Annotated in this window: 52 protein-coding genes, 1 pseudogene and 1 riboswitch (2 of these 54 only partly in view); of the genes and pseudogenes, 32 read left to right on the forward strand and 21 right to left on the reverse strand. The window is 66.8% G+C overall.

Annotation, left to right across the window (positions count from 1 at the left end; genetic code table 11):
• The 19 genes and pseudogenes from hypF to V5F84_RS13435 form a co-directional block, all read left to right on the forward strand.
• Positions 1-1,895, forward strand: partial view of a carbamoyltransferase HypF gene (hypF, locus tag V5F84_RS13345; RefSeq protein ID WP_394043406.1) — the 3' portion only. Its footprint begins 421 nt before the window's first position; the window shows 1,895 of its 2,316 coding nt (coding positions 422-2,316); its start codon lies off the left edge, out of view; its stop codon occupies positions 1,893-1,895.
• A 189-nt stretch (positions 1,896-2,084) separates the two neighbouring features.
• Entirely contained in the window at positions 2,085-3,167 is a 1,083-nt protein-coding gene (locus V5F84_RS13350; protein ID WP_394043405.1) for a hydrogenase small subunit, read from the forward strand.
• Positions 3,164-4,978: a nickel-dependent hydrogenase large subunit gene (locus V5F84_RS13355; RefSeq protein WP_394043404.1), complete on the forward strand. Its 1,815-nt coding sequence runs from the start codon at positions 3,164-3,166 to the stop codon at positions 4,976-4,978. Before V5F84_RS13350 ends, V5F84_RS13355 begins: the two co-directional genes overlap by 4 nt.
• Before the next feature lie 12 nt (positions 4,979-4,990).
• Complete coding sequence (cybH, locus tag V5F84_RS13360; protein WP_394043403.1) at positions 4,991-5,743, forward strand: Ni/Fe-hydrogenase, b-type cytochrome subunit; 753 nt, start codon at positions 4,991-4,993, stop codon at positions 5,741-5,743.
• A gap of 260 nt (positions 5,744-6,003) precedes the next feature.
• Positions 6,004-6,627 carry a HyaD/HybD family hydrogenase maturation endopeptidase gene (locus V5F84_RS13365; protein ID WP_394043402.1) on the forward strand — a complete coding sequence of 208 codons (624 nt, stop codon included), beginning with the start codon at positions 6,004-6,006 and terminating at the stop codon, positions 6,625-6,627.
• A 20-nt stretch (positions 6,628-6,647) separates the two neighbouring features.
• Positions 6,648-6,959 carry a HypC/HybG/HupF family hydrogenase formation chaperone gene (locus V5F84_RS13370; RefSeq protein WP_509277111.1) on the forward strand — a complete coding sequence of 104 codons (312 nt, stop codon included), beginning with the start codon at positions 6,648-6,650 and terminating at the stop codon, positions 6,957-6,959.
• On the forward strand, positions 6,959-7,378 hold the full coding sequence (locus V5F84_RS13375; protein ID WP_394043400.1) for a thioredoxin domain-containing protein: 420 nt from the start codon (positions 6,959-6,961) through the stop codon (positions 7,376-7,378). The genes V5F84_RS13370 and V5F84_RS13375 overlap by 1 nt, the downstream gene beginning before the upstream one ends.
• 10 nt (positions 7,379-7,388) lie before the next feature.
• Positions 7,389-8,234, forward strand: a complete 846-nt coding sequence (locus tag V5F84_RS13380; protein WP_394043399.1) for a hydrogenase expression/formation protein — start codon at positions 7,389-7,391, stop codon at positions 8,232-8,234.
• Positions 8,235-8,243: 9 nt separating this feature from the next.
• Entirely contained in the window at positions 8,244-9,113 is an 870-nt protein-coding gene (gene hybE, locus V5F84_RS13385; RefSeq protein ID WP_394043398.1) for a [NiFe]-hydrogenase assembly chaperone HybE, read from the forward strand.
• Complete coding sequence (locus V5F84_RS13390) at positions 9,110-10,060, forward strand: nickel-dependent hydrogenase large subunit (protein ID WP_394043397.1); 951 nt, start codon at positions 9,110-9,112, stop codon at positions 10,058-10,060. Before hybE ends, V5F84_RS13390 begins: the two co-directional genes overlap by 4 nt.
• A 1-nt stretch (position 10,061) precedes the next feature.
• Positions 10,062-10,403 carry a hydrogenase maturation nickel metallochaperone HypA gene (hypA, locus tag V5F84_RS13395; RefSeq protein ID WP_394043396.1) on the forward strand — a complete coding sequence of 114 codons (342 nt, stop codon included), beginning with the start codon at positions 10,062-10,064 and terminating at the stop codon, positions 10,401-10,403.
• On the forward strand, positions 10,403-11,344 hold the full coding sequence (gene hypB / locus V5F84_RS13400) for a hydrogenase nickel incorporation protein HypB (RefSeq protein WP_394043395.1): 942 nt from the start codon (positions 10,403-10,405) through the stop codon (positions 11,342-11,344). Before hypA ends, hypB begins: the two co-directional genes overlap by 1 nt.
• A gap of 4 nt (positions 11,345-11,348) precedes the next feature.
• Entirely contained in the window at positions 11,349-12,824 is a 1,476-nt protein-coding gene (locus tag V5F84_RS13405; protein ID WP_394043394.1) for a sigma-54-dependent transcriptional regulator, read from the forward strand.
• A gap of 12 nt (positions 12,825-12,836) precedes the next feature.
• Positions 12,837-13,163, forward strand: a complete 327-nt coding sequence (locus V5F84_RS13410; RefSeq protein ID WP_394043393.1) for a HypC/HybG/HupF family hydrogenase formation chaperone — start codon at positions 12,837-12,839, stop codon at positions 13,161-13,163.
• Positions 13,147-14,268 (forward strand): hydrogenase formation protein HypD, encoded by a 1,122-nt coding sequence (hypD, locus tag V5F84_RS13415; protein WP_394043392.1) that lies wholly within the window; start codon positions 13,147-13,149, stop codon positions 14,266-14,268. The genes V5F84_RS13410 and hypD overlap by 17 nt, the downstream gene beginning before the upstream one ends.
• Positions 14,265-15,332, forward strand: coding sequence for a hydrogenase expression/formation protein HypE (hypE, locus tag V5F84_RS13420; protein ID WP_394043391.1), 1,068 nt, complete (start codon positions 14,265-14,267; stop codon positions 15,330-15,332). Before hypD ends, hypE begins: the two co-directional genes overlap by 4 nt.
• Positions 15,333-15,373: 41 nt before the next feature.
• The gene (locus V5F84_RS13425; protein ID WP_394043390.1) at positions 15,374-15,976 is read left to right on the forward strand and encodes a HupE/UreJ family protein; all 603 of its coding nucleotides are present in this window, start codon (positions 15,374-15,376) and stop codon (positions 15,974-15,976) included.
• Positions 15,977-16,353: 377 nt separating this feature from the next.
• Positions 16,354-17,352 carry an FkbM family methyltransferase gene (locus tag V5F84_RS13430; protein ID WP_394043389.1) on the forward strand — a complete coding sequence of 333 codons (999 nt, stop codon included), beginning with the start codon at positions 16,354-16,356 and terminating at the stop codon, positions 17,350-17,352.
• Between the two features lie 87 nt (positions 17,353-17,439).
• Positions 17,440-17,983, forward strand: a pseudogene (locus tag V5F84_RS13435) (recombinase family protein).
• Between the two features lie 231 nt (positions 17,984-18,214).
• On the opposite strand, the gene V5F84_RS13440 reads toward V5F84_RS13435, so the two are convergent.
• Together V5F84_RS13440 and kdsA are read right to left on the reverse strand one after the other, a co-directional pair.
• On the reverse strand, positions 18,215-19,561 hold the full coding sequence (locus V5F84_RS13440; RefSeq protein ID WP_394043388.1) for a UDP-glucose dehydrogenase family protein: 1,347 nt from the start codon (positions 19,559-19,561) through the stop codon (positions 18,215-18,217).
• 194 nt (positions 19,562-19,755) lie between these two features.
• The gene (kdsA, locus tag V5F84_RS13445) at positions 19,756-20,616 is read right to left on the reverse strand and encodes a 3-deoxy-8-phosphooctulonate synthase (protein ID WP_394043387.1); all 861 of its coding nucleotides are present in this window, start codon (positions 20,614-20,616) and stop codon (positions 19,756-19,758) included.
• A 218-nt stretch (positions 20,617-20,834) separates the two neighbouring features.
• Here kdsA and cysQ point away from each other — a divergent pair, with 218 nt between their 5' ends.
• The 4 genes from cysQ (at position 20,835) to cbiB (ending at position 25,824) form a co-directional block, all read left to right on the forward strand.
• Positions 20,835-21,671, forward strand: coding sequence for a 3'(2'),5'-bisphosphate nucleotidase CysQ (gene cysQ, locus V5F84_RS13450; RefSeq protein ID WP_394043386.1), 837 nt, complete (start codon positions 20,835-20,837; stop codon positions 21,669-21,671).
• 39 nt (positions 21,672-21,710) lie between these two features.
• Positions 21,711-22,628: a sulfate adenylyltransferase subunit CysD gene (gene cysD, locus V5F84_RS13455; protein WP_394043385.1), complete on the forward strand. Its 918-nt coding sequence runs from the start codon at positions 21,711-21,713 to the stop codon at positions 22,626-22,628.
• Positions 22,628-24,538, forward strand: coding sequence for a sulfate adenylyltransferase subunit CysN (cysN, locus tag V5F84_RS13460; RefSeq protein WP_394043384.1), 1,911 nt, complete (start codon positions 22,628-22,630; stop codon positions 24,536-24,538). The genes cysD and cysN overlap by 1 nt, the downstream gene beginning before the upstream one ends.
• 314 nt (positions 24,539-24,852) lie before the next feature.
• Positions 24,853-25,824 carry an adenosylcobinamide-phosphate synthase CbiB gene (gene cbiB, locus V5F84_RS13465; RefSeq protein ID WP_394043383.1) on the forward strand — a complete coding sequence of 324 codons (972 nt, stop codon included), beginning with the start codon at positions 24,853-24,855 and terminating at the stop codon, positions 25,822-25,824.
• Here the strand turns inward: cbiB and V5F84_RS13470 are convergent.
• The 9 genes from V5F84_RS13470 to V5F84_RS13510 all read right to left on the reverse strand — a co-directional run bounded on the left by V5F84_RS13470 (position 25,808) and on the right by V5F84_RS13510 (position 34,844).
• Positions 25,808-27,268 (reverse strand): cobyric acid synthase, encoded by a 1,461-nt coding sequence (locus tag V5F84_RS13470; protein WP_394043382.1) that lies wholly within the window; start codon positions 27,266-27,268, stop codon positions 25,808-25,810. The two genes, cbiB and V5F84_RS13470, sit on opposite strands and share 17 nt — an antisense overlap.
• Complete coding sequence (cobO, locus tag V5F84_RS13475; protein ID WP_394043381.1) at positions 27,268-27,897, reverse strand: cob(I)yrinic acid a,c-diamide adenosyltransferase; 630 nt, start codon at positions 27,895-27,897, stop codon at positions 27,268-27,270. Before cobO ends, V5F84_RS13470 begins: the two co-directional genes overlap by 1 nt.
• A complete protein-coding gene (gene cobU, locus V5F84_RS13480; RefSeq protein ID WP_394043380.1) occupies positions 27,894-28,436 on the reverse strand; it encodes a bifunctional adenosylcobinamide kinase/adenosylcobinamide-phosphate guanylyltransferase in 543 nt (180 codons plus the stop codon). The genes cobO and cobU overlap by 4 nt, the downstream gene beginning before the upstream one ends.
• A 120-nt stretch (positions 28,437-28,556) precedes the next feature.
• Positions 28,557-28,747, reverse strand: a riboswitch (cobalamin riboswitch).
• Positions 28,748-28,786: 39 nt separating this feature from the next.
• Positions 28,787-30,226 carry a D-glycero-beta-D-manno-heptose-7-phosphate kinase gene (gene rfaE1 / locus V5F84_RS13485; protein ID WP_394043379.1) on the reverse strand — a complete coding sequence of 480 codons (1,440 nt, stop codon included), beginning with the start codon at positions 30,224-30,226 and terminating at the stop codon, positions 28,787-28,789.
• 54 nt (positions 30,227-30,280) lie between these two features.
• Positions 30,281-31,291 (reverse strand): ADP-glyceromanno-heptose 6-epimerase, encoded by a 1,011-nt coding sequence (gene rfaD, locus V5F84_RS13490; RefSeq protein WP_394043378.1) that lies wholly within the window; start codon positions 31,289-31,291, stop codon positions 30,281-30,283.
• 12 nt (positions 31,292-31,303) lie between these two features.
• Positions 31,304-32,395, reverse strand: coding sequence for a lipopolysaccharide heptosyltransferase I (waaC, locus tag V5F84_RS13495; protein ID WP_394043377.1), 1,092 nt, complete (start codon positions 32,393-32,395; stop codon positions 31,304-31,306).
• Complete coding sequence (waaF, locus tag V5F84_RS13500) at positions 32,392-33,414, reverse strand: lipopolysaccharide heptosyltransferase II (protein WP_394043376.1); 1,023 nt, start codon at positions 33,412-33,414, stop codon at positions 32,392-32,394. The genes waaC and waaF overlap by 4 nt, the downstream gene beginning before the upstream one ends.
• 233 nt (positions 33,415-33,647) lie before the next feature.
• Complete coding sequence (locus tag V5F84_RS13505) at positions 33,648-34,106, reverse strand: phasin (protein ID WP_394043375.1); 459 nt, start codon at positions 34,104-34,106, stop codon at positions 33,648-33,650.
• A 174-nt stretch (positions 34,107-34,280) separates the two neighbouring features.
• The gene (locus V5F84_RS13510) at positions 34,281-34,844 is read right to left on the reverse strand and encodes a phasin family protein (RefSeq protein WP_394043374.1); all 564 of its coding nucleotides are present in this window, start codon (positions 34,842-34,844) and stop codon (positions 34,281-34,283) included.
• Between the two features lie 219 nt (positions 34,845-35,063).
• Between V5F84_RS13510 and V5F84_RS13515 the strand changes: the two genes are divergently transcribed.
• The 5 genes from V5F84_RS13515 (at position 35,064) to V5F84_RS13535 (ending at position 41,813) form a co-directional block, all read left to right on the forward strand.
• On the forward strand, positions 35,064-37,778 hold the full coding sequence (locus V5F84_RS13515) for a PAS domain-containing protein (RefSeq protein WP_394043373.1): 2,715 nt from the start codon (positions 35,064-35,066) through the stop codon (positions 37,776-37,778).
• A 206-nt stretch (positions 37,779-37,984) separates the two neighbouring features.
• A complete protein-coding gene (locus V5F84_RS13520) occupies positions 37,985-38,221 on the forward strand; it encodes a (2Fe-2S)-binding protein (protein ID WP_348848116.1) in 237 nt (78 codons plus the stop codon).
• 104 nt (positions 38,222-38,325) lie between these two features.
• A complete protein-coding gene (gene bfr / locus V5F84_RS13525) occupies positions 38,326-38,808 on the forward strand; it encodes a bacterioferritin (protein ID WP_348848115.1) in 483 nt (160 codons plus the stop codon).
• Positions 38,809-39,007: 199 nt separating this feature from the next.
• Positions 39,008-40,051, forward strand: a complete 1,044-nt coding sequence (locus V5F84_RS13530) for an extracellular solute-binding protein (protein WP_394043371.1) — start codon at positions 39,008-39,010, stop codon at positions 40,049-40,051.
• 121 nt (positions 40,052-40,172) lie between these two features.
• A complete protein-coding gene (locus V5F84_RS13535) occupies positions 40,173-41,813 on the forward strand; it encodes an ABC transporter permease subunit (RefSeq protein ID WP_509277112.1) in 1,641 nt (546 codons plus the stop codon).
• Between the two features lie 195 nt (positions 41,814-42,008).
• Here the strand turns inward: V5F84_RS13535 and V5F84_RS13540 are convergent, their stop codons facing one another.
• Complete coding sequence (locus V5F84_RS13540; protein ID WP_394043369.1) at positions 42,009-43,970, reverse strand: acetoacetate--CoA ligase; 1,962 nt, start codon at positions 43,968-43,970, stop codon at positions 42,009-42,011.
• Between the two features lie 221 nt (positions 43,971-44,191).
• On the opposite strand from V5F84_RS13540, the gene V5F84_RS13545 reads away from it, so the two are divergent.
• Positions 44,192-46,111, forward strand: a complete 1,920-nt coding sequence (locus tag V5F84_RS13545) for an AsmA family protein (RefSeq protein ID WP_394043368.1) — start codon at positions 44,192-44,194, stop codon at positions 46,109-46,111.
• A gap of 2 nt (positions 46,112-46,113) precedes the next feature.
• On the opposite strand, the gene V5F84_RS13550 is transcribed toward V5F84_RS13545, so the two are convergent.
• Genes V5F84_RS13550 through thrC form a run of 3 tightly spaced genes read right to left on the reverse strand, consistent with a single transcriptional unit; the run spans position 46,114 to position 49,490 of the window.
• Complete coding sequence (locus tag V5F84_RS13550) at positions 46,114-46,782, reverse strand: GNAT family N-acetyltransferase (protein ID WP_394043367.1); 669 nt, start codon at positions 46,780-46,782, stop codon at positions 46,114-46,116.
• Between the two features lie 33 nt (positions 46,783-46,815).
• On the reverse strand, positions 46,816-48,081 hold the full coding sequence (locus V5F84_RS13555; protein WP_394043366.1) for a M16 family metallopeptidase: 1,266 nt from the start codon (positions 48,079-48,081) through the stop codon (positions 46,816-46,818).
• Entirely contained in the window at positions 48,078-49,490 is a 1,413-nt protein-coding gene (thrC, locus tag V5F84_RS13560; RefSeq protein ID WP_394043365.1) for a threonine synthase, read from the reverse strand. Before thrC ends, V5F84_RS13555 begins: the two co-directional genes overlap by 4 nt.
• Before the next feature lie 248 nt (positions 49,491-49,738).
• Here thrC and purB point away from each other — a divergent pair, with 248 nt between their 5' ends.
• The gene (purB, locus tag V5F84_RS13565; protein WP_394043364.1) at positions 49,739-51,046 is read left to right on the forward strand and encodes an adenylosuccinate lyase; all 1,308 of its coding nucleotides are present in this window, start codon (positions 49,739-49,741) and stop codon (positions 51,044-51,046) included.
• A 79-nt stretch (positions 51,047-51,125) separates the two neighbouring features.
• Here the strand turns inward: purB and grxD are convergent, their stop codons facing one another.
• From grxD to purC, 6 genes are all read right to left on the reverse strand, one after another.
• The gene (gene grxD / locus V5F84_RS13570) at positions 51,126-51,464 is read right to left on the reverse strand and encodes a Grx4 family monothiol glutaredoxin (RefSeq protein WP_348848106.1); all 339 of its coding nucleotides are present in this window, start codon (positions 51,462-51,464) and stop codon (positions 51,126-51,128) included.
• A gap of 115 nt (positions 51,465-51,579) precedes the next feature.
• Positions 51,580-51,819 (reverse strand): BolA family protein, encoded by a 240-nt coding sequence (locus V5F84_RS13575; RefSeq protein WP_394043363.1) that lies wholly within the window; start codon positions 51,817-51,819, stop codon positions 51,580-51,582.
• 46 nt (positions 51,820-51,865) lie between these two features.
• The gene (purL, locus tag V5F84_RS13580) at positions 51,866-54,073 is read right to left on the reverse strand and encodes a phosphoribosylformylglycinamidine synthase subunit PurL (protein WP_394043544.1); all 2,208 of its coding nucleotides are present in this window, start codon (positions 54,071-54,073) and stop codon (positions 51,866-51,868) included.
• 37 nt (positions 54,074-54,110) lie between these two features.
• Positions 54,111-54,812, reverse strand: coding sequence for a phosphoribosylformylglycinamidine synthase subunit PurQ (gene purQ / locus V5F84_RS13585; RefSeq protein WP_394043362.1), 702 nt, complete (start codon positions 54,810-54,812; stop codon positions 54,111-54,113).
• Between the two features lie 268 nt (positions 54,813-55,080).
• Positions 55,081-55,323: a phosphoribosylformylglycinamidine synthase subunit PurS gene (gene purS, locus V5F84_RS13590; protein ID WP_394043361.1), complete on the reverse strand. Its 243-nt coding sequence runs from the start codon at positions 55,321-55,323 to the stop codon at positions 55,081-55,083.
• 71 nt (positions 55,324-55,394) lie between these two features.
• Positions 55,395-56,189 carry a phosphoribosylaminoimidazolesuccinocarboxamide synthase gene (purC, locus tag V5F84_RS13595; RefSeq protein ID WP_394043360.1) on the reverse strand — a complete coding sequence of 265 codons (795 nt, stop codon included), beginning with the start codon at positions 56,187-56,189 and terminating at the stop codon, positions 55,395-55,397.
• Between the two features lie 260 nt (positions 56,190-56,449).
• On the opposite strand from purC, the gene V5F84_RS13600 reads away from it, so the two are divergent.
• Both V5F84_RS13600 and V5F84_RS13605 read left to right on the forward strand, forming a co-directional pair.
• Complete coding sequence (locus V5F84_RS13600) at positions 56,450-56,773, forward strand: DUF1476 domain-containing protein (RefSeq protein ID WP_394043359.1); 324 nt, start codon at positions 56,450-56,452, stop codon at positions 56,771-56,773.
• Positions 56,774-56,936: 163 nt separating this feature from the next.
• Positions 56,937-56,973, forward strand: the beginning of a protein-coding gene (locus V5F84_RS13605; RefSeq protein ID WP_394043358.1) for an SH3 domain-containing protein. 422 nt of this gene lie beyond the right edge of the window; 37 of the gene's 459 nt are visible here — the first part of the coding sequence; it begins with the start codon at positions 56,937-56,939; its stop codon lies off the right edge, out of view.

The raw sequence follows: 56,973 nt of genomic DNA on the forward strand, positions 1-56,973 counted from the left end.
TCCGGGGGCTGCCCTACGACCGCGCCCGCACCACGATGCAGAGCTTTTCCCTGTGCGCGGCATGCCGAGCAGAATATGCAAACCCCGAAGATCGGCGCTTCCACGCCCAGCCCATCGCATGCGCCGCCTGTGGGCCGCGCCTGAGCTGGACGTCTTTGGGGCCTGTGCCCGATCCGGCACAGGCTGATGACGATGCCCTGACCCAGGCCGTGACTGCCTTAAAGGCTGGCGGCATCATCGCCGTGAAAGGCATCGGCGGCTTCCATATCGCATGCGACGCCACAGACGGCGGGGCGGTGAAGGAGCTGCGGCGGCGCAAGCACCGGCCGTCGAAACCCTTGGCCGTCATGGTGGCGGATCTCGACGCCGCAGCAGCGCTCTGCCATCTCGCGCCCGGCGAGGCGGCGGCGCTCTTGGACCCCGCGGCCCCCATCGTGCTGCTGGCACGGCGGGAGAACGGACCGCTGGCGGCAGGCATTGCCCCGCCGCCGGGCCGGATCGGCCTCATGCTCGCCTATACGCCCCTGCATCATCTGCTCCTGAAGCGCGTCGGGCGGCCGCTGGTGATGACCAGCGCCAATCGCGCCAACGCGCCCCAGGTGTTTCGCGACGATGAGGCCGCGCAAGCGCTTGCCGGCATCGTCGACGGCATTCTCGGCCACGACCGGCCGATCGCCCGCCGCCTCGAGGATCCCGTCGTCCGTGTGGTGGGCGGGCGGGCGCGGGTGATGCGACGCGGACGCGGGCAGGCGCCGCGCCCGTTCGATCTGCCTGAGGATTTTGCCGGTGCACCGCCCGTGCTCGCCATGGGCGGCGATCTGAAAAGCGCGGCCTGCCTCACGCACGGCCGCAAGGCCCTGCTGACCCATCATCTCGGCGAACTGGACGCGCCGGCCATCGAGGACGAGTTCGCCGACGCGATCGCCGATTATGAAGGCGTCTTTTCCCATGCCGCGGCTGCGATCGCGCTGGATCTTCATCCCGACTACCGCGCCACCCGGTTCGGCACCCACGTTGCCGAGGCGCGTGGGCTGCCCGTGGTGGGCGTGCAGCATCACCATGCCCATATCGCCGCTGCCATGGCGGAAAACGGCTGGCGGCGCGATGCCGGGCCCGTGGTCGGCATCGCTTTGGATGGGCTCGGGCTCGGGACCGACGGCACCGCGTGGGGCGGGGAAATCCTGGTGTGCGATTATCTCGCGTTCCGCCGGCGCGGGCGGCTTCGGCCGATCCCGCTTGCAGGGGGCGACAGCGCAAGCCGCGAACCCTGGCGGGTGTTGCTGGCCCATCTCGATGCGGCCGTGGGTGCAGATGCCGTTCCGCCCGAGCTGTTCGCAGGCAAGCCCCTCGCCACCCTCCGGGCGATGATCGCGCGACAGGTGAATGCGCCGCTCGCAAGTTCGGCCGGCCGGCTGTTCGACGCCATGGCCGCGCTGCTGGGCTTGGCACCGGATCGCCTCAGCTTCGAGGGTGAAGCCGCCATGGCGCTGGAAGCTTGGGCGGAAGGGCAGGAGGCCCCGGCGCCTTATCCCTTCGCCATGTCGGACAGCGGCGACCTGCTAGACCTCGATCCCGCCCCACTCTGGCGCGCCGCGCTGGCGGATCGCGCCGCAGGGGTCGGCATCGAGACCTGCGCCGCCAATTTTCACGCCGGCGTCGCGATCGCCTTCGCGGATGCGGCGGCGCATGTCGCCCGCGCCGAGGGCCTGCGCCATGTGGCGCTGTCGGGCGGCGTGTTCCAGAACGGCCTGCTGCTCGAAGCTGTCATGGAGCGCCTCACCGCGGCCGGCTATGCGGTGATGGCGCCTGCCGAGGTGCCCGCCAATGACGGCGGGCTCGCCTTCGGCCAGGCGGCGGTGGCGGCGGCCCGTCTTCTGGCGGACCGAACGGCCTGACCGCAAAACCGGTCACGCGCTTTCCGCCCCGGCTGCAAAGTGAGGTGCCACTTTCCGCACCGGATGCCCATCCACCGATCCAACGCCTTGATATTGCTAAACATAAGAACTGGCACGCGGGTTGCTGATGGAGCCTCAGCGCATCGCCTCGACGCGATGGCGTGAGAGCACCACCAGGAGGGACGCCGCATGGTCGGCCTCGAAACCTTTTATGATGTCATGCGGCGGCAGGGCATCACCCGCCGCTCGTTCTTGAAATATTGCTCGCTCACCGCCGCCGCGCTCGGCCTCGGCCCGGAACTCGCGCCGCAGATCGCCCATGCCATGGAAACCAAGCCGCGCCTTCCGGTGCTGTGGCTGCACGGGCTGGAATGCACCTGCTGCTCGGAGAGCTTCATCCGCTCCGCCCATCCGCTGGTGAAGGATGTGGTGCTCTCCATGATCTCGCTCGACTATGACGACACGCTCATGGCGTCGGCGGGCCATCAGGCGGAAGCCATCCTCGACGAGGTGATGACCAAATATAAGGGCAATTACATCCTCGCGGTGGAAGGCAATCCGCCGCTCAACGAAGACGGCATGTATTGCATCATCGGCGGCAAGCCGTTCGTGGACCAGTTGAAGAAGGTGGCCAAGGACGCCAAGGCCATCATCTCCTGGGGCTCCTGCGCCTCCTACGGCTGCGTGCAGGCGGCGCGGCCGAACCCTACCCGCGCCACGCCGGTGCACGAGGTGATCTTCGACAAGCCCATCATCAAGGTGCCGGGCTGCCCGCCCATCGCCGAAGTGATGACCGGCGTCATCACCTACATGCTCACCTTCGACCGCATTCCCGAGCTGGACCGCCAGGGTCGGCCGAAGATGTTCTATTCCCAGCGCATCCACGACAAATGCTACCGGCGCCCGCATTTCGACGCCGGCCAGTATGTCGAGAAGTTCGACGATGAGGGCGCCCGCAAGGGCTATTGCCTCTACAAGATGGGCTGCAAGGGCCCGACCACCTACAACGCCTGCTCCACCGTGCGCTGGAACGACGGCGTTTCCTTCCCGATCCAGGCCGGGCACGGCTGCATCGGCTGCTCGGAGGACGGCTTCTGGGACAAGGGCTCCTGGTACGCGCGCCTCGCGGACATCAACGGCAGGGGCTTCGGCGTGGAAGCCAATGCGGATCAGATCGGGCTCGCGGCTGCGGGCGTCGTGGGCGGCGCCGTGGCGGTGCACGCAGCGGTCAGCGCCCTGAAGCGCGCCCAGCATAAGGGAGACGCCAAGTGACCATCCAGACCCCCAACGGCTTCAGCCTGGACACCGCCGGGCGCCGCATCGTCGTCGATCCGGTCACGCGCATCGAAGGCCATATGCGTTGCGAAGTGAATGTGGACGCCAACAATGTCATCCGCAACGCGGTCTCCACCGGCACCATGTGGCGCGGGCTTGAGGTGATCCTCAAGGGCCGCGATCCGCGCGACGCGTGGGCGTTCGTCGAGCGCATCTGCGGCGTGTGCACGGGCTGCCACGCGCTCACCTCGGTGCGCGCCGTGGAAGATGCCCTGCAGATCAAGATCCCGAACAACGCGTTCCTGATCCGTGAGATCATGGCGAAGGTGCTGCAATGGCATGACCACGTCGTGCATTTCTATCACCTGCACGCGCTCGACTGGGTGAACCCGGTCAATGCGCTGAAAGCGGACCCGAAGGCGACCTCGGCGCTCCAGCAGGCGATTTCCGACCATTCCAAATCCTCGCCCGGCTATTTCCGCGACGTGCAGAACCGGCTGAAGAAATTCGTCGAGAGCGGTCAGCTCGGCATCTTCAAGAATGGCTATTGGGACAATCCCGCCTACAAGCTGCCGCCCGAGGCGGACCTGCTGGCGGTGACCCATTATCTTGAGGCGCTCGATTTCCAGCGTGAGATCGTCAAGGTCCACACCATCTTCGGCGGCAAGAACCCGCATCCGAACTACATGGTGGGCGGCGTGCCCTGCGCCATCAACATGGAAGGCGACATGTCGGCCGGCGCGCCGCTGAACATGGAGCGGTTGAACTTCGTGAAGCTGAAGCTTCAGGAAGCCTATGAATTCTCCAAGAACGTCTATGTGCCGGACGTCATCGCCATCGCCAGCTATTACAAGGGCTGGCTCTATGGCGGCGGGCTCTCCGCGACCAACGTCATGGATTATGGCGATTACGAAGCCATCCAGGGCCAGAAATCCACGGATCGCCTGCCGGGCGGCGTGATCCTCAACGGCAATTGGAACGAGATCCACCCCATCGACCCGCGCGACCCCGAGCAGGTGCAGGAGTTCGTCACCCATTCCTGGTACACCTATGGCGCCGGCAAGAACGACGTCGGCCTGCATCCCTGGGATGGCGTGACCGAGCCGAACTATCAGCTCGGCCCCGCAGCCAAGGGCACGAAGACCAATATCGAGGCGGTCGACGAGGCGGCGAAATATTCCTGGATCAAGGCGCCGCGCTGGAAGGGCAATGCCTGTGAGGTCGGCCCGCTCGCCCGCTACACGCTCGCCTATGCCCATGGGGTCGATTACGTGAAGGGGCAGGTGGACGAGGCGCTCGGTCGCTTCAACACGCTGGCCGGCACCAACCTGACGCCGAAGCAGGCGCTTCCCACCACCATCGGCCGCACGCTGGCGCGCGCCCTTGAGGCGCATTATTGCGCCGAGATGATGCTGACCGACTTCGACAATCTGATCGCCAACATCAAGGCCGGCGACAGCACCACCGCCAATGTGGAGAAGTGGGACCCCGCCACCTGGCCGAAGGAAGCCAAGGGCGTCGGCACGGTCGCCGCGCCGCGCGGCGGCCTCGGCCATTGGATCAAGATCAAGGACGGGCGGATCGAGAATTACCAGTGCGTCGTCCCGACCACCTGGAACGGCGGCCCGCGCGATCCGAAGGGCAATATCGGCGCGTTCGAGGCCTCGCTTCTGAACACGCCCATGGAACGGCCGGACGAGCCCGTGGAGATCCTGCGGACGCTCCATTCGTTCGACCCGTGCCTTGCCTGCTCCACCCATGTGCTGGCGCCGGGCGGCGAGGAACTCGCCCGCGTCACCGTCCGCTGAGGGGAGGGGGCGATGACCGATACCTCCCTCGGCGCGGGCGCGCCTTCCCACGCTTCCCCGGCGGGGTCATCCCCGCCGGTCAGCGGATCGCGGAAACTCACCACCGTTTACGTGTACGAGGCGCCGGTGCGCCTGTGGCATTGGGTCAATGCCCTGTCCATCCTGGTGCTGTGCGTCACCGGCTATCTCATCGGCTCGCCGCTCCCGACGCTGTCGGGGGAAGCCAGCGCCCATTACATGATGGGGACGATCCGGTTCGTGCATTTCGCGGCGGGCTATATCTTCGCCATCGGCTTCATCGGACGCGCCTTGTGGGCGCTGGTGGGCAACCAATACGCGCGGGAGCTTTTCACCTTCCCGTTCTGGAAGGCGAGCTTCTGGCGCGGCCTGCTGATCGAGGTGAAATGGTATGCCTTCCTCAAGCCGCGCCCCCTGAAGTTCATGGGTCATAACCCGCTCGCCCAGGTGTTCATGTTCTGGGTGATGGTGGTGTGCGGCCTGTTCATGATCGGAACCGGGTTCGCCCTCTATTCCGAGGGCGAGGGGCTCGGCAGCTGGCAGGACCGGCTGTTCGGCTGGATCATTCCGGCCTTGGGCGGAAGCATGAATGTGCACACCTTCCACCACCTCGGCATGTGGGTGTTCATCGTGTTCGTAATCATCCACGTCTATTCGGTGATCCGGGAGGACATCATGTCCCGCCAGAGCATGGTCTCGGCCATCACCAATGGCTACCGCACATTCCGGGACGACGACCCGGACTAGCCGACCCTGTCATCGGGCGGATCGAAAGGCGCGGCATATGTCGCGCCTTTTTATTTGGAAGGTTTATTTCCATTTTCTCCCAATTATGGACACTTTCCTGACAAAGAGCGGGCACCGGGCAGGTAGGTGGCGAGGGCCGGGCCTTGTCCGCGCTCATTTTGCGATCCGGCAAAGGGCTGGCACGGGTCTTGTATTAGACCAAGTCGAAAAAACCGCGGCGGCAGACCGCATCGGGAGCGTCCCAGGGAGAAAGGCGTCGCATGGCCGACGATCGCATCCTCGTGCTTGGAATTGGCAACATCCTTTGGGCGGATGAGGGGTTCGGCGTGCGGGTGGTCGAGGCCATAGACCGCGACTTCGTCATGCCCGATGCCGTCACGCTGCTGGATGGCGGCACACAGGGCCTCTATCTGCTGCCGCATCTGGAAGACGCCGACATCGTGGTGATCGTCGATGCCGTCGATTACGGCCTGCCGCCCGGCACGCTGCACCTGCTGAGCGACGACGAGGTTCCCGCGGTGCTCGGCGCCCGCAAGGTGAGCCTGCACCAGACCGGCTTTCAGGAAGTCCTGGCCTTGCTTCAATTGCGCGGCTGCGCGCCCCGTGTCCTGCGTCTGGTGGGGGTGCAGCCCCACACGCTGGATGATTACGGCGGCGGCCTGACAGAGGTGGTGGCGGCGCAGGTGGCGCCCGCGGCCGCGCACGTGGTGTCGTTGCTGCGCGACGCATTCGGCGTCACGCTCACGCCGCGCACCCAGACCGACGATGCGGTGCTCGCCCCGGCGGTCGCCCGCTACGCCTATGAATCCGGTCGCCCCAGCGCAGAGGACGCCTGCCGCATCGGCGATGAACGCGTCCTCGCCCTCAGAAGCGAGGGGGCCTGAGCATGTGCGTCGGCGTGCCCATGCGCATCCTTGAACGCAATGGTGACTTCGCCCGGTGCGAAAGCGAAGCGGGCGTGGAGCGGATCGACCTCTGCCTCGTTCCGGAGGCGGGGATCGGCGACCACGTCCTGGTCTTTCTGGGGTCGGCCCGGCGGGTTCTGGATGCCCGCGAGGCGCGCCTCATCGCCGAAGCGCTCGCCGCCCTATCCGCCGTCATCACCGGCGCCGGCCCAAGCGCGGCGCTCGATGCCGCGTTCGCCGATCTCGACCGCGAACCACAATTGCCGCCCCACCTTGCCGCCGCCCTGGCCGCCGGCCGAAAGGAAGCCTGATGCCCGAGATAGCATCCGAGATCCCGCCCGCCGCGGCTGCGCTCCATCCCCTGGTCCAGCGGCTCATCACCACCCATGGCTATGCCTATGTGGATACGCCCGAGGATCTCGGCACCGATCCCCGCGACCGGCTGCTGTTCCTGCCGGCGTACGGAAAATCGCACATGGAGACGCCCGACATCGCGGCGGTGCTGCCCGAGCTGGTGCGGGCGCTCGAGGGCGGGCGACGCCCTCTGACCGGCGCGGTGGCCGGGCCAGCAATCGAACGCGCCCTGCGCGAGGCCCTCGCCCTCGCCCTTCCGGCGATCGTGGTGCTGCGTGACGGCGATCCCATCGGGTCCATCGCCCGCATGCGCGATTGGGACGAATATCTCACCCGGCTCGGCACGGTGCTCGCCGATGCCTGTATGACCCATTGAGGATCGCGCAATGGCATCGCTTCCCATCGCCACCCAGCCGCCGATCGGGTTCGGGCCCGGCAGCCAGACCGAGGGCGCAGACGGCCTCGCCTACCTGCCCATGCCCTCGGGCATGCGCGTCTATGAACCCCATCTTCCGGAGGTAGAAGACAAGGCCCGCCATGCGCCGGCCTTCGCTGCCCTGGAGGAGGTGCAGCGGGCTTTGGAGAGCTGGAAACCCGGCGCCCATGCTTCCGTCTCGCTGGCCGGCTTCGACGCGGCGAACCGGCGGCTGATCGACGAGGCGCTGGGCGAGGGCGAAGTCGCCGTGCGCGTCAGCGGCGGCGGTGCGCCGCTGGAAATCCAGGAGGCGACCTTCGCCGGGGTCTGGCGGGTGCGCGGCGCCGACGGTGTGGACCGGATCGAGGTCGGAGCCTTTCCCCGCGGCGCCCTTCTGCGGGCCTTTCCCGCGCATTGGGAAATCGATCTGGCGGATACCGCCCGGCCGCGCTCCGGGGTCGTCAACGCGCCGCCGGTCATCGCGGAGATCGCCCACCGCACCGAAGCGCGCGCGCCGGGAACGCCGCCCCATGTGATCAATTTCTCCCTCCTCCCGCACACGCCCGAGGATCTAGCGCTGATCGACGCGGCGGTCGGCGTCGGCGGCCTCACCATTCTGTCCCGCGGCTACGGCAATTGCCGGATCGACGCGGCGGCGCGGCGCGATGTCTGGCGCGTGCGGTATTACAATTCCACAGACATGCTGATCCTCGACACGCTTGAAATCACCGATCTGCCGGAGGTCGCCTGCGCCGCGCCGGAAGACATCGCCGATTCCGCCGAACGGCTGAGCGAAGTGCTCGAGGCCATGCGATGAGGACCGATCATGCGGTTTGAAGGTTCGTTTCGCGGCGCGAACGGCGGGCTCGATCCGAAGACCCGCCTGGAATGCAAGGTGTGCTGGCACGTCTATGACCCCGCCGAGGGGTGCGAGACCTGGCAGGTTCCCGCCGGCACCGCGTTCGTCGACTTGCCGGAGCAGTGGCGCTGCCCGGTGTGCGATGGCGAGCGCGACCAATTCATGGTGCTCGACCAGGGAGAGGGGGGCGCCGCCGCGCCCGCGCCGGCTGTCGATCCGCGCCTGGAGGAGATTGTCCGCACGGTGCCGCCGCGCCTGGAAGCCGCGTTCCGCGAGATTCACGCGGGCCAGATGCGTGGCGTTCCCATCGTCAACGAGACCTTGTCGGTGAAGGCCGTGGGCTTCCGCGTCCACGAGGGCAGGGTTTTCGGCATGCTGGTCACCCCCTGGTTCATGAACCTCGTCCTGCTGCCCGGCCCGGACGAGGACTGGACCCGCCTTGCGACCGGCACCAAGGAGCTGATCGCCTTTCCCTCGGGCTGGTATGAATTTCTCGGCGCGAACCGCCCGGAAACCGGCCCCTACAAGGCCTGCTCGCTGTTTTCGCCCATGTTCGACTTCACCTCGATGCTCCAGGCCACGGAAACCGCCCAGGCGGCGTTGATCGCTTTGCTCGATCCCGCGAACCGCGAGGAGGGCGCGCCGACGGCCGAAATCCGCCGTCGCCGCACCGAGGAACTGGCGGCGCTCGAAGCCGCGGAGGCTGCGGCTTCGCGCGATGACGCCGCATCGCCGGACGGCGCGGAGCAACGGCCGGTGCTTTCGACCCAGCCCACGCGCCGTGAGTTGATCTTCGGCGCCGCCGCCGGCGCGCGCCCGGCAGCGGAGCCGGCATGACCGAAGCTTTGACCATCGCGCGGCCCGGTATCGCGGCGGGCTGGCACTTCACCAGCGTGCCGATGCCCGATCCCGAGCCGCTGCTGGTGGGCCGGCGCGTGGAAGAAGCGCTGGAGCTGCTGCCGCGCCTGTTCAATCTCTGCGGGGCCGCGCACCATGCCGCCGCATGCCATGCGCTCGGAGTGCCCGACGCCGAAAACGCCGGCGCGATGCGGGCCGAGACCGTGCGCGACCACGGGGTCGCGCTGTTTCATCTTTGGCCCGGCATGCTCGGCATGTCCTCCGACAGAACCGGCCTTGCCCTGCTCGGACGTGGGATGCCGGCGGAGCTGGCGCGACATGTCTGCGGCGGGGACGATCTGCCGGCATTCTCGCTCTCCGATCTGGACGCCTGGCTGGCCCGCGCGCCGACGCCGACCGCAGGGCTGCTGCGCGACCTGCGCGAGCGCCTGGACCCCGCGTGGGGCCGGGCCGCGCTTCCCCCAATGGATGTGGAAGCGTTGGATTCGCCCCTGATGGAGGACGCGCCTTCGTCCCGCCACGAGGCCACGGTTCTGGCACGCGTGCGCGTCGCGCCGGTGATCCGCGCGCTGCTCCAGAAGGAAGGGGCGAGCCTGTTCGCGCGCCTGCTCGCGCGGATCGTCGATCTGCTGTGGATGGCGCAGGGCGGCCGCGACGCGAGGCTTCATGGGCAAGCCGGGGCGGGGATCGGCTATGCGCAGGCGGCGCGAGGGATGCTCGTTCATCGTGCGACGGTGAAAGACGGCCGTGTTCTCGCCTATCGCGTGCGCACCCCGAGCGCCTGGAACCTCGCGCCCGGCGGCCTGTTCGCGCAGATGCTCGCGGCCTTGCCGGCGCGGCGAGAGGCGCAGATGCTGGCGCGGATTGCCGAATGCGCGGTCAATCCCTGTGTTCCGCTGACCCTCCATTTCGTACCGGAGGCCTGACATGCACGAGATGGCGCTGTGCGAGAGCCTGCGTGCCGCTCTGGAAGATGCGGCACAGGCGCAGAATTTTTCGCGCGTCACGCGGGTACGCTTGGCGATCGGCGCTTTCGCCGGCGTCGAGCCCGAGGCCTTGCGCTTCGGCTTCGATGTCGTGATGCGCGGCTCGCTTGCCGAAGGCGCCGAGCTGGTGATGCTCGAAGAGAGCGGCACCGCCTGGTGCTTCACCTGCGGAACGACGGTGCCGCTCGCCGGGCGGCTCGACCCGTGCCCCGCCTGCGGCGGCGAACGGCTGGTGCCCAACGGCGGTACCGAGATGAAAATCAAAGACCTGGAGGTCGTGTGATGTGCGTCGCCTGCGGTTGTGGATCCGATGCCGTCACCCTGTCCGGTCCCGATGCGGCGCAGCCGGGGCAGGGCGCCCATTCCCATGATGCGGACGCCCCCACGGGGACGCACCATCACAAGCATGCGCACGGGCATTCCCATTCCCACGACCATCCCCACGACGCCGGCGAGCCGGCCCGGCCGCAGCACAGCCACGCGCCCGGCCTTGATGCGCGCCGCATGGTGGAGATCGAGCAGAATATCCTGGCCAAGAACGACGGATTCGCAGCGCAGAACCGGGCCCGGCTCGCGGCGGACGGGGTGTTCGCCCTGAACCTGCTCGCAGGTCCCGGCGCCGGCAAGACGACGCTGCTGGTGGAGACCCTGAAAGCGCTCGCCGGCCGCGTTCCGGCCGCCGTCATCGAGGGCGACCAGCAGACCGCGAACGATGCCGAACGCATTCGCGCCGTGGGTTTTCCCGCGGTCCAGATCAACACCGGAAAGGGCTGCCACCTGGACGCGCACATGGTGGGCCACGCCATGGAGCGGCTGCCGCTCCCGGCCGGCGGCGTGTTGTTCATCGAAAATGTCGGCAATCTGGTGTGTCCCGCGGCGTTCGATCTCGGCGAGGACACGCGCATCACCCTCCTCTCCGTCACAGAGGGCGAGGACAAGCCGCTGAAATATCCGGATATCTTCCAGGGCGCCGATCTGGTGCTGCTCACCAAGGCGGACCTGCTGCCGCATCTCGACGTGGATTTCGACGCCATCGTCGCGAATATCGCGCGCATCAATCCCACGGCCCGCGTGATTACCCTGTCCGCCCGGTCCGGCGCGGGATTTGCGGAATGGCTGGCATGGCTGGAGGACGCCCGGCGGACCCGGCTCGAGGACTTGGCGCGGGCCGCCGAACAGCGGGCGCAGGCGCTGCGCGGCGCCTTTCATACGGCGGCGGAGTAAAGGGGTGAGCACGCGGCCCGCCCTTCTCCTGGTTGATGACGAGCCTCGCTCGGTCGAGGTGATGGCCCGCGTGCTCGGCGAGGAGTTCGAGGTCTTCACCGCCCTCGGCGCGGCCGAGGCGCGGCGCATACTGGAAAGCGAGTGGGTTCAAGCGATCTTCTGCGACCAGCGCATGCCCGAGGTCTCCGGCGTCGCGTTCCTGACCGAAGTGCGTGAGCGCTGGCCGGAAATCGTGCGGGTGATCGTCACCGGCTATACCGAGCCGGAGGATATGATCGGGGCGATCAACGGGGCGGGAATCTACCAATACATCACCAAGCCCTGGCATCCGGACCAGCTGCTTCTGGTGGCGCGCAATGCGGCCCATCTGTTCGCCCTGCAACGCGACCATCATCGTCTCTCGCTGGAATTGAAGCTCGCCGCCCCAGTGGCGCAGGCCCGCCTGGCGGCCCAGCACGAGCGCGTGGCACGGAATTTCCATTTCGATACCTTGATCCGCAGTCCCGAGAGCCCGTTGAACGAGACCTGCCGGCGCGCCGCCCAGGTGGCCGTGTTCGACGTTCCGGTCCTGATCCAGGGCGAGACCGGCACCGGCAAGGAGCTGCTCGCGCGGGCGATCCATTATTCCAGCCTGCGTTCGGAGCGCCCGTTCTTCGCGGTCAATTGCGGGGCGATCCCCGATGAATTGCTGGAATCCGAACTGTTCGGCCACAAGAAGGGCGCTTTCACCGGCGCTCACACCACCCGCATCGGCCTGCTGGACGAGGCGGACGGTGGCACGGTGCTGCTGGATGAGATCGGCGACGTTTCCCCCGCCTTTCAGGTGAAGCTTCTGCGCTTCCTTCAAGAGGGGGAGATCCGGCCCGTTGGCTCCAACGAAGCCAAGCGCGTCAACGTGCGGGTGCTGTCCGCCACCCACCGCGACCTGACGCAGGAGGTCGCGGGCGGGCGCTTCCGCGAGGATCTTTACTACCGCTTGTCCGCCATGGTGCTGATGATGCCGGCCCTGCGCGCGCGACGCGCCGATCTGCGCGTGCTCGCCACCGCCATACTGGATAGCCTGTGCAACCTTCACGGCAAGGTGGTGAAGGGCTTCACCGACGAAGCGCTCGCCTGCATGGAGGCCTATGACTGGCCGGGCAATGTGCGCGAGATGCAGAACGAGGTGCTGCGCATGCTGGTGCTCTCCACCGGCCCCCAGCTGGGCGCCGATCTGCTCTCGCCCCATGTGGTGCGCGCCGCCGCCGCCCCGGAGGGCGTATCCCAGCAGATCGCCTTGCCCGACGGGGGTCTGCCCGACGGCGGGCTGCTTAAGGAGCGTATCGAGCGCATCGAGGCGTCCATCCTCATGGAAACGCTCGTGCGCTGTCGCTGGAACAAGAGCCGGGCGGCCGAGGAACTCGGCCTGTCCCGCGTCGGCCTGCGGGCCAAGATCGACCGCTACGGTATCGCCCGCGGTCGCACCTTCGCGCGCCATTGAGGAGACGAACCCATGTGCCTCGGGATTCCCGGTCGGATCGTCGCCATAGCGGACGCGGACGCGATGCTGGCGATCGTTGATGTTTCCGGCGTCCGCCGCAGCGTGGACGTCGTGTGCGTGGCCGAGCCGGGCGCGCCTCTGGACGCACTGATCGGCGTGTGGGTGCTGGTGCATGTGGGCTTCGCCATGAGCCGCATCGACGAGGCCGAGGCCGCAGCCACGCTGAAGGTGCTCGCCGAGATCGGCGAGATGGATGCGGAGATGGACGCGATGCGCACCGGCAGTGTCGAGCCGGCGTCCACGGGCCGGGCAGGGGGCGATCATGCGTTTCGTCAGTGAATTCCGCGATCCGGCCCTGGCGGCCGGACTGATCCGCGAAATCGACGGGCTCGCGATCCGCCTGGAGCGCGGCCGCACCAATCCCGTGGCTGTCATGGAGGTATGCGGCGGCCACACCCACGCCATCTTCCGGTACGGCCTGGAAGGGCTGCTGCCAGACATCATCGAGTTCGTGCACGGGCCGGGATGTCCGGTCTGCGTGCTGCCCATGGGGCGGGTGGACGATTGCGTCGCCATCGCGGAGCGGCCGGAGGTCATCTTCGCCACCTTCGGCGATGCCATGCGCGTGCCGGGCTCGCGCAAAAGCCTGCTCCAGGCGAAAGCGGATGGCGCCGACGTGCGCATGGTCTATTCGCCGCTCGACGCGCTGGAGCTGGCGCGGCGCAATCCCGGTCGCGAGGTGGTGTTCTTCGGGCTGGGTTTTGAAACCACCATGCCGTCGACCGCCCTCACCGTGCTGCGCGCCGCGCGCGAAGGACTCTCGAATTTCTCCTTGTTCTGCAATCATATCACCATCATTCCCACGCTGCGCGCGCTGCTGGAGCAGCCGGATTTCGGCATCGACGGCTTCATCGGGCCGGGCCATGTCTCCATGGTCATCGGCACGGCGCCCTATCGCTTCATCGCCGAGGAATTCCGCCGCCCGCTGGTGGTGGCGGGGTTCGAGCCCATCGACCTGCTGCAATCCCTGCTGATGGTGCTGCGGCAGCTCGCGGCGGGCGAGGCGCGGATCGAGAATCAATATGCCCGCGTGGTGCCGGACCGCGGCAATCCGGCTGCGCTTGCCGCAGTGGCGCAGGTGTATGAGACCCGCCCCACCTTCGAATGGCGCGGGCTCGGCTCCATTGCCGAATCGGGCGTGCGGCTGCGCGAGCCCTTGGCCCGCTTCGATGCCGAACGGCGCTTCGCCGTGCCGGATGTGAAGGTCGCCGATCCCGCCGCCTGCCGCTGCGGCGAGGTGCTCACCGGCGCCGTGAAGCCCTGGGCCTGCCCGGTCTTCGGCACCAGTTGCACGCCCGAAATGCCGCTCGGCGCGCTGATGGTTTCCTCGGAAGGCGCTTGCGCCGCCTATTATCAGTATGGCGGCATGAAGGGGGCGGCATGAATATTCCTTTTGACCGGCCCGTGCGCCCCCGCCGCCGCGTGACGCAGGCCACCGTGACGCTCGCCCATGGCGGCGGCGGCACGGCCATGCGCGACCTCATCGAGGATGTGTTCCTGGAGACCTTCGCTGGGGCAGGGCACCCCGCGCCGGAAGACCAGGCGCGCTTCGATCTGACCGCATTGGCCAAGCTCGGCGACCGGCTCGCCTTCACGACCGATTCCTTCGTCGTTGACCCGCTGTTCTTCCCCGGCGGAGACATCGGCACCCTCGCCGTCTGCGGCACGGTGAACGATCTCGCCGTCGGCGGCGCACGGCCGGTGGCGCTCTCGTGCGCGGTGATCATCGAGGAGGGATTGCCGGTCGAAACCCTGCGTGCCGTCGTGGCGTCCATGGCGCGCGCGGCGGCGGCGGCCGGCGTCTCCATCGTCACCGGCGATACGAAGGTGGTCGCGCGCGGGGCCTGCGACAAGCTTTTCATCACCACCACCGGCATCGGCGTGGTGCGAACCGGCCTCCATGTGGGCATCGACCGGGCGCGGCCGGGCGACGTGGTGCTGGTGAACGGCCTGCTCGGCGACCACGGGGCGGCCATTCTGAATGCCCGCGGGGATCTCGCGCTTGAGACCACGATCGCGAGCGACTGCGCGCCATTGCACGAGCTTGTCGATGTTCTCGTAACGGCCGCGCCGGGGGTTCGGATGATGCGGGACGCCACGCGCGGCGGTGTTGCGGCCGTGCTCAACGAATTGGCCGAGGCAAGCGCGGTCGGCGTGCGGGTGCGCGAAATGGATCTGCCGATCCGCCCCGAGGTGAACGGCTTTTGCGAGATTCTGGGCCTCGACCCGCTCTATCTTGCCAATGAGGGCAAGCTGGTCGCGGTGGTGCCCGCCGAGGAGGCGGCCGCCGCGCTTTCGGCATGGCGCGTGCATCCGCTGGGGCAGGGGGCTGTCGCCATCGGCACCGTCGTGGCGGAGCGGCCCGGCCGCGTCGTGATGGAAACGCGGTTTGGCGGCGAGCGCATCGTGGACATGCTGGTCGGCGATCAATTGCCCCGGATCTGTTGAGTTTGATGCAAGATGAACCCGTTCTTCAGGAGAGTGGCTTTATGACCCGTCCCGCCTTTCGTGTCCTCGCAATTGCCGGCGCCCTGGCACTGGCTCCTTCCTTGGCCTTCGCCCATACCGGCGTCGGGGCCACCCACGGCTTTGTCCATGGCTTCATGCATCCGGTGACCGGCCTCGATCACGTGCTGGCCATGGTCACGGTCGGGATTCTTGCCTGGCAGATGGGCGGCCGCGCCCTTTGGCTGCTTCCGGCCAGCTTCGTGGCCTTGATGGCGGCCGGCGGCGCCCTGGGCATGGGCGGCTTCGACCTGCCATACGTCGAGACAGGCATCGCCTTGTCGGTGGTCGTTCTCGGAGCCGCCGTGGCGATGGGGGTGAAGGCGCCTCTGGCCTTCGCCATGGGCATTGTCGGCATGTTCGCCGTGTTCCATGGCCACGCCCACGGCGCTGAGATGCCGGAGAATGCCGGCGGCCTGTCCTATGGCCTCGGCTTCATGCTCGGCACCGCGCTGCTGCATCTCGCTGGCCTGGGTCTTGGCTTCGGCATTGGACGGCTCGGCGAAACGTCCGGCCAGGTGTGGGTACGCCGCGCCGGTGCCGCCATCTCCCTCGCGGGCGTGGCGCTATTGACCGGTTCGCTCTGAACGCCGAGCCGAGAGATCAAGGCCGGTGCCGCCGAGAGCGGTACCGGCTTTTTTTTCTGCGCTGAACCGCCGGCGGCGCCCGAGTCAGCGGCCTCCTCAGGCCTCATGTCCCGGGACGCAGGAGGAGATAGTTCGATAATCGACCTTATCAGCCGAGCCGGGGTACAAGGATTTGCATTCCTCTGCGTAGCCACTCCGCAATGCAGAAGGGGGCCGTGCGCTCGTCAAAATACCAGGGGATCGGCGATCACCGCCGCCCTCCTCGACCCCATGACCATATGAGGCACGTTCTTGTCTAGAGCGCATGACTTTTGACAGTCGGGGGTTTTTTCGTCACTCTACCAAGTAGTTCATAGGATTTTAGAGGATTAAAGGCCGTGAATGTTTTAGCCGTCGAAGCCATTCATCCGCATTGGAAGGGACGCCTTCTCCTTTCGACAGCGGACGGAACCGTCGAACACGAACATCACAAAAGCCGCGGGATCTTCACCCAACAAGACGACCGGATCACTGTGCACTGGGAAAAATTCCCGCCTGATGTCTTCGTTGTCACGTCGACGGGCACGCTCGTCCACGAAACAATCAAGCCGCTAAAAGTCGATGACCTGTATAATGTCTCCATCGACGGGCAGACCTTTCTGGTGAGCCGCATCTCAGTTGCCCTGCCAGGCAGCGGCTACGTCGTCGCCATGCGCGCGTGCACCTCCGATATCCCGACCTTCACCCAGGTGTTCACGCGCCACGAGTATGAAAGCGAAAACCTACCTGAGACGGCGCGCACCATCGTCGATCTCGGCGGCAATATCGGCTTAGCTAGCGTTTTCTTCGCCCTAAAGTATCCGAACGCAAAAATCCTCGCCGTCGAGCCAGAAGCCGACAATTTCCGCATGCTTGAGGATAATGTGCGACTTTTGGGCGAACGTATTTCCGCAGTTCGCGCTGCCATCTGGTGCGAGGACGGCGAAATTAACCTGTTCACCGAAGCCGAAGACGGGAGTGCGCTTGGCGCCTGGGGCGTGCAAGTGTCCGCCGAAGCCCGGAAAGGCAGCAGACTGACGCCGTGCTATAAGCTACCGACGCTCATGCAGAAATTTGGCATCGACCATATCGATGTGCTGAAGGTCGACATCGAAGGCGCGGAACTGGAACTTTTCTCTGAAAGCACCGAGGAATGGCTCCACAAGGTCGATCTAATCGTAGCTGAGACGCATGAGCGCTTCCGCCCCGGTTCGCACAGTGCCGTGCTCAAGGCGCTCGCCGCCGACTTCGAACAATTGCCGACTAAGGGCGAAAATCTCTTCTTCCGCCGGCGCGCTAAGGCGACGCCGGAGACGAAACCTTCGGAGGCCATGGCCACTCTGGCCAGTGCTGGCTGATCAGATCAGGCCGGCGGAAGAAATAGCGAAATCGAGCGGCGGCGCAGAAGTGCCCCCGCTTTTGCTTTACGATGGCCACCAGCGGCCATGATCATCGGATACGCGCGCACTTCGACCGTTGAGCAGGTCGCTGGTTTCGAGGCGCAGGAACGCGACCTGGTTGCTGCGGGCGTCGAGAAGCTTTTCCGCGAACAGGCCTCGTCTGTCGCCGCCCGCCAGCAGCTCGAAACCGCCATCGAGTTTGTCCTCGAAGGCGACGTTCTGGTGGTCACGAAGCTCGACCGTCTCGCCCGTTCGGTCGCTCACCTGTCGGAGATCGTCGCCCGCCTGGAGAAGAAAGGCGTCGCGTTGCGCGTCCTGGCGCTGAACCTGGACACGGCGACGCTGACCGGAAAGCTAATTGAACATGCTCGGAGCCGTCGCGCAGTTCGAGCGCGAAATGATGCTGGAACGCCAGCGCGAGGGGATAGCCAAGGCGAAGGGTGAGGGGAAGTATAAGGGCCGCGCTCCGACCGCCCGCGCCAAGGCTGATGAGATCAAGCAGTTCGCCGCCGAAGGCATGACGCGCTCCGCCATCGCCGAGCGGCACAAGATCGGCGTGGCGTCCGTCTATCGGGTTCTCGCCAAATAACGACAGCGCCATTTTCGGTTCCATAATATCTCTTCTGCGATTTTTGTATGGGGCCGAGCCGCCGCCGGGCCATCCCTCGGAAGCCGCGCCTCCGCCTCACGGGCTCAGTCCAAGAGCCCTGCCCCATACCCGGATTTCTGACTTTCATGGCGATGCGCGGCGCCAATCTCCGCGCGGCAATGTGCGCGGGCCGCGGAGCGCCTTAGGCGCGCCACAGCCCCGGGACGCGCCTCACTCTGCGGCGTTGCTGACGCCTGCGCCGACCTGCCTGCCCGGCCTTCCGACGCTGTCATAGCTGAAGCCGAGCGCTGCCATCTCGTCGGCCCGGTAGATATTGCGCAGATCCACCAGCACCGGCTGCGTCATGATCGCCTTGAGCTTCACGAAGTCCAAGGCCCGGAACGCGTCCCATTCCGTGACGATCACGATCGCGTCCGCACCCTGCGCGATGTCATAGGGACCCGTGCCGTATTCCACGGTGGAGGGCAGCACCTTCCTGGCTTCCTCCATCCCCTCCGGATCATAGGCGCGCACCTTCACGCCACGATCCAGAAGCGTGTTCACGATGGCGATCGCCGGGCTTTCGCGCATATCGTCCGTGTTCGGCTTGAACGTCAGCCCGAGCACCGCCACCGTCTTGCCGCGCGGGTCGGCCCCGAGGGCGCGGATCACCTTCTTGCCCACCGCCAGCTTGCGCACGTCGTTCACCGCGACCACCGTCTCGATGATCCGCAGCGGCGTGCCCGCCTGCTGCGCCGTGCGCGTCAGCGCCAGCGTATCCTTCGGAAAGCACGAGCCGCCATAGCCCGGCCCCGCATGCAGGAACTTGCCGCCGATGCGGTTGTCGAGGCCGATCCCGCGGGCGACTTCCTGAACGTTCGCCCCCACCTCCTCGCACAGGTCGGCGATCTCGTTGATGAAGGTGATCTTCATCGCCAGGAACGCGTTCCCGGCATATTTGATCAGCTCCGACGTGCGCCGGCTGGTGAACAGGAGCGGCAGATTGTTCAACGACAACGGCCGGTACACCTGCGCCATCACCTCGCGGGCGCGCGGCTCCTCGCTGCCCACCACGACCCGGTCGGGTCGCTTGAAATCCTCGATCGCGGCGCCCTCGCGCAGGAATTCCGGATTCGAGACGACCGAAATGTCCGCATCCGGGCGCGTCTCACGGATCACCCGCTCCACCTCGTCGCCGGTGCCCACGGGAACGGTCGATTTGGTCACAACCACGGTATATCCGTCCGCCGCCGCCGCGATCTCGCGCGCCGCTGCGTAGACGTAGGACAGGTCCGCATGCCCGTCGCCGCGCCGCGAGGGCGTGCCGACGGCGATGAAAACCGCGTTGGCCTCTTTCACCGCGTCCGTCAGGTCGGTGGCGAAATCCAGCCGGCCCGCCGCCACATTGCGGTGCACAAGCTCGTCCAGCCCGGGCTCGAAGATCGGGATTTCGCCCTTCTCCAGCATCGCGATCTTGCTGGCATCCTTGTCGATGCACGTGACCCGATGCCCGAAATCCGCGAAACACGCTCCGGATACCAGCCCAACGTATCCCGTTCCGATCATCGCAATGCGCATGTGCGCCAAAGTCCCAGTTTCGCCGAATGGTGCCCGTCACTTACAACATCGCGCCGGTTCGCGCGGCGGTGCAGCAAGGACGCGGCGCTTTTCCTTAAACCATCCCACCGCCCAGGCAATCGGGCATGTGAGCGATTACGTTTCGGTACGTCCGCGCCGCCGAGCAGGCATGCGACCGTCGCGCGTGCCGGCCGTCAAGCGATTTCAGACACAAGCGGCCCCTTGGCGAGGACATCGAACGCCTGAAGCGCGCGCAGCAACGGTTCCATATGCCTCAGCGCGATCATGTTCGGGCCGTCCGAGGGGGCATGGTCGGGATCGGGATGAGTCTCGATGAACACCGCCGCCACGCCCACGGCGACCGCTGCGCGCGCAAGCACGGGGACGAATTCGCGCTGTCCGCCGGAGGAGGCGCCCTGCCCTCCGGGCTGCTGCACCGAATGGGTGGCGTCGAATACCACCGGGGCGCCTGTCGCCGCCAGCTCGGGCAAGGCGCGCATGTCCGACACGAGCGTATTGTAGCCGAACGAAACGCCACGCTCGGTCACCAGCACGTTGGGATTGCCGGATTGGGTGAGCTTGGCCACCACATTCTTCATGTCCCAGGGGGCCAGGAACTGGCCCTTCTTCACGTTCACCACCCGGCCGGTCTGCGCGGCGGCGATGAGGAGATCCGTCTGGCGGCAGAGAAAGGCGGGAATCTGGAGAATATCCACCACCTCGGCGAGCGGAGCGCACTGGTCGATCTCGTGCACGTCGGTGAGAACCGGGGCGCCGATGGTTTCGCGAATCTCCGCGAAAATAGGCAGCGCCGCCTTGAGCCCGATGCCGCGTGCGCCCGATATGGAGGTGCGGTTCGCCTTGTCGAACGAGGATTTGAACACCAGGCCCATGCCGAGACGCCTGGTGATCGCCGAAAGCTCCTTCGCCACGTCCAGCACATGATCGCGGCTTTCGATCTGGCAGGGCCCCGCGATCAGCGTGAGCGGTGCCCGATTCGAAATCTTGAGACCGCCGACCTCAACGACCGCGTTCGGGACGATGTCATGGCTCACGCACGTTCTCCTGCACTTGTTTGGCCCGCCCGATCCAGCGGCCGCGTTATGGCACGGTCTGCGGCGCAGAACGAGACCCCGGGCGTGCGGAGGCCGCGGTTTGCATTTCACAATAAACGTCGAAAATATGTGATATGTTTAATTTCCCGCATCCACATTGCAAACGTGGGAAGGGACGATTAGTTTGCAGCCGACAGGATTGGTTTCAGCGCGCGCCCATGGCTCAGGTTTCTCCCGTTCCCGAACTGGTCTCGGGGCTTGTCTCGCTGGCCCTGCGCGCCGGCCGTGTCATTCTCGACATCTATGCCACAGATTTCAGCGTCAGCGAGAAGGCCGACGCCTCGCAGGTGACGCAGGCGGACCGCGATGCCGAGGCTTTGATCCTGGAGGGACTGGCGCGCCTCTATCCCGATATTCCCGTGGTCGCCGAGGAGGAGGCGGCCGCCGGTCGCATCCCGGATGCGGGGACGCGTTTCTTTCTCGTGGATCCCCTCGACGGGACAAGGGAATTCGTTTCCCGCAACGGCGAATTCACGGTCAATATCGCCCTCATCGAGCAGGGCGCGCCGAGCGCGGGGGTGGTCTATGCACCCGCCCTGGGCGTGCTTTATGCCGGGGCGGTCGGCTCCGGCGCCTGGAAGGGCGAGGTGCGTGACGACCGCTTGGCCTCGCTCGCGCCCATCAAGGTGCGCAACGCCCCTGCCCGGCTCTCCGCCATCGGCAGCCGCTCCCACGGCACGGTTGAAACCAGCGACTGGCTCGGCCAATTCCAGGTGGATTCGTTCGTCGCCGCCGGCTCCTCGCTGAAATTCTGCCTCCTGGCGGAGGGCGCGGCGGATCTCTATCCCCGCCTCGGCCGCACGATGGAATGGGATACCGCCGCCGGCGACGCCGTTCTGCGCGCGGCGGGGGGCGTGGTGACCACCATGGACGGCCGCCCGCTCACCTACGGGCGGTGCTTGCAGGCGGGGGAAGCGCCCTTCGCCAATCCCCATTTCGTCGCTTATGGCGATCGCAATCTGGTGCGGCCTTCATCCGCCCGTGCCGGCGGCTAAGCCGCCCTCCAGGCCGGACGGCGGCCGAGACAACAAGGAATGCCGAACGTGTCGCCCAATCGACTGACGCATCTTCAGCGTCTTGAATCGGAATCGATCTTCATCCTGCGCGAGGTCGCGGCTGAATCCCGCAATCCGGTGATGCTCTATTCGATCGGCAAGGATTCGGCGGTGATGCTTCATCTTGCGATGAAGGCCTTCTACCCCTCGAAGCCCCCCTTCCCGCTCCTGCATGTGGATACCACCTGGAAGTTCCGCGAGATGATCGCCTTCCGGGACGAGATGGCGAAGACGCTGGGGTTCGACCTTTTGGTCCATACCAACCAGGAGGGCTTGGCGCAGGGGATCAACCCGTTCGATCACGGATCCTCGCTCTATACCAACGTCATGAAGACCGATGCGCTCAAGGAGGCGCTGACGCAGCATGGCTTCGACGCGGCCTTCGGCGGCGCGCGGCGCGACGAGGAAAAGAGCCGCGCGAAGGAGCGCGTGTTCTCGTTCCGCACCGCCAATCACGGCTGGGACCCAAAGAACCAGCGGCCCGAACTATGGAACCTCTACAACGCCCGGGTAAAGCCGGGAGAATCCATTCGTGTCTTCCCGCTCTCCAATTGGACCGAGCTGGATATCTGGCAATATATATTGGCCGAACGCATTCCCATCGTGCCGCTCTATTTTGCCGCCAAGCGCCCGATTGTCTGGCGCGACGGTCAGATGATCATGGTGGACGATGCGCGCATGCCGCTTTTGCCGGGCGAAACGCCGGAACACCGCATGATCCGCTTCCGCACGCTCGGCTGCTATCCGCTGACGGCCGCCATCGACAGCACGGCGACCACGCTGGAAGACATCGTGCAGGAAATGCTGGTGGCGCGCACCTCCGAGCGGTCCGGCCGGCTGATCGATCATGACGATGCCGCTTCGATGGAAAAGAAGAAGCGCGAGGGCTATTTCTGATGAACGTCGCTCCGCTCACGGAACTGTTCGCAACCGAAGGCAAGAGCCTGCTGCGCTTCCTCACCTGCGGCAGCGTGGATGATGGAAAATCCACGCTCATCGGCCGCCTGCTCTACGACACCAAGCTGCTGTTCGACGATCAGATCGCGACCCTGGCGCAGGATTCACGCAAGCACGGCACCGCCGGTGACGAACTCGACTTCGCATTGCTTGTGGACGGCCTCGCCGCGGAACGCGAACAGGGCATCACCATCGATGTGGCCTATCGCTTCTTCAATACCGAGCGGCGCAAGTTCATCGTCGCCGATACGCCGGGGCATGAGCAATATACCCGCAATATGGCGACCGGGGCCTCCAATTCGGATCTCGCCGTCATCCTCGTTGATGCGCGGCAAGGATTGCTGACCCAGACCCGGCGCCATTCCTTCATCGTCTCGCTGCTCGGCATCCGCCATGTGGTTCTGGCGGTGAACAAGATCGACCTCGTCCAGTTTTCGCAGAGCCGGTTCGAGGAAATCGTCTCCGAATATACCAAGCTGATCGAGCCCCTCGGCTTCGAGACCTTCCAGGCGGTGCCGCTTTCGGCGCGCTATGGCGACAATATCATGGCCCGCAGCGCCAACACGCCCTGGTATCGCGGCCCCGCATTGGTCGAATACCTGGAAAACGTGGACGTCGCCGAGAAGGCGGTCTCGCGCCCATTCCGCCTTCCGGTACAATGGGTTAACCGGCCCAACCTGGATTTTCGCGGGTTTTCCGGCACCATCGTCAGCGGGTCCGTGCGGCCGGGCGACAGCGTCGTGGTCGCCGGTTCCGGCCGCACCACCCACGTCAAATCGATCGTCACCCGCGACGGCGATCTGGCAGAAGCTGTTGCGGGACAAGCGGTTACGGTGACTCTGACCGACGAGGTGGACGTCTCGCGCGGGGACATCCTCGCCGATGCGGTCCATCGGCCGGAGCGGGCGGACCAGTTCGCGGCGCAGATCATCTGGATGCATGATGAACCGCTGCTGCCCGGCCGGCCCTATCTGATCAAGATGGGCACCCGGACCGTCGGCGCCACCTTCACGGAAATAAAGCATAAGGTGGACGTCAATACGTTCCAGAAGCTGGCGGCAAAGACGCTCACGCTGAACGAAGTCGGCGTGGTGAATGTTGCGAGCCGCGACGCCCTTTCTTTCGATGCCTTCGCGGATGTGCCGGAAACCGGTGCCTTTATCGTCATCGACCGGCTGAGCAACCAGACGGTCGGCGCCGGCATGGTCCAGTTCGCGCTGCGGCGGGCCACCAATGTGCATTGGCAGGCGCTCGACGTCTCCAAGGAAGCAAGAGCGACCCTGAAGCATCAGAGACCGGCCGTATTGTGGTTCACCGGTTTGTCGGGATCCGGTAAATCCACCATCGCCTCCCTGGTGGAAAAGAAGCTCTATGCCGCCGGGCGCCACACTTACATGCTCGATGGAGACAATGTCCGCCACGGTCTGAACAAGGACCTTGGTTTTACAGATGCCGACCGGGTGGAAAACATCCGGCGGGTGGCGGAGGTGGCGCGTCTATTTGTGGATGCGGGACTCGTGGTGCTGGTCTCCTTCATCTCGCCATTCAAGGCGGACCGGCAAATGGCCCGGGAGCTTTTGAGCGAGGGCGAGTTTATCGAAGTGTTTGTCGATACGCCGCTGGACATCGCCGAGCAGCGCGATCCGAAGGGATTGTATAAAAAAGCGCGCCAGGGCCTTCTCGCCAATTTTACCGGCATCGACAGCCCCTATGAGACACCGGACTCTCCGGAACTGCGCCTCGCGGGCGGCGAGAAATCGGCGGAGGAATTGGCGGAGCAGGTGTTCAACTATCTCTCCGAACGCAACTACCTGCACCGGGATGAGGATGCGGGGGACTGGACCATCTAGGCCCCATCATACCATCGAGACGCTTCAGCGCTCCCGGTGACGCACGCGGCGCGGAAAATCCTGCCGACGAACGGGGTTTCCTGGCGCTTTTCCGCGCCTCTACGGCCGATGAAGCCGTGATTTCGGGCAGATCGATGCCGGATATCGGCCGAATCCGCGATTTCTGCTGTGTTCCGCGGTATTCGGCGGATATCGCCGACTTGCATCCCTTCGCCGGCCGTTCGCCGACGAGGGGGTTCCCTCGCCCGTCGGCCTTGGTCTAAACCTGACCTGGGCGGCGTGCATGCGGCCCGCTACCAACGGGCCCGATCGCCTTGACCTTCCTGCTGACTTTCCTGGCGCTCGCCATCGAGGCGTGGTTCGGCTATCCGGTCCGCCTGCTGAACCTGATCGGCCACCCCGTCATCTGGATCGGCCGGTTGATTTCCGCCCTCGACCTGGCCTGGAACCGGGCGGAGCTGAGCTTTGCCCGCCGGCGCATGCGGGGCGTGCTGGCGCTGCTGGTGCTGATCGCGAGCGCCGCCATTCCGGCGGCCCTCCTCGCGGATGTGCTCGACCTGTTTCCGGGTGGGGTGATCCTCACCGCGCTCGTCGGCTCGTCCCTGCTGGCCCGCCGTTCGCTGCACGAGCATGTGGCGGCGGTCGCCGAGGCGCTGGAGGTCCACGGGCTCGAAGCGGGGCGCGCCACGGTCTCGCGCATCGTGGGGCGCGATCCGGCCCAGCTCGATGAGGCGGGCGTCACCCGGGCGGCCATCGAAAGCCTGGCGGAGAATTTCTCCGACGGCGTCGTGGCCCCTGCCTTCTGGATGGCCATGGCCGGCCTGCCCGGCATCGCGGCCTACAAGGCCATCAATACCGCGGACAGCATGATCGGCCATCGCACGCCGCGCCACGAGGCGTTCGGCTGGGCCTCGGCGCGGCTCGACGATCTGGTGAATCTCCCCGCCTCGCGCCTCTCCGGCCTGCTGATCATCGCCGCCGCCGTCTTCATGCAAGGCGCATCGCCGGCGGGGGCCTGGCGCGCGGTGCGGCGCGATGCCGGCAAGCACCGCTCGCCCAATGCCGGATGGCCGGAAGCGGCCATGGCCGGCGCCCTCGGCATCGCCATTGCGGGCCCGCGCACCTATGCCGGCGTGCCCGCCGACCTGCCCTTCATGGGCGACGGCCGGCGCGAGATCGATGCCGCCGACATCCGCTCCGCCCTCCATCTCTACCGGATCGCGAGCCGCCTCCTCATGGGCCTCGCCTTGTTCTGCGCCGTGCTGGTGGTCATCGCGCGAGGCTGAGCAGAAGGTCGAGGTCCAGGTGGGCTTCCAGATGCGCGGCGAGCGCATCCAGGGTCTCGTCCACCTGCGCCTCGTATGAGATTTGCGGCGCGCCGGCGCCCAGCGCGGCGAGCCAGGCAGCGCGCTGGGCATCGTGCGCAAACAGGCCATGCACATAGCTGCCCATGATACGCCCGTCTGCGGAGGTGGCGCCGTCCGCGTCGCCGGTCGAGAGGCGCGAGAAAGGCCGGGCGGTGTCCGCGCCCGTGGTCTCGCCCATGTGCATCTCATAGCCGGCGAAGGGCGCCTGAAGGCAGGACTGCCCGGCCACGGCGACCAGACGCTTCTCGCCCGCGAGCACCGTTTCCACATTCAGCAGCCCGAGCCCCGCGGCGCGGCCCGGCGGACCCTCGATGCCGTCGGGATCGGCCACCCACCGCCCGAGCATCTGGTAGCCGCCACACAGGCCCAGAACCCGCCCGCCGCGCCGGGCATGGGCGATGATGTCGTGATGCAGCCCGCTGGATTTCAGCGCCGCGAGATCGGAGATCGTCGCCTTCGAGCCGATCAGCAGCACGAGGTCGGTGTCCACCGGCAGGCTGTCGCCCGGCCGCAGGCGCACCACCTCCACCGCCGGCTCCGCATCCAGGGGGTCGAGATCGTCGAAATTGGAGACATGGGGCAGGATCGGCACCGCGATCCGCACCTTGGCGTTGGGCTTTGCCGGCGGCGGCCCCTGGAGCGCCAGCGCATCTTCCGCCGGCAGGCGCGCGGCGGCGGGGAAATGCGGGATGAGGCCGAGCGCGGCCCAGCCGGTATGCTGCGCCACCAACGCCATGCCGTCGGCGAACAAGGCGGGATCGCCCCGGAACTTGTTCACCACGAAGCCGGCGATCAGCGCGGCATCCTCGGCGGCCAGCACCGTCTTGGTGCCGACGAGGCTCGCGATGACGCCGCCCCGGTCGATGTCGCCGATCAGCACCACCGGCACGTCGGCGGCACGGGCGAAGCCCATGTTGGCGATGTCGTTGCGCCGAAGATTGACTTCGGAGGCGCTGCCCGCCCCTTCCACCAGCACGAGGTCGGCCTCGCCCTTCAGCCGCGCGAAGCTCTCCAGCACGGCGGGCATGAGACTCTGCTTCAGGCCCTGGTAGGCGCTGGCCTTGGCGGTGGTGAGGACCCTGCCCTGCACCACAACCTGCGCGCCGACTTCGCTCTGCGGCTTCAGCAGCACCGGGTTCATGTTCACGCTCAAGGCCACCCGCGCGGCCCGGGCCTGAAGCGCCTGCGCGCGGCCGATCTCGCCGCCGTCGGCGGTCACGGCGGCATTGTTCGACATGTTCTGCGGCTTGAACGGTCGCACGCTCAGGCCGCGATTGGCGAAGGCGCGGGCAAGGCCGGCCACCAGCAGGCTCTTGCCCACGTCCGAGCCGGTGCCCTGGAACATCAGCGCTCGGGCGGCCATCAGAATTCGATGCCGGCCTGCGCCTTCACGCCGGCGGAGAAATGATGCTTCACCAAGCCCATCTCGGTCACGAGGTCGGCGGCTTCCAGAAGCTCCGGCTTGGCGTTGCGGCCGGTGACGACGACATGCAGGTCGCCCCGGCGGGCTTTCAGCGTCGCCACCACGTCGGCAAGGTCGAGATAGCCGTAGCGCAGGGCGATGTTCAGTTCGTCCAGCACGATCAGGGAGAGGGTTTCGTCGGCGAGCAGTTCGCGGGCCTTGTCGAACGCGCGGGCGGCGGCGGCGGTGTCGCGGGCGAGGTCCTGCGTCTCCCAGGTGAAGCCCTCGCCCATTGTGTGCCAGCGCACGCGATCGCCGAAGGCGGCGAAGGCGTCCTTCTCGCCGGTGTGCCAGGCGCCCTTGATGAATTGCACGACGCCCACTTTGCGGCCATAGCCGAGCATGCGCAGCGCCAGCCCGAAGGCCGCCGTGCTCTTGCCCTTGCCCGGCCCGGTGTGGACGATCAGCAAGCCCTTCTCCACGGTCTTCCCGGCCACCTCGGCGTCCTGCACCGCCTTGCGCTTGGCCATTTTTTCCCGATGGCGGGCGGCCTCGGCCGCGTCGGGGCCGGTTTCGGTTTCATCGCTCATCGAGGCGTGTCCTTCACGATCATCGGCAGCCCGGCCACCATGAAGATCACTTCATGGGCCAGGGCGGCCATGCGCTGGTTGAGCCGGCCGGCGGCGTCGCGAAACCGGCGGGCGAGGGCATTGTCCGGCACGATGCCGAGCCCCACTTCGTTGGCCACCATCACGCTGAGCCCGGCGCGGGCGGTGATCGCCGCGACGAGGCGATCTTCCTCCGCTGCGAGATCGTGTTCGGCCAGCATATGGTTGGTGAGCCACAAGGTGAGGCAATCCAGCAGCAGCGGCGTGTCGGGCGGCAGGACCCGGACGAGATCGGCGGCATCGAACGGCGCGTCGTGGGAGATCCAGCGCGCATCGCGCCGCGCCTGGTGCAGGCGGATGCGCTCGCTCATTTCGGCGTCGAAGGCCTGGGCCGTCGCCACATAAGCGAAGGGCGGCGCGGCCGCTTCCACCCGCTGCTCGGCATAGCGGCTCTTGCCCGAACGCGCGCCGCCGAGCACCAGCACGATCCGCCCCCGCGCATCGGCGATGATCGCGCTCAAGCCGAAACCTCGAAGCGCTCAGAGCAACGGAAACGCGGCGCCCTGGCCGCCGTGGGCCGACCGAACATCAAACCCTCTCCCTGGCCCTCCCACCGAGAGCCGGCACGTGGCGCCCGATGAACGGGCTTGGCGTCTTCGGCAGGTCTCCTGGCTCGCGGATCCGTGCGCCCCCGCCCTTCCCGAGGCTGGCCTCAGTGGTTCGCGGGTTTGCTCTCCGCCGACAGTTGCGGGGGCAGCCGCGGCATAAGGAGAAAACCTCCCGCACCGCGTTCCCTTTTGATCCCGAAGGAACCGACGACGCGCCGACTATAAGGCCACCGCCCGGCGTCGCAACCGCCCGCCCCTCGATCTCAGCTTCTGGCTTTCGCAACCAGCGTCGAGGTGGATTGGCCGGGCGTGAGATCGGCGAGCACCAGCTTTCCGCCATTGGCGATGACGATATCGGCGCCGACCACATCCTCGGGCTTGTAGTCCGCCCCCTTCACCAGCACGTCCGGCAGCAGGGCCGTGATGATTTCCAGCGGCGTGTCCTCCTCGAACAGGACCACCAGATCCACGCAGCGCATGGCGCCGATCACCCGCGCGCGCGCCGCCTCATCCTGGAGCGGACGGGTCGGCCCCTTCAGGCGGCGCACCGAGGCGTCGGTGTTGAGCCCCACCACCAGCCGGTCGCCCTGGGCTGCCGCCGCTTCCAGCATGCCCACATGGCCGGGATGCAGCAGATCGAAACAGCCGTTGGTGAAGACGATGCGCGCCCCGCTCGCCCGCCAGCGGTCGATGATGGCGCGCGCCTTGTCCCGCGCCACCAGGGCGCCCGCCGGCTCCAGCTGCGGCACCGAGCGATGCAGGGCGGCGGTGAGTTCCGCGCGCGTCACCACCGCCGTGCCCAGCTTGGCGACCGCGATGGCGGCGGCGGCATTGGCGACCGGAACGCTCGCTTCCAGGGCGAGGCCGCAGGCCAGCGACAAGGCGAGCGCGGCCAGCGCCGTATCGCCGGCGCCGGACACATCGAACACCTCGCGCGCCTCGGCCGGCACATGGAGCACGGTGCCGTTGCGGCGCCAGAGCGTCATGCCCTTTTCCGCCCGCGTCACCAGCACATCACCGCCGAACTGGGCGCTCGCCGCCTGTGCCGCATGCTCGGCGTCGGAATCGGTCTCGTCCGGCAGGCCGGTGGCCTCGCTCAATTCGCGCCGGTTGGGCGTCACCAAAGTCGCGCCGCGATAGGCCTCGAAGGTGCGGCGCTTGGGATCGACGATCACCGGCACACCGAGCGTCCGCGCCTCGGCCAGCACGGCGGCGACGACACGGTCGCCGAGCACGCCCTTGGCATAATCGGAGAGCACCACCACCCGGCAGCCGGCCATGGCGCGGCTTGCGGCGGCGATCAAGGCGTCCTCCACGGCGGCGGACGGCGGGGAAGACATCTCGGCATCGATGCGGACGATCTGCTGGCGCCCGCTCATCACCCGCGTCTTGGTGACGGTGGGGCGGGTGGCATCGACGACCAGGCCGGAGAGATCAATCAGCGCATAGGGGCCGAGCGCGGCGCGCAGCTGGTCGGCCTCCCCATCGGCCCCGACGAGCCCGACAAGGCGGATCGGCGCGCCCATGGCGGCGGCATTGGCGGCGACATTCGCCGCCCCGCCCGGCACGATGCGTTCCGCGCCATGCAGGAGGACGGGCACCGGCGCCTCGGGCGAGATGCGCGAAACCGAGCCGAGGATGTAGCGATCCACCATGACATCGCCGATGACGGCGAGCGGACCGGGCTTGGTATCAGGGAGCATGGTGCCGGTATCCTGGGACAAGATCAGCCGTTGGGTCGTGCAAGGTCCCGGGCATCAGGCGGAATTGCGGCCGCGCAAATGCTCGGTGACATAGATCCGCACGCCGTCCTCCAGCGAGGTGAACGGGCGGGTAAAGCCTGCGGCGCGCAGTTTCGAGACGTCCGCCTGGGTGAAATATTGATACGCGTTGCGGATGGAAACCGGCATATCGACATAGGTGATGCGCGGATCCTTGCCGGCCGCCGCGAACACGGCTTTTGCGAGATCCGCGAAGCTGCGGGCCTGCCCGGTGCCGACATTGAAGATGCCGCTCGCGGTGGGCGTCTCCAGCAGCCAGCGCACGACCGCGACGCAATCGCCCACATAGACGAAATCCCGCAGCTGCCCGCCGTCCTCATATCCCGGATCATGGGATTTGAAGAGCGTTACAGGCTCGCCCAGCGCTGCGGTCGGATAGATCTTGTGGACCACCGAGCGCATGTCGTCCTTATGGGCCTCGCCCGGACCATAGACATTGAAGAAGCGCAGGCCCGCCCATTGCGGCGGCACCGGCCGGCCGGCCGCGACGTCCGCCGCGAACCGGCGGTCCGCCATCAGCTTGCTCCAGCCATAGGCGTTGAGCGGCGAGAGGCGGTCGAGCGCGGCGGCGCCCTCCTCGTCCCGGAAGCCGTCCGTGCCGTCGCCATAGGTGGCGGCGGACGAGGCATAGATGAAGCGGATGCCCTTGCGGGCGCACTGGTCCCACAGGTCCAGCGTCGGGCGGATGTTGCGGGCGACGATCTTGTCGCCGTCCCGCTCCGTAGTCGCGGAAATCGCGCCCATGTGGACGATCGCGCCCAGCCGCCCGCCCTCGCGCTCCACGAAGGCGGGCACCGCCTCCGGCCGGATCACGTCATCGAGCAGGATGTCGCGCAGATTGAGCCATTTGGGGCCGTCCTCCAGCCAGTCGGCGACCACCACCCGCCAGCCGTCGACGGCAAACGCGCGGGCGATGTTCGAGCCGATGAAGCCGGCGCCCCCGGTGACGAGGATCGTATCGCGGGCGGAACGGGCGGTGCGGATCATTCAGGCTACCATTCAGGGCGCAGGCGGTGATGCGCTCCCCTGTGCCACGCTGCTTCCGGTCTTGTCCATCGCATCGGCATGTCCGAAGCGCAGGACATTGAGCGCGCGCCATACATCCCGCGCGCTGAAATCCGTCAGGCAGGGCGGTCCCTCGACGAGATCGGGGGCGATCCGGCAATGGGCGCGCTCGCACGGCGCACAAGGGCGCAGCGATTTCAATTCCAGAGCCTTGGGGCCGAAAAGGCCCGTCAGGCGCGGATTTGTCGGGCCATAAAGCCCGATCGTCGGCACCGCGAGCGCGGCCGCAAGGTGGCCGAGGCCGGAATCGACGCTCACCACCGCCTGCGCGCGCGCAATCACCGGCGCCAGCGCGGTGATGGGGCCGGGCGGCACGATCCGCACGGTCGGGATCTGGGCCGCGATGGCGGTGGCGCGCGCAGTCTCCTCCCGGCCCTGGGCGAAGATGCGGGTTTCATAGCCCCGCTCGGCCGCCATCAGGGCGAGATCGCGCCAGTGCTTCACCGGCCAGGTCTTGGTGCGCCACGTGGTGCCGTGCAGCATCACGATATAAGGCGCCGCGCTCCCCTGCCCTTCGGTGTCGGCGGGGACAGCGAGCCCGGCGTCGGCGGTCAGGCCCTCCAGGGAATAGCCGAGGCTCGCGGCGAACAGCTTGCGCAGCCGCACCGCCATATGCTCGGTTTCCGGCACCACATGGGTGGTGTGATAGGCGAAGGTCGCGAGCCCCTCGCGGGCGCTGCCCCGGGCAAAGCCATGGCGCCGTCCGCGCGCGAACAGGCCGACGGCGGCGCTCTTCATCAAGCCCTGGGCGTCGATCACCACATCATAGGGTTCCGCGCGCAAGGCGGTGCGGATCGCCGCGACGGCGCCGCTGCGCAGTGCTTCGCCGGGCGCTTTCCGCAAGCGCCGCAGCGGCACCGCAATGGCGCGCCGCACGGCGGGGTGGGATTCGACCAGGGGAACGAATGCCTCTTCCACCGCCCAATCCAGCGTGAGGCCGGGCAGGGCCCGCGCGGCGTCCGTGACCGCCGGGAACGTGTGCACCACGTCGCCGAGGGAGGACAGCTTGACCACCAGAACCTTCATGCCTGAACGGCCCGTGCCGCCGCCAGAACCTCTTCGGGGGCGATGACTTCAAGGCACGCCAGGGTGCCAAGCGGGCATTCGCGCTTGTGGCACGGGCGACAGGGCAGCTCGCGCGCCACGACGCGGGACCGGGGGCCGGTGGGCGGCGTCATCTTTTCCGAGCTGGAGCCATAGATCACCACCAGGGGCCGGTCGAGCGCGCCGGCCACGTGCATGAGGCCGGAATCGTTCGAGACCACCACATCCGCCATGCCCAGCAAAGCGGCGGCATCCATCAGCGTGGTCTTGCCGGCGATATTGTCCACCGGCACACCGCTCTGCTTGACGATCTGCCCGGCGATGGACACATCCTTCGGCCCGCCGAGGATGCGCACGCGATAGCCCGCCTCCACGGCCCGCGCGGCGAGGCGGGCGAACTTGGTGGCCGGCCATTGCTTGGCGGGGCCATATTCGGCGCCGGGGCAGAGCACCATGACAGGCCCCTCCCCCTCCAGCGGAAAACGCCCCGCCGCCGCCTCTCGCGCGCCGTCGGGCAGGAAAAGCGTGGGCCGGGGCGCGGCCAATTGGTCGCCGCGCGGAGCCCCGAGGGCCACGAAACGATCGATCGTGCGCGCGGTCTTGCGATCCCGGTCGGGCCGCGAATCCGTCAGCAGGAGGCTGCGTCCCTCGGCGGCATAGCCGATGCGCTCGGGAATGCCGGCGGCGAAGGGCACGATGGCGGCCTTGAAGGCGCGCGGCAGGATGATGGCCTTGCCATAGCCTTCCTTGCGCAGCGCGCGCCCGGCCTTCCAGCGCTCCATCAGCCCGAACTCGCCATGGCCGAGGCCGAGGGGAATGGTCCGGCGGACGCCGCGGATGAGCCGCGCGATCGGCAGGGAGGCCGGCGGCGCGATCACATCGACGGGGCGGCCGGGATCGCGGATGCGCAGGCTTTCGATCAGGCTCGCCGCCATCACCATGTCCCCGACCCAGGACGGGCCGACAAGCAGGATGGGCGAATAGGAACCGATGGCGCGCATTTTTTGCTCACTTGGACGTGCGCGTCTTGGCAAGACGCGCGGTGCCCGTCAAGGCGCGATCCCGTGACGACATCCCAGCCGCCCGAGGTGGAGCGCGCAGCCGCGCCAGGATCGGATCGCCGGCACGATTGAAACGGAAGTGTTCGCGGCGTACGCCGCAATAAAACCGGCGGCAATAAAAAAGGCGCCGGAAACCCGGCGCCTCTTCGCAGTCTTGCGAGGAAGACGGACGATCACGCCGCCTTGTTGAGGGTCTTTTCCACGCCGGCCTTGATCGGCTCGGAGGATTCGGTCGCGATCTTCTGCGCGAGGGCCGACAATTCCTTGGCCTGGCCGGAGAGGGCGTCGAACTGGTGGCGCAGATGCGCGGTGGACAGTTCCACCGCCTCGGCCGCCGACTTCGCCGAAACCACGGAGGCGAAGAAATCGAACGCGGCGTTCACGTTCGAGCGCAGGATTTCGAGCGACTTGAGATTGTATTCGGAGACACCCTTGCTGGCGGTCGAATAGCTGTCTTCGAGGATGTCGGAGGTCTGCGTTGCGGCCGCCTTGAGCTTCTCGTAATTGTCACGATAGCTCTCGACGCTCTTTTCCGCCATTTCGCGGAACGCGGCCGGAACTTCCATCTTGGCGAACGCGCCGTTGGCGGCGGTCATCTGGTCCTGGAAGGCTTTGGCAAAGGTGTCGTTCATTGTTTCCTCGGCGGTGGCTTGGCTTCAATTCAGGCCCGCGCAGGCCGAAAAGCACGCTCGAACATTGCCAAAGCGACTTTTCTGCCCTCAGCCTCGACCCCGCGACACTATACCTCAAAAGTGTGCGGCACAAAAATAATTTTTGCGCCGCACAACGACATCCGCCGGATTTCTTCAGTAAGTGCGGTTCGGATCGTGGGGCTGCTCGAACTGGCTGGCGGCCTGCTGGGTCGCAGCCTGCGCGTCGTGGGCAGCGGCGGTGCCGGCGGCCTGGGCGGCTTCGGCGGTGGACTTGGCATGTTGCGCTGCGGCAGCACCGAGGGCCTGGACCCGTTCCGCCAGCGCGCGGGCGTGCTCATCGAGCGAGCGGACAGTGGATTCCCCAAGGTTGCGGGCGTCCGAACCGAGCGCCGCGGCCTGGCTGGCGACGGCCTGAACCTGGGCGGTGACGAATTCGGCCTGCAGGGAAAGCACTTCCTGGGGGCTCTTCGCGCGCACCAGCTTGTTCAGGAAGTCGAAGCTGGCATTCACGTTGGATTCGACCAGCCCGAGGGTTTTCTGACGCAGCTCGCGGATGCCGGAGCGCACTTCCTCGATCCGCCCTTCCGACTCGTTCACGGCGCTGCGCGCCGTATCGAACAAGGTATCGAAGGCCTGGCGCGCCTGCGTAACGTTCTTTTCGGCAATGGCCCTCAATTCCGCGGGCAGCTCAAGATCGGGACCCAGTTTCGTGGTCATCGTCGTCACTCCTCGGGCTTTTGGGGAGATCAGCCAACGGCGCCGGCCGCTCCAACCGCATCTTAGTCTATCTCAGCCTATGCGCCGCAATATGAAACATTAATGCGACGGCTACGCGTTTGCGGTACTGTTAAGGTTTATCTGCGAACCTAGAATGCCGGTTGCTGGGATCCAGGTCGAGATGGTACGGCCGAAAAACAAGGGGTGTCATTCGCGGTGATGAGCGAACACACGTCGCGCCTCTTGGCACTGAACGAACCCGCGCTTGCACCCCTGCGGCGCGACGATCTCCCCTCCTTCCTGGTATCGATCCGGGAGGGCAAGATCATTGCCGCCACCGCCGCCTGCGCAAGGCTTGGACTTCATGAAGATCAGCCGGCGCCGAAGTCTGTCCTCGACATCATGCGACAGGTCGCCGCCAGTTCCAACGGCGTGCGACATCTGGAGCGGGTGCGCCTGCCGGCGCAGTTCACCACGCGCATGTTCTCCTGCGCGAGCCTCTCCTCGCCGCTCGGACGGCTCGTGCTGTTTGTCGATCCCGAGGCGCTCGCGCCGCAGCCCCATCAGCCCGTGCGCGAGGCGCCCGCAGCGGAGGCAAGGGACATGACACAGGAGCCGCGCCCGGTCCGCTTCACATGGGAGACGGATGACGCGGGCGTGATCCGCTTCCTGTCGGAATCCGCCGTGGACGGGCTCGGCCTGCGCCTCGGCGGGTGGCTGGGGCGCAGCTTCCGGCAATTGGCGGACGCCGGCCTGCTGCGCGACAGCACGGCGATCGAGGCGGCGATCCAGGCGGGCTCGAGCTTCGCCGACGTCCTGGTCCACACGCAGGAGCCGCACCCGCGCCGGATCGTGCTCGGCGGCATGCCGCTGCTGGACGGGATGCGGCGGCGCACGGGGGTGCGCGGATTTGGAATCCTGTGGCCGCCTTCCGCCTTCGATGATACGCCGGCGGGCATGGGCAAGGGTGGTGAGCGCGACGAGGCGCCGGTAAATGTCGTGCCGCTGCGGGGCGGACCTCTCACGCAGCGGGAGCGATCCGCGTTTCACGAGATCGCCCGCACGCTCCACGAGGCGGTGAACGGCTGGAACGCGCCGCAGGGCGCGCGCGATGTTGTCTCGCGCGATGCGGTTTCGCACGATGCGGTCTCGCGCGAGGGTTTGGGCCGGCAGCCGCACGCGGATGACGGCGCCGCGCCAGAAGGTCCTCAAGACGCACGCACCGAGTGGGAATGGCCATCCGATGGGCGCCGCAGCGAACACGCGGGCGACGACGCGGAGGCCGCGCCGCCGGGAACAGGGGCAGCGGATCGGCGCGCCGCGCCCGCCGAGGCGGAGCCCGATGAAATTCCTGCCGCCCCTCCCCATTCCCCTCTGTTCCATTCCCCTGCGCTTCATACCCCTGCGCCCCCGGCACCCGGCCCGGACGAGATGGCCGCCGCAGCGGCGAAATTCGCCGATGACAGGGTCGAGGACATGGATGCCCGTCCGCGCGCGTTGGCCGTTCCGGCGCCGGGCGCCGGGCGCGGCGCGGTTGAATCGGCCGACAGCCTGCTGGACCGGCTGCCGATCGGGATCGCGGTTCAGCAGCAGGGCCAGTTCGTGCGCGTCAACCGCACCATCCTCGGCTGGGCGGGCGTGCCCGACGCGCAGGAGTTCCAGCGCACGGGTGGTGTTGCCTCGCGTCTGTGGCGTGTGGACACCGGCGGACAACTCCACTTTGCCCGCGTGGACGGCGCGCCGCTGCCGGTGGAGGTGCGCCTTGTCTCCGTGCCGTGGAACGGGGAAACCGCCCTCGTCCATCTCGTGCGGGCGATCGAGGCGGCAGCGCCGGACGCGGCCGGCGTTCCCGCGCGCGGCGCACACCGCGCGCGGCACGAGGCGCTGGACCTCATTCCGGTGCCCGTTGCCCTGCTGGATGCCTCCGGAAAGGTGGACTATCTGAACCGCGCGGCGCTGCGCATGGGGAGCCTGGACGCGGACGCGCGGGTCGGCACCGCCTTCGCCACGCTTTTCCGCACCGAGGACCGGCATCTGGTGGACGCCTTGTTCGCCTCGGCGGCGCGCGCGGAGGATGGGCGCGTCAGCACCTCCGGCGTTCGGCTTCAGGATGGCGAGGGCCGCGCGCCGCTGGAGGTGACGATCGCGCGGACCGAGCGCTCCGCCGACGAGCTTCCCGCCTTCTGCGCCGTCTTCCGCGAGACTCCGGCGCCGCTCGAGGCTGCCGCGACGCGCGCAATGCAGGATAGCGATGCGCTGCTGCGCCGGCTCTCCCACGGCGTGCGCGAGCCTTTGAACGTGATGTTCGGCTTCGTGGAAGCGGTGCGTTCCGGGGCGTTCGGCGCCATCGGCACGCGCCGCTACAGCAAGCTTGCGGAAGGCGCCGTGCTCGCGGGACGCCAGCTGATGGCCACGCTGGAGGATATCGAGGGCCTGATCGCGCCTCCCGGCGCCCCCGTCCGCACGGTGCTGGACGTGAACGCGCTGGTGGACGATGCGGTGGCCCATCTGGCCGGCATGGCGCAACGCCGCCGCATCCTGATCCGGCGCGACTTCAACCCGCAGGCCACGATCTGCTGCGATGCCGCCCGCACCGCGCAGATGCTGCGCCTGCTGCTGGAAGAAGCCCTGCGCGGCACCCCCGAGGGGCAATTTGTGCTGATCTCGACCCTCGCGGAGCCCAGCGAGGCGGAAGGCGCCATGACCTCCGTGGCGGTGCTGATCCGCGACGAAGGGGCGAGCCTCTCGGAGGAGGAAATCGCGCAGGCGCTGGATGTCACCCGCCCTGCCGCGGTCGCCGACCGCTTCGGAACCGCCGGCCTGCCGTTCCGCATGGCGCGGATTGCCGCACTGGCGCGCAGCGTCGGCGGAACGCTGAACCTGCGGCGCGGTATCGAGGGCGGGATGCTCAGCGAACTGCGCCTGCCGAAGTGAACGCCCGCCGCCATTTCCGTTGCGTCGGCCCGGGGCGTGTAAAATAGAACAATTCGAAGGTTTAGTTTTAAAGCCTTCCAATGTCGCCTGCCGATCCCACATTGACGGGGTGATGGCATTGACGAGGCGCGCAGGCGTCTGCCAGAAATAACACAGTTATGGTGTTGTTTAGAGCTTCTCTAAGCAACGGAGATCTTGGTCGAGCCATGATCGTTTGTTCGTGCAACGTGTTTTCTGATCATCAGGTCCGCGACGCCCTGGCCTCGTCGGGCGGCGCCCGCTCGCCGGGCGAAGTGTATCGCTGCCTGGGCTGTTCGCCGCAGTGCGGACGGTGCGCGCGTACTATTCGCGCCATCATGGATCAGGTACAAAGCTCGTGCTCGTCCTGCCCCGCCGAATGCCCGGCGGCTGCCCTCACCGGCCGGCTTATCGCGGCGGAATAAGGGAAAGCACGGAGTAGCCGCAGGCTTGTTCTTAGTTTAGAGCTTCTCTAACTATATTTCCAGTGAGACGGCCCGGTGCGGCGCCGCTTTAAGGAGTTGTGGACATGAAGGGTGATGCCAAGGTCATCGAGTATCTGAACCGGGGCCTTCGTTCGGAGCTCACCGCGATCAACCAGTACTGGTTGCATTACCGCATGCTCGACAACTGGGGATACAAGGCCCTGGCCAAGAAGTGGCGCGCCGAATCCATCGAGGAGATGGTGCACGCCGACAAGTTCGTGGACCGCATCCTGTTCCTCGACGGCTTTCCAAACCTCCAGGTGCTCGACCCGCTGCGCATCGGCCAGGACGTGAAGGAAATTCTCGACGCGGATCTCGCCGCCGAGCAGGAAGCCCGCGCCCTGTATCAGGAAGCTGCGGCTTACTGCCATTCGGTGAAGGATTTCCCGAGCCGCGACCTGTTCGAAGAGCTGATGACCGACGAGGAAGGGCATATCGACTTCCTCGAAACCCAGCTCGACCTCGTCGCCAAGCTCGGCCTGCCGCTCTATGCGCAGCATCACATCGGCGAGCTCGACGAGCACTGAGCCTATTTGCTGCGATGTTTTGAAAGCCCGGCGTTTTCGCCGGGCTTTTTCTTTTCCGGCTCCGGAACTTCTTGTTTAGATATGCTCTAACCTTTTGTGTTCACACGCTCTTTCGTTGACGTTGCGTAGGATGGCGCGCTAGCGATCAAGCAGAGATTGGCAGTTTGCGTGCTGCCGCATCGCTTGGTGAGGCGTGTCGATGTCCAAGAAAGCTTGGTCCGGAAAAGTTTGCTCCCCGCTCCTTCTCGCCGCCTGCGGGTGGGCCGTGTTGGCGGCCGCGCCCGTCCGCGCCGAAGAAGTGGTGAACGTCTACACGACCCGCGAGCCCGGTCTTTCCGCACCGCTGTTCGACGCCTTCACCAAAGCCACCGGAATCACGGTCAACAGCGTGTTCGTGAAGGATGGGCTGGCCGAGCGCGTGAAGGCGGAAGGCGCCGCCTCCCCCGCCGACGTTCTGATGACCGTCGACGTGGGCAATCTGCTGGACGTGGTGGACGCAGGCGTGACCCAGCCGGTGGAAACCCCGGCCCTCACCGCCGCAGTGCCGGCCAATCTGCGCGATCCGGCGGGCAATTGGTACGCCCTCTCCATGCGCGCCCGCCTGGTCTATGAGGCGAAGGACGTGAAGCTGGCCGATTTCCATTATGAGGATCTCGCCGATCCCAAATGGAAGGGCAAGGTCTGCATCCGCTCGGGCCAGCATCCCTATAATGTGGCGCTGACCGCCGCCTATATCGTCCATCACGGCGAGGCGAAGACCGAGGACTGGCTGCGCGGCCTCAAGGCCAATCTCGCCCGCAAGGCCACCGGCGGCGACCGCGAAGGCGCGCGGGACATCCTCGGCGGCATCTGCGACATCGCGGTCGGCAATTCCTATTATGTCGGGCTCATGCGCTCCGGCATGGGCGGGCCGGAGCAGAAGAAGTGGGGCGACGGCATCGACGTGGTGCTGCCCACCTTCGAGGGCGGCGGCACCCATGTGAACGTGTCCGGCGCGGCCGTGGCGAAGAATGCGCCCAACAAGACCAATGCCATCAAGCTGCTGGAATTCGCCGTCTCGCCCGACATGCAGCACATCTATGCCCAGCAGAATATGGAATATCCCATTCTCGCCGGCGCCAAGGTCGATCCCATCATCGGCGCGCTCGGCCCGCTGAAGGTCGATCCCATCTCGCTTGTCGACATCGCCAAGGCGCGCAAGAAGGCCAGCGAGCTGATCGACAAGGTCGGCTTCGACAATTGATCGCCGCGCAAACGTGAGCGACGCCACTTTCGAGCAGAATCCAGGGACCCTGCCCGGCCATAAATCCCTCAAGTTGCCGGGCACGGCGAAAGTGTCCCGGCTTCTGCTTGGGGCGGGCGCCGTGGCCGGGTTCGTTCTGCTGCCGGTGGTCGCGCTGGTCGAGATCGCGTTGCAGGGGTCCGGCGATCTGTGGCCGCACCTCGTCGAATCGGTTCTGCCGGTCGCCCTCGGGCAGACCCTCGCCCTGCTGGTCGGCGTGGGCATCGCGACCGTTCTGATGGCCGTGCCGTGCGCCTGGCTGGTGGCGACCTGCGACTTTCCCGGCCGCAAGCTGCTCGACTGGGCGCTGCTGCTGCCGCTCGCGGTGCCGAGCTATATCGTCGCCTATTCCTATCTCGACGTGCTGCACCCCCTCGGACCGGTGCAGAGCGCGATCCGCTGGGCGCTCGGCATTTCCAGCCCGCGCGGCCTCCATCTGCCGGACGTGCGCTCGGTGGGCGGGTGCATCTTCGTGTTGAGCTGCGTGCTGTACCCCTATGTTTACTTTTCCGCCCGCGCGAGCTTCATCGTGCAGTCGGCGGCGGCGCTGGAGGTGGCGCGCACGCTCGGCGCGAGCCGCATGCGCACCATCCTGCGCGTCGCCCTGCCTCTGGCGCGCCCGGCCATCGTCGCCGGCGTCACGTTGGTGCTGCTGGAGGCGCTGGGCGATATCGGCGCTTCCGAATTCCTCGGCATGCGCACCCTGACGGTGTCCATCTACACCACATGGGTGAACCGGGCGAACCTGCCGGGCGCGGCCCAGATCGCTTTGGTGATGCTGGTGCTGGTGCTCGCGGTGATCCTGACGGAGCGCTGGGCGCGCCGCGGGGCGCGCTATGTCGCCACCGGCTCGACGCGCCCGCAGGCACCGCTGCGCCTCGCCGGGGGCGCGGGGATCGCCGCCACGGCGTTCTGCTGCCTGCCGATCCTGCTCGGATTCGTGGTGCCGGTGCTGCATCTGGCCAGCGCCGCGGCGCAGCGCATCGAGTTCAGCGGATTTTCCGGCGGCATCCTGATTGAAACCCGCAACAGCGCCTTGCTTGCCCTTTCCGGCACGCTGGTGGCGCTCGCGCTCGGATCGGTGGTCGCCATGGCCCAGCGGCTGACGCGCGCGCGCCTGGCGGTGTGGTTCGCGCGCATCGCCGGCCTCGGCTATGCCGTGCCGGGAACCGTGCTCGCCATCGGACTGCTGACGCCGCTCGCCGGCTTCGACAATGCGGTGAACCGGGCGATGACCTCCCTGTTCGGCGTGTCCACTGGCCTGCTGATCTCGGGCTCGGGCGCGGCGCTGGTGATCGCCTATGCCATCCGCTTCCTCACCATTCCCATCGGCGGGCTGGAGGCGGGCTATTCCAAGCTTTCGCTGCATCTCGACATGGCGGCGCGCAGCCTCGGCTGCTCGCGACGGGCGACCGTGCGGCGCATCCATCTGCCGCTACTGCGCCCGGCGCTGGCCACAGCCGCCCTCATGGTGTTCGTGGACGGCATGAAGGAACTGCCGGCGACGCTGCTGCTGCGGCCGCTCGGCGTCGAGACGCTGGCGACGCATATCTACGCGGAAGCCGCCCGCAGCACCTATGAGGACGGGGCGCTGGCGGCTTTGCTGATCGTGCTGGTGGGACTGGCGCCGGTGATCCTGCTGGCGCGGGTCTCGCGGGCCGGGGTCCCGACCTCCACCAGCCGCAGCCCCGTGAGCCCGAGCCCGGCGTCCGATCCGCGCTGAAGGCCGCATTGCGCGGCCGGACCGGTCTCAGGGACCGGGCGATCTCAAACGCAAAGGCGTGCCGCGGGGATCGCCCACGGCACGCCCAGTCTTGCCTTGACGCCCAGTCTTGCCTTGACGCCCAGTCTTGCCTTGACGCCCAGTCTTGCCTTGACGCCCAGTCTTGCCTTGCGCTCTTTCTCAGCCGACAGGCGCTCAGCTGCGCAGGCTCAGCAGATCCTGGTACTGGAACAGCGCCTCGGGGTTTGCGAGGGCGTCGGTGTTCTTCACCGGCCGCCCGTGGACGATCTCGCGGACCGCAAGCTCGGTGATCTTGCCCGAGCGCGTGCGGGGAATATCGTCCACCTGCACCACCTTGGCGGGCACATGGCGCGGGCTGGCGCCGGTGCGGATCTGGCCCTTGATGCGGGCGATCAGCGCGTCGTCCAGCGTGACGCCCTCGCGCAAGCGCACGAACAGCACCACGCGCACGTCATTGTCCCAATCCTGGCCGATGGCGACCGATTCCATCACTTCCGGGATCTGCTCCACCTGGGCGTAGATCTCCGCCGTGCCGATGCGCACGCCCTGCGGGTTCAGCGTGGCATCCGAGCGGCCGAGGATGATGATGCCGCCATGTTCGGTCCACATGGCGAAGTCGCCATGGCACCAGATGTTCGGGAAGCGCTCGAAATAGGCGGCGTGATACTTCGCGCCCTCCGGATCGTTCCAGAACTTCACGGGCATGGAGGGGAAGGGCTTGGTGCAGACCAGCTCGCCGCGCTCCTGGCGCACCGGCACACCCTCTTCCGACCACACGTCCACCGCCATGCCGAGCCCGGCCGCCTGGATCTCGCCGGCCCACACGGGCGCCGTCGGATCGCCCAGCACGAAGCAGGAGATGATGTCCGTGCCGCCGGAGATGGAGGCCAGATGCACGTCCTTCTTGATGGCCTCATAGACATATTCGAAGCCCTCGGGCGCCAGCGGCGAGCCCGTGGAGGTGATCAATTTCACCGACGACAGGTCATGGGTGTCGCAGGGCCGCACGCCTTCCTTGTGCAGCGAGTCGATATATTTGGCCGAGGTGCCGAACAGGGTGAACTTCTCGTCCTGGGCATAATCGAACAACACCTGCGGGTTCGGGGCGAAGGGCGAGCCGTCGAACAGGCACAGGGTCGCGCCGATGCCGAGCCCGGAGACCAGCCAGTTCCACATCATCCAGCCGCAGGTGCTGAAATAGAACAGCCGGTCGCCGGCGTTGAGGTCGCACTGGTAGCGGTGCTCCTTCAGATGCTGGAGCAAGGTCCCGCCGACGCCGTGCACGATGCACTTGGGCACGCCCGTCGTGCCGGAGGAGAAGGCGATATAAAGCGGCTGGTTGAACGGCACCCGCTCGAACGTGACGGCGGCGGGCGTGAACGGCGCGATGAAGGCGGGGAAGGTGGCGGCGCGGGGCAGTTTCGCGGCCACCTCGTCGGCGCACTCCAGATAAGGCACGATGACGACCTTGTGGGCGGTCGGCAGTCCGGCCGCCACCTGCACCAGCTTGTCGCCGATATCGACCCGCTTGCCGTTGTACCAATAGCCGTCGCAGGCGAAGAACACCTTGGGCTCGATCTGGCCGAACCGATCCAAGACGCCGCGCTCGCCGAAATCGGGAGAACACGAGGAGAAGATCGCGCCGAGCGAGGTGACGGCGAGCATGATGGCGACCGTTTCCGGCATGTTCGGCATCATGGCGGCCACCCGGTCGCCGACGCCGACCCCCTCCGCCTTCAGCGCCTGCTGGATGCGGGAGGTCAAGGCATGCAGTTCATCGAAGGACAGGCGCTTTTTCACCTTGTCCTCGCCGCGGAATACGATGGCCGTCTCCGCGCCCTGCCTGCGCAGGAGGTTTTCGGCGAAATTCAGCTTGGCATCGGGGAAGAATTGCGCGCCCGGCATCTTGTCGCCATTGACGAGGCGCTGCACGCCCTTTTCGCCGATCACGGCGCAGTCGTCCCACACCATGTCCCAGAAGTCCGCCGGGTTGGCGATGGTCCAGGCGTGAAGGTCGGCATAGGACGCAAGAGACTGGCCGTGCTTGGCATTGACCGCGCCGATCAGCGCCGTGACATGGGTGCGAGCGATGCGCTCGGCATCCGGTTTCCACAGCAGGTGTTCCCGTTGAGTCACGATGCCCTCCCTGAATTTGCCGCCGCGTGCCACGACGGTTGGATGCTGCCTAAGACATAGCCCCTGGATAAGCCGTCTGCTAGCGGGTCCCGCAGGGCGCACAGCCATCAAACCGACACAGACCCCGAAGAATGTCCCAGCTCCCTGGGAGAAGTGATAGAAGCTTTCGGCTCGGTGCGGCACGAGCTCAGTCCCAAACCCGAAGACCGGATGAATACGTGGTGAATTTCGGTGCAACGGCCCGGCGGCTGATGTTGATTCTGGCCGCGACCGCATGTGTGCTCGCAGCCGTGTGCGTCGCCGCCATGGTCCTGGTTCCCGCCCTGGTGCCGGCCCACGAAGTGCGGCGCCTCGCGGGTGAAGCGCTGTCGCGCGCAACCGGAGGGGTCGCCCGGATCGCCGACGCGAACGCGGATCTCGATGCGGAGGCGCCCGGCGTGGCGCTGTTGCCCTCGCCGCGCCTGATCCTCGGCAAGTTTGCGGTCGCATTCGACGATGGCGCCGCGCTGGATGCCGAAGGCGCGGTTGCGCGCCTGCGCCTGCTGCCGCTGCTGTTCGGCCAGATGGAAGTGGCGGACATCACCCTGCTTCGCCCGACCCTTCTCATGACCGGCCAGCGCCTTCCCCGCGCGTTGCGACTCGGCCCGCTGGTGGAAGAGCTGGACGTTCCCGAACTGCGGTTGCGCGGCGGCACCATCGCCATGCGCAACGCCGAGGGCCTCACGCAGGAGCTGATCAACGACATCGACGCCTCGCTCGACCGTTCTTCCGGCACGGCCCTGGCGCTGACCCTGGGTTTCACATGGCGCGACCGGCAGGTCGAAGGCCGCATCGCCATCGCCGATGCCGCTGCCTTCCTCGCCGGCCAGGCGAGCGAAAGCCGGATCGATCTTTCCACCGGAACCTCCTGGGTGCGCTTCCGCGGGCTCGCGGCGGGCGGGGCCTCGCCCAGCCTGCTTGGCGATGCCTCCGGCGAGACCAACGCCCTGCGCGGCCTGCTCGACTGGATCGAGCTGCCGACGCCCACCTCGGGCGGGTTCGGCCGCTTCTCCTTTTCCGGCAAGATTTCCGCGACCCCCCGGGAAATCTCCCTGACGCCCGCCAATGCGGAGCTGGATGGCAATCGCAGCGAGGGGGCGCTCTCGGTCAAGCTCGACGGTCCGCGCCCCTCGGTGCAGGGCACCTTCGCCGCCGACAGCCTGAATGTCACGCCCTACGGGCGGCTGGTGCTGACCGATGAGAGCGGCACCGGATGGGACCGCGGCGCGCTTTCCACCGACGGCCTGAAGGCGATGGACGTGGATCTGCGGCTTTCCGCCGGAACCGTGCGCGCCGAGGACCGGACGTTCGAGCGCGTCGCCACCAGCGCCACCCTGCGCGCGGGCCGGCTGGTTCTGGCGCTCGGCAATGTGCAGGCCTGGGGCGGCGCGGTGCGCGCCTCCCTGACCCTCGCGCCGCGCCCCGATGCCGCCGACGGCATCCTGGTCCATCTGGAAGGCGACGCCATGGATGTCGCGCTGGACCAGGCGCTCGACGATCTGGCTGGCCTGCGCAAGCTGGAAGGCAAGGGCGATCTCCAGCTGCTGCTGGAAGGCTCCGGCGAGAGCGTCTTCGAGATCGCGCAGAGCCTGAATGGCCGCGTGGCCCTCTCGGGCAAGGCCGGCGCCGTGGTCGGGCTGGATGTGGCGCAAGTGCTCAAGCGCATCGAGCAGCGGCCCCTGTCCGCCGGTGGCGACCTGCGCGGCGGCCGCACCGCCTATGATACGCTGGCGGCGAAACTCTCGATCACCAAGGGCATGGCGAACGTGGACGAGGGGCGGCTTGAGGCGAAGCAGGTGCGCGTCAGCGTCAGCGGCACCGTCTCGGTCATCCTGCGCGACCTGGACCTGCACGGCCAGGCGGGCCTGCTGCCCCCTGCCGGCGCGAACGGCGAAAAGCTGGCGTTCGATCTGCCCTTCCTGGTGCAGGGCCCCTGGACCAGCCCCAATGTGATGATCGACCCGCAGAGCCTCATTCGCCGGTCAGGGGCGGCGCAGCCCTTGCTCGACGCGGTGCGCGCGCGCGGCTCCGGCGAAGCCGCCGTGCGCTCGGTGATCGAGCAATTGGCGAAACCCTCGTCCGCGACCCTGCCCGCGAACTGACCTCACCCCTCGACCGCGACGTCGGGCGGAAGCGGGCTCGAGCGCTCGCGCCACGGCACGACCGGCGCCTCCTGCGAGAGCTGCGGCTTCATGCCATCGCTCCGCAGGCGCGCGAACAGGAAATGATCCTCCCAGGTGCCGTTGATGCACAGATACTCGCGCGCATATCCTTCGGAAACGAACCCGAGCTTCTGAAGCAGCCGGATGGAGGCGGCGTTGTGCGTCATGCACGCGGCCTCGATGCGGCGCAGGTGCAGCACGTCGAAGGCGACCGGGATCACGGCGGCGACGGCCGCCGTCATATAGCCGCGCCCGGCATGGCGCGCGCCCATCCAATAGCCGAGGCTCGCGGCCTGGCACACGCCGCGCCGCACGTTCGACAAGGTGAGCCCGCCGACCAGGCAATCGTCCGCCGCGCGGAAAATGAAAAGCGGATAGGCTTCGTCGCGCTGCATGTCGCGGGCATAGTGCCGAAGGCGGCGCCGAAAGGCGCCCTTCGTCAGGTCGTCCACCGGCCAGAGCGGCTCCCACGGGGTGAGAAAGTCGCGGCTTTCTTCCCGCAGCGCCTGCCAGCTCGCAAAGTCCTTCATCTGGGGCACACGCAGATACACGCCCTCGCCCATGATCGCGTGCAACACGCTTTGCTCGAAGACAGAACTGAACAACCACATGCGCGAGTCCGCCACAGCGAGGAATGACGTGCGTCACCGCATCGTCAAACGTTCCACCACCCGTGCAGCCGGTTCAAGCCCCTTCCCCGGCCCGATCGCCGATAAGGTGGGGCGTGCGTTGGCCAGCAGGTCGCGTGCGCTGGCGCGCACGCTTTCCACGGTGACGGCTTCGACTTTCGCGACGATCTCCTCCACCGGGATGATCCGGTCGAACCCGAGGATCTGCCGCGCCGCCTGATCGGCCCGCGCGCCGGAGCTTTCCTGCGCGGTCAGGACACCGACCTTCATCTGCGCCTTGGCGCGGTTCACTTCCACGTCGCTCGCGCCGTCCGCCAGGGCGAGCAATTGGTCGATGACCACATCGGTCAATTCGCCGACATCGCCCTGGTCGGTGCCCGCATAGATGCCGAACAGGCCGGTATCCGCATAGGCCCAGTGAAAGGCGTAGATCGAATAGCACAGGCCCCGCGTCTCGCGCACTTCCTGGAACAGGCGCGAGGACATGCCCCCGCCGAGCACGTTCGTCAGCACTTGCAGCGCGTGATAGCCGGGATCGGTATAGGAGCGCCCCTCAAGCCCCAGCACGATATGCACCTGCTCCAGATCGCGCGGCGTGAGCACGGTTCCGCCGCCATAAACAGCCGGAGGGGTCGCCAGCTTCTGCCCCGGGCCGATGGCGCGCAGCCGCTCGGTCGCCTCGCGCACCAGATGGTCGTGATCCACCGCGCCGGACGCCGACACCACCATGCGCGGGCCGCGATAGCTGCGCTCCAGATAGGCGCCGAGCCCGGTGGGATTGAAGCCGCGCACCGTCTCCGGCGTGCCGAGGATGGACCGCCCGATGGCCTGGTCCGGGAACGCGCGTTCCTGGAACAGGTCGAACACGAGATCGTCGGGGGTGTCCTGCACCGCGCCGATTTCCTGCACGATCACGTTCTGCTCGCGCACCAGTTCGTCCGGCGCGAAGGCGGGCTCGGTGAGGATGTCGGAGAGGATGTCCAGCCCGAGCCCGAGATCCTCGCCCAGCACGCGCACGTTATAAGACGTGTGCTCGACGGAGGTGGCGGCATTGATGTCGCCGCCCACCTGCTCGATTTCCTCGGCGATGCGGCGGGCCGAGCGCCGCCGCGTGCCCTTGAACGCCATGTGTTCGAGCAGGTGCGAGATGCCGTGCTCGTTCTCCTGCTCGTCGCGCGCGCCCGCCCCCACCCAGATGCCGAGCGAGACCGTGCCGAGATGCGGCATGGGATCGGAAAGGACGGTGACGCCGTTGTCGAGAATGGTCCGCGCGACGCTCATGCCGCGGCGCCCGAGGTGATGCGGGAATGACCGGAGATGAAGCCTTCGATGGCGGCGAGATCATTGGGCAGAATGGTGGTCTTCTCCTTGCGGGTCATCAGGTCCGCCATGTGGGCGGGCAGCGCGGGGCGCTTGCCGGTGGCGGCTTCCACCACGTCCGGGAACTTGGCCGGATGGGCGGTGGACAGGATCACCTGCGGAATGCGGGGATCGTGCTCCACCTTGCCGGCCACGGCGAGGGCGACGGCGGTGTGAGGATCGATCACATAGCCCGCCTCGCGATAGGTGCGGGTGATCGTGGCGAGCGTCTCCGGCTCGTCCGCCCGCCCGGCGGAGAATTCCCCGCAGATCGCGGCCTCAGCCTCGCGCGGCAGGGTGAAGGCGCCCGACTGGGTCAGCGAGGCCATCAGCTGGCGCAGCACGGCGGAATCGCGGTCGAGCGCCTCGAACAGGACGCGCTCGAAATTCGACGAGACCTGGATGTCCATGGAGGGCGAGGACGAGGGCTGCACGCCGCGCACCTCATAGCGCCCGCTCTCCAGCGTGCGGGCGAGGATGTCGTTCACATTGGTCGCGATGGTGAGATCGTGGATCGGCAATCCCATGCGCTTGGCCACCCAGCCGGCCAGGATGTCGCCGAAATTGCCCGTGGGCACGACGAACGACACTTCCCGCGCCGGGGCGCCGAGCGCCGTGGCGGCATAGAAATAATAGACCACCTGGGCGACGATGCGCGCCCAATTGATGGAATTCACCCCCGCGAGCGCCATGCGGTCGCGGAAGCCGTGGTGATTGAACATGCCCTTCACCAGGGCCTGGCAATCGTCGAACGTGCCTTCCACCGCGATCGCGTGGACATTGTGCGCGCCCACCCCGGTCATCTGCCGGCGCTGCACCTCCGACACGCGGCCGTGCGGATAGAGGATGAACACGTCCACCGCGTCGGACTGGCGGAACGCCTCGATGGCGGCGCTGCCCGTGTCTCCCGAGGTGGCGCCGACGATGGTGGCGCGCGCGCCACGGGCCGAGAGCACATGATCCATCAGCCGCGACAGCAGCTGCATGGCGACGTCCTTGAACGCCAGGGTCGGGCCGTGGAACAGCTCCAGCACGAAGCGGTTCGGGCCGAGCTGGACCAGGGGCGTGGTGGCCGGGTGGCGGAAATGGCGGTAGGCATCCTCGATCATCAGATCGAGGGCGGGCTGGGGGATGGCGCCGGCCACGAAGGGAGAGATGATCTTGCGGGCCACTTCCGCATAGGGCCGGCCCGCGAGCGCGGCGATTTCCGCGGCGGAGATCGTCGGCCAGGATTCCGGCACATAAAGGCCGCCGTCACGGGCAAGACCCGCCAGCAGGGCATCGGCGAAGGACAAAGGCGGCGCCTCGCCGCGCGTGGACACGTACAGCACTCATGTTCTCCGGGCATCGGCGTCCTCGGACGCCCCCAACCTAACCCCGCGGAGCCGTTGCGGGAAGGCGCGGGCTCAACGATGCCCCGCCTGTGCGCCGCGTCTTATCCGGCATTGCGCCGTGAAGCCAGCCCGCCGCGGCCCGGCGGCATGCAAATGCGCACATGGAGGCGGCGTCGGCGGCGCTACCGAAAGCGGCCCCGATCTGATACAGGGCTCGCCTTGCCGAAAACGAAAAGAGCGCCGCGATGATCCCCCGCTACAGCCGCCCGGAAATGGCCAGCCTCTGGTCCCCTGAAGCGCGTTTCCGCATCTGGTTCGAGATCGAGGCCCATGCCGCCGATGCCATGGCCGAGCTTGGCATCGTGCCGAAGGAGGCCGCCGCCAAGATCTGGGCGCTGGGCCGGGACGCCGAGTTCGACGTGGACCGCATCGACGCCATCGAGCGCGAGGTGAAGCACGACGTCATCGCCTTCCTCACCCATCTGTCCGAGATCGTCGGCCCCGAGGCGCGGTTCGTGCACCAGGGCATGACCTCGTCCGACGTGCTGGATACCTGCCTCGCGGTGCAACTGGCCCGCGCCTCGGACCTGCTGATCGCCGACATCGACCATCTGCTGGCGGTGCTGGAGCGCCGCGCGTTCGAGCACAAGCTGACCCCCACCGTCGGCCGCTCGCACGGCATCCATGCCGAGCCCACCACCTTTGGCATCAAGCTCGCCATCGCCCATGCCGAATTCCAGCGCGCCCGCGTGCGGCTGGTGGCGGCGCGGGCGGAAATCGCGACCTGTGCCATCTCCGGGGCCGTGGGCACCTTCGCCCATGTGGACCCGCGCGTGGAAGAGCATGTCGCGGCCAAGATGGGACTGAGCGTGGAGACCGTCTCCACCCAGGTGATCCCGCGCGACCGCCACGCCATGTTCTTCGCGACCCTCGGCGTGATCGCCTCTTCGGTGGAGCGGCTGGCCACCGAGATCCGCCATCTGCAGCGCACCGAGGTGCTGGAGGCGGAAGAATATTTCTCCGAGGCGCAGAAGGGCTCCTCGGCCATGCCGCACAAGCGCAACCCGGTGCTCACCGAAAACCTCACCGGCCTGGCCCGCATGGTGCGCGCCTATGCGCTGCCGGCCATGGAAAATGTGGCGCTCTGGCACGAGCGCGACATCTCCCATTCCTCGGTCGAGCGCATGATCGGCCCGGACGCGACCGTGACGCTGGACTTCGCCCTGGCCCGGCTCGCCGGCGTGGTGGACAAGCTGGTGGTGCATGCCGACAACATGCAGAGGAACATGGACAAGCTCGGCGGGCTCATCCATTCGCAGCGCGTTCTGCTGGCGCTGACCCAGAAGGGCGCCAGCCGCGAGGACAGCTATCGCCTCGTCCAGCGCAACGCGATGCGCGTGTGGCGCGGCGAAGGCGATTTCCGCACCTTCCTGCTGAACGACGCGGATGTGCGCAAATATCTGAGCGAGGACGACATCAACGAGAAGTTCGACCTCGGCTATCACCTGAAGCACGCCGATACCATCTTCAAGCGCGTGTTCGGCCACGCCTGAGGCGCGCGCGCCTACCGCGAAAACAAAAATGCCCGGGCTTGCCCGGGCATTTTCATTTCAAAACCGCTGAAGCGCGAAATCAGCCGATGGCGCGGTCGCGGACCGGCACGCCCTTTTCCTCGAACAGGGGGATCAACTCGCCGGCCTGGAACATCTCGCGCACGATGTCGCAGCCGCCGAGGAACTCACCCTTCACATAGATCTGGGGAATGGTCGGCCAGCTGGCATAGTCCTTGATGCCCTGACGCAGCTCGTCGGATTCCAGGACGTTGATGCCCTTATAGGCGACGCCGACATGGTCCAGGATCTGCACGACCTGGCCGGAAAAGCCGCACATGGGAAACTGCGGCGTGCCCTTCATGAACACGACTACGTCGTTGTCCTTGACCTCACGGTCGATGAATTCGCGAATGCTCATGGATCAATTCCACACTGGTGGCGGCGTGATGACCGTCCTGCCTGAGAAGATCGGTGGTCGGCGCGCAAAGCGCAAGATGCCACCGGATGGATCCTTTACGGCCGCGCGCAGGCCCTCAGGCCGTCGCCGGCGCCGAGGTCTTCAGCGCCAGGGCGTGGAGCACGCCGCCCATGTTGCCCTGGAGCGCGGCATAGACCATCTGGTGCTGCTGAACGCGGCTCTTGCCGCGAAACGCCTCCGACACGATGGTCGCCGCATAATGGTCGCCGTCGCCGGCGAGATCCTCGATGGAGATCTGGGCGTCGGGCAGCGCGCTCTTGATGAGCCGCTCGATGTCGCGAGAATCCATGGCCATGGGTGTATTCCTTCGCTGGAAGCGCCGCTGTCGAAGCCGTTGGCCTTCAGGACATGGAGCTCATGTAAATGGGCAGCCAGCTCTCGTGACGATCCCGCAGGGCTTCCACGAATATTGAGCGATCGCCGGGCAGGATCAAGCGGTCGCCGCCGGTCTTGCCGATCTTGGTGATGGGCACGCCCGCCGCTTCCGCCCGCCGCACGATATCGCTGCCCTGCCCGTGCGCGGCGGTCACCACATAGCGCGCCTGATCCTCGCCGAACCAGAAGGCATGGGGGGCCATGTTGCAATGGCTGTCCACGGCGGCGCCGAGATTGCCCGCCATGGCCATTTCGGCGACCGCCACCAGAAGACCGCCGTCCGAGACGTCATGGGCGGCGCTCACGAGGCCGTCGAGAATCAGCGCGCGCACGAAATCGCCGTTGCGCTTCTCCGCGACGAGGTCGACCGGGGGCGGCGCACCCTCCTCGCGTTCGCAGATCAGGCCGAGATAGATCGAGGCGCCGAGCCAGCCCTCGGTCTTGCCGATCACATAGATCGGCTCGCCGGCAGCCTTGAAGGCGAGGCTCATGGTCTTGGAGAGGTCGTCGATCAGCCCGACGCCGCCGATCGTGGGGGTCGGCAGGATGCCCTTGCCGTTGGTCTCGTTGTAGAGGCTGACATTGCCCGAGACGACCGGGAAATCCAGCGCCTCGCAGGCCGCGCCGATGCCCTTCACGCAGCCGACGAACTGGCCCATCGTGTCCGGCTTCTCGGGATTGCCGAAATTGAGGTTGTCGGTGACGGCGATGGGGGTCGCGCCCACGGCGGTGAGATTGCGCCACGCTTCGGCCACCGCCTGCTTGCCGCCCTCGAAGGGATCGGCCTCGCAATAGCGCGGCGTCACGTCCGTGGTGAGGGCGAGCGCCTTCGGCCCCTCCTCGATACGCACCACGGCCGCGTCGCCGCCGGGCTTCTGCACCGTATTGCCGAGAATGAGGTGGTCATACTGCTCCCAGACCCAGCGCTTCGAGCACAGATCGGGCGAGGACAGCATCTGCTCCAGGGCGTCGGCGAGGGTCACGCTGGTCGGCACATCCGCCGCCGTCAGCACGGGACGCGGCGGCGTCTCATTGAACGGGCGATAATATTCGGGAGCCTCGTCGCCGAGTTCCTTGATGGGAAGATCGGCTTCCACCACGCCCTTGTGCTTCACCACGAAGCGCAGGGTGTCGGTGGTCTTGCCCACAACGGCGAAGTCCAGGCCCCATTTCTTGAAAATGGCTTCGGCCTCGGCCTCCTTGCCGTCGGCGATCACCATGAGCATGCGCTCCTGGCTCTCCGACAGCATCATTTCATACGCGCTCATGCCGGTTTCGCGGCAGGGCACGGCATCGAGGTTCAATTCCACCCCGAGGTCGCCCTTGGCGCCCATCTCGACCGCGGAACAGGTGAGGCCGGCGGCGCCCATGTCCTGGATCGCGACCACGCAGCCCGCCTTCATGATCTCCAGGCAGGCTTCCAGCAGCAGCTTTTCCGCGAACGGGTCGCCGACCTGCACGGTCGGGCGCTTCTCCTCGGCGTCGGCGCCGAACTCGGCCGAGGCCATGGTCGCGCCATGGATGCCGTCGCGCCCGGTCTTCGAGCCGAGATAGACGATGGAACGGCCGACGCCCGCCGCGGCCGCGTAGAAGATTTCATTGCTCCTGGCGAGGCCCACCGCCATGGCATTGACCAGGATGTTGCCGTTGTAACGCCCGTGGAAGCCGATCGAGCCGCCCACGGTCGGCACGCCGAACGAATTGCCATAGCCGCCGATGCCCGCGACCACGCCCGCCAACAGCTGACGGGTGCGCGGGTGGTGGCAATTGCCGAAGCGCAGGGCGTTCAGCGCGGCGATCGGCCGGGCACCCATGGTGAAGACGTCGCGCAGGATGCCGCCGACCCCCGTTCCCGCGCCCTGGTAGGGCTCGATGAAGGAGGGGTGGTTGTGGCTCTCCATCTTGAACACCACGGCGAGGCCGCCGCCGATGTCCACCACGCCGGCATTCTCGCCGGGTCCCTGGATCACGCGCGGGCCGGTCGTCGGCAGGGTGCGCAGCCAGACCTTCGAGGATTTATAGGAGCAATGCTCGTTCCACATGGCGGAAACGATGCCGAGCTCGGTGATCGTGGGTTCGCGCCCGATCAATTCGACGAAGCGCTGATACTCGTCCGGCTTCAGGCCATGCTCGGCCACCAGTTCGGGCGTGATGCGCGGGGTATTCGGGATCATGTTCACGGGTGCGATCCAATCCGAGGGCGCGGGGCGGCTACGCCGCCGCCTTCAGCGCAGCGGCGAGGCTTTCAAACAGGCCCCGACCGTCGGTCCGCCCGATCTGAGCCTCGATGTTGTTTTCCGGGTGCGGCATCATGCCGAGAACATTCAGCTTCTCGGAATAGATGCCGGCGATGCCGTTGATGGCGCCGTTCGGGCCGTCGGCCTGGTCGATCTGGCCATCGGCACGGGCGTAGCGGAAGGCGATACGCCCTTCCGCTTCCAATTGTTTGATGGTGGTTTCGTCGGCGGTATAATTGCCTTCCCCGTGGGCGATGGGGATGCGCAGCAGTTCATTCTTGCGATAGGCGCGGGTGAACGCCGTATCGGCCCGTTCCACCCGCAGGAACACTTCCCGGCAGACAAAGCGCAGCTTGGCGTTGCGCACCAGCACGCCCGGCAGCAGCCCGGCTTCGCACAGGATCTGGAAGCCGTTGCAGATGCCGAGCACCAGCCCGCCCCTCTCGGCATGGGCGCGCACTGCCGCCATGATGTTGGCGCGCGCGGCGATCGCCCCGCAGCGCAGATAATCGCCATAGGAGAAGCCGCCGGGCAGGACGACGAGGTCCGTATGCTTGGGCAGTTCGCTTTCCCCATGCCAGACGATGTTGACATTGGAGCCGGCGACCAGCTTCAGCGCGCGGGCGGCGTCGTGCTCGCGGTTCGATCCAGGGAAGAGAATGACTGCTGATTTCATGGGATCAGTGCATATCCGCGCGTTCAAACCGGCAGGAGGCGCAAGCGGCCGTGCTGGCTGAAATGGGGCCGGAGACTATAACAATTTCAATATGGGGCCACGAAACCGAGGCCGCCAGATCCACCCCGGACAGGGCCGCCGGGCAGGCCGGCACACGTTGGCAATCGTGGCGGCGGGCGATGCGAAGATCGGCCATGAGTCCCTCGGCGAGTCCCTCGTTGAGTCCCCGGTTCGCATTCCTGGCGAGCGGCGACGACAACAAACCCGGTCACTCTGCGAACTCGACCTTATAGGTCTCGATCACGGTATTGGCGAGAAGGCGGTCGCACGCCTCCTTCAAGGCTCCTTCGGCGGACGTCCGGTCGTTGCCGGCCAGCTCCACGTCGAACACCTTGCCCTGACGCACGCTCTGCACACCGGAGACGCCGAGCGAACGCAACGCGCCCTCGATGGCCTTACCCTGGGGATCGAGCACTGCGGATTTCAGCGTGACGATAACGCGCGCCTTCATGGAACATCACTCACAACAGAAGCGGGGGCCTTTCGGCCCCCGCGTAGCAGCTAGGGTCAAAGGTCACAAGCTCACTTGACGAGGACCGGTCCAGTTCCCTGGATCGGCTCGTTCTCGGCGATGATGCCGAGCCGGCGCGCGACCTCCGTATAGGCCTCCACCAGCCCGCCCAAGTCACGACGGAACCGGTCCTTGTCGAGCTTGTCGCTCGACTTCACGTCCCACAGGCGGCAGGAATCGGGGCTGATCTCGTCAGCAACGACAATGCGCATCATGTCGTTTTCCCACAGCCGGCCGCATTCCATCTTGAAATCGACCAGGCGAATCCCGACCCCGAGGAAGAGGCCGGAGAGGAAATCGTTCACGCGGATCGCGAGGGCGATGATGTCGTCGATCTCCTGGGTGGTCGCCCACCCGAAAGCCGTGACATGCTCCTCGGAAACCAGCGGATCGTTCAGCGCGTCGTTCTTGTAGTAGAATTCGATGATCGAACGCGGCAGCGCGGTGCCTTCCTCGATGCCCAGGCGGGTGGACAGCGAGCCGGCGGCGACGTTGCGCACGACGATCTCCAGCGGGATGATCTCCACCTCGCGGATCAGCTGCTCGCGCATGTTCAAACGGCGAATGAAGTGCGTGGGCACGCCGATGTCGTTCAACCGCGAGAAAATATACTCGGAGATGCGGTTGTTCAGCACACCCTTGCCGTCAATCACTTCGTGCTTCTTGGCGTTGAAGGCGGTGGCATCATCCTTGAAGTGCTGGATGAGTGTTCCAGGCTCGGGGCCTTCATAGAGGACCTTCGCCTTGCCTTCGTAAATGCGGCGGCGGCGGCTCATGGGTGTATACCGTCGATTGAGGAAATCCATGGGTTTGCCAAGGCTCCGTTTTCGGTGACGCTCCTTGGCGGGGCGCGCTGGGGCTGTTTCGCAGCACAGAACGCGCCTGATCGAACACTAGCCGATTGGCGCGCCAGATACAACGTATTGGGTCTACAAGGCTGAATGAGCCGTCCCGGTCCGTTGCGTCACATTGATCTGGGAAGGCGCCGCCTATATTCAAGGGCCGCGACGGTGACGTTCGGACATGAGCGATCCCCGGTCACGGAAACGTCAAGATGAGGGCTGCCATGACGACGTTCGACAAGCGCGAGGAGGGGTTCGAAAAGCGATTCGCGCTCGACGAAGAGATCCGCTTCAAGGCGGTGGCGCGGCGCAACAAGCTGCTCGGCCTGTGGGCGGCGGAAAAGCTCGGCCTGTCCGAGGAAGACGCGCAGGCCTATGCCAAGGAAGTGGTCGTCGCCGATCTCGAAGAGCATGGCGACGACGACGTCTATCGCAAGCTGCGGACCGATTTCGACGCCAAGGGCGTCGAGGTGTCCGAGCACCAGATTCGCCGGAACATGGACGAGTTTCTTGCCCAGGCCGTGCTGGAAGTGCGTTCGGAAGGCTGAGCTTCCCGCTTTGCATTTCCACCTGGAGTGCAAGCTTCACGCAGTGTTCCCGATGCAAATGGGGAGCAGCCCGTCCCAAGGGACCGGATGCTCCCCGGCTGTCGGCCAACCGCCGTTCCCGGCGGAGCTTGGTGCCGCGGCGCGCAAAGTTGGAGCGTGACTCATGAAGGCGTGGATAAGAATCCTGGTCGCCGTGCTCG

Origin of the sequence: Roseixanthobacter liquoris, from assembly GCF_043195135.2 — a bacterium.
In the GTDB taxonomy this organism is placed as follows: domain Bacteria; phylum Pseudomonadota; class Alphaproteobacteria; order Rhizobiales; family Xanthobacteraceae; genus NCEH01.

Coding starts and splice junctions, on each gene's coding strand:
- V5F84_RS13380 (WP_394043399.1), top strand. CDS start 7,389: ATGGCATCGCTTCCCATCGCCACCCAGCCGCCGATCGGGTTCGGGCCC.
- cysD (WP_394043385.1), top strand. CDS start 21,711: ATGCCGAACGTGTCGCCCAATCGACTGACGCATCTTCAGCGTCTTGAA.
- V5F84_RS13530 (WP_394043371.1), top strand. CDS start 39,008: ATGTCCAAGAAAGCTTGGTCCGGAAAAGTTTGCTCCCCGCTCCTTCTC.
- V5F84_RS13410 (WP_394043393.1), top strand. CDS start 12,837: ATGTGCCTCGGGATTCCCGGTCGGATCGTCGCCATAGCGGACGCGGAC.
- V5F84_RS13600 (WP_394043359.1), top strand. CDS start 56,450: ATGACGACGTTCGACAAGCGCGAGGAGGGGTTCGAAAAGCGATTCGCG.
- purL (WP_394043544.1), bottom strand. CDS start 54,073: ATGATCCCGAATACCCCGCGCATCACGCCCGAACTGGTGGCCGAGCAT.
- purB (WP_394043364.1), top strand. CDS start 49,739: ATGATCCCCCGCTACAGCCGCCCGGAAATGGCCAGCCTCTGGTCCCCT.
- waaF (WP_394043376.1), bottom strand. CDS start 33,414: ATGCGCGCCATCGGTTCCTATTCGCCCATCCTGCTTGTCGGCCCGTCC.
- V5F84_RS13390 (WP_394043397.1), top strand. CDS start 9,110: ATGACCGAAGCTTTGACCATCGCGCGGCCCGGTATCGCGGCGGGCTGG.
- hypD (WP_394043392.1), top strand. CDS start 13,147: ATGCGTTTCGTCAGTGAATTCCGCGATCCGGCCCTGGCGGCCGGACTG.
- V5F84_RS13440 (WP_394043388.1), bottom strand. CDS start 19,561: ATGCGCATTGCGATGATCGGAACGGGATACGTTGGGCTGGTATCCGGA.
- rfaE1 (WP_394043379.1), bottom strand. CDS start 30,226: ATGCTCCCTGATACCAAGCCCGGTCCGCTCGCCGTCATCGGCGATGTC.
- hypB (WP_394043395.1), top strand. CDS start 10,403: ATGTGCGTCGCCTGCGGTTGTGGATCCGATGCCGTCACCCTGTCCGGT.
- waaC (WP_394043377.1), bottom strand. CDS start 32,395: ATGAAGGTTCTGGTGGTCAAGCTGTCCTCCCTCGGCGACGTGGTGCAC.
- purQ (WP_394043362.1), bottom strand. CDS start 54,812: ATGAAATCAGCAGTCATTCTCTTCCCTGGATCGAACCGCGAGCACGAC.
- V5F84_RS13515 (WP_394043373.1), top strand. CDS start 35,064: ATGAGCGAACACACGTCGCGCCTCTTGGCACTGAACGAACCCGCGCTT.
- V5F84_RS13365 (WP_394043402.1), top strand. CDS start 6,004: ATGGCCGACGATCGCATCCTCGTGCTTGGAATTGGCAACATCCTTTGG.
- V5F84_RS13370 (WP_509277111.1), top strand. CDS start 6,648: ATGCGCATCCTTGAACGCAATGGTGACTTCGCCCGGTGCGAAAGCGAA.
- bfr (WP_348848115.1), top strand. CDS start 38,326: ATGAAGGGTGATGCCAAGGTCATCGAGTATCTGAACCGGGGCCTTCGT.
- V5F84_RS13470 (WP_394043382.1), bottom strand. CDS start 27,268: ATGGCCGCCCGAGCGCTGATGTTCCAGGGCACCGGCTCGGACGTGGGC.
- rfaD (WP_394043378.1), bottom strand. CDS start 31,291: ATGATCCGCACCGCCCGTTCCGCCCGCGATACGATCCTCGTCACCGGG.
- V5F84_RS13375 (WP_394043400.1), top strand. CDS start 6,959: ATGCCCGAGATAGCATCCGAGATCCCGCCCGCCGCGGCTGCGCTCCAT.
- hypE (WP_394043391.1), top strand. CDS start 14,265: ATGAATATTCCTTTTGACCGGCCCGTGCGCCCCCGCCGCCGCGTGACG.
- V5F84_RS13520 (WP_348848116.1), top strand. CDS start 37,985: ATGATCGTTTGTTCGTGCAACGTGTTTTCTGATCATCAGGTCCGCGAC.
- cybH (WP_394043403.1), top strand. CDS start 4,991: ATGACCGATACCTCCCTCGGCGCGGGCGCGCCTTCCCACGCTTCCCCG.
- V5F84_RS13555 (WP_394043366.1), bottom strand. CDS start 48,081: ATGAGCGTCGCGCGGACCATTCTCGACAACGGCGTCACCGTCCTTTCC.
- V5F84_RS13510 (WP_394043374.1), bottom strand. CDS start 34,844: ATGACCACGAAACTGGGTCCCGATCTTGAGCTGCCCGCGGAATTGAGG.
- V5F84_RS13505 (WP_394043375.1), bottom strand. CDS start 34,106: ATGAACGACACCTTTGCCAAAGCCTTCCAGGACCAGATGACCGCCGCC.
- hypA (WP_394043396.1), top strand. CDS start 10,062: ATGCACGAGATGGCGCTGTGCGAGAGCCTGCGTGCCGCTCTGGAAGAT.
- V5F84_RS13350 (WP_394043405.1), top strand. CDS start 2,085: ATGGTCGGCCTCGAAACCTTTTATGATGTCATGCGGCGGCAGGGCATC.
- cysQ (WP_394043386.1), top strand. CDS start 20,835: ATGGCTCAGGTTTCTCCCGTTCCCGAACTGGTCTCGGGGCTTGTCTCG.
- cysN (WP_394043384.1), top strand. CDS start 22,628: ATGAACGTCGCTCCGCTCACGGAACTGTTCGCAACCGAAGGCAAGAGC.
- V5F84_RS13425 (WP_394043390.1), top strand. CDS start 15,374: ATGACCCGTCCCGCCTTTCGTGTCCTCGCAATTGCCGGCGCCCTGGCA.
- cobO (WP_394043381.1), bottom strand. CDS start 27,897: ATGAGCGATGAAACCGAAACCGGCCCCGACGCGGCCGAGGCCGCCCGC.
- V5F84_RS13550 (WP_394043367.1), bottom strand. CDS start 46,782: ATGTGGTTGTTCAGTTCTGTCTTCGAGCAAAGCGTGTTGCACGCGATC.
- purC (WP_394043360.1), bottom strand. CDS start 56,189: ATGGATTTCCTCAATCGACGGTATACACCCATGAGCCGCCGCCGCCGC.
- purS (WP_394043361.1), bottom strand. CDS start 55,323: ATGAAGGCGCGCGTTATCGTCACGCTGAAATCCGCAGTGCTCGATCCC.
- grxD (WP_348848106.1), bottom strand. CDS start 51,464: ATGAGCATTCGCGAATTCATCGACCGTGAGGTCAAGGACAACGACGTA.
- hybE (WP_394043398.1), top strand. CDS start 8,244: ATGCGGTTTGAAGGTTCGTTTCGCGGCGCGAACGGCGGGCTCGATCCG.
- V5F84_RS13575 (WP_394043363.1), bottom strand. CDS start 51,819: ATGGCCATGGATTCTCGCGACATCGAGCGGCTCATCAAGAGCGCGCTG.